This is a genomic window from Janthinobacterium sp. BCJ23 (assembly GCF_059617945.1).
Genome location: NZ_JCAQAW010000001.1, coordinates 1,198,401 through 1,253,910, shown reverse-complemented (window position 1 = coordinate 1,253,910; position 55,510 = coordinate 1,198,401). Strand labels below are relative to the sequence as shown.

General features: G+C 62.7%; 53 protein-coding genes (2 of these 53 only partly in view). 33 read left to right on the top strand and 20 right to left on the bottom strand.

The genetic code is table 11. The features are described from left to right. The 4 genes from nagZ to AC54AG_RS05630 form a co-directional block, all read right to left on the bottom strand. Positions 1-992, bottom strand: partial view of a beta-N-acetylhexosaminidase gene (gene nagZ, locus AC54AG_RS05645; RefSeq protein ID WP_496629679.1) — the 5' portion only. It extends 550 nt beyond the left edge of the window; the window shows 992 of its 1,542 coding nt (coding positions 1-992); it begins with the start codon at positions 990-992; its stop codon lies off the left edge, out of view. A 182-nt stretch (positions 993-1,174) separates the two neighbouring features. Further along, positions 1,175-2,785 (bottom strand): FMN-binding glutamate synthase family protein, encoded by a 1,611-nt coding sequence (locus AC54AG_RS05640; protein WP_034745628.1) that lies wholly within the window; start codon positions 2,783-2,785, stop codon positions 1,175-1,177. A gap of 104 nt (positions 2,786-2,889) precedes the next feature. Beyond that, positions 2,890-3,903 carry a M48 family metallopeptidase gene (locus AC54AG_RS05635; protein ID WP_496629678.1) on the bottom strand — a complete coding sequence of 338 codons (1,014 nt, stop codon included), beginning with the start codon at positions 3,901-3,903 and terminating at the stop codon, positions 2,890-2,892. Position 3,904: 1 nt separating this feature from the next. Next, the gene (locus AC54AG_RS05630; RefSeq protein ID WP_496629677.1) at positions 3,905-4,957 is read right to left on the bottom strand and encodes a YjgN family protein; all 1,053 of its coding nucleotides are present in this window, start codon (positions 4,955-4,957) and stop codon (positions 3,905-3,907) included. A 164-nt stretch (positions 4,958-5,121) separates the two neighbouring features. On the opposite strand from AC54AG_RS05630, the gene AC54AG_RS05625 reads away from it, so the two are divergent. The 3 genes from AC54AG_RS05625 (at position 5,122) to AC54AG_RS05615 (ending at position 7,338) form a co-directional block, all read left to right on the top strand. Further along, complete coding sequence (locus AC54AG_RS05625) at positions 5,122-5,793, top strand: glutathione S-transferase (protein WP_072457271.1); 672 nt, start codon at positions 5,122-5,124, stop codon at positions 5,791-5,793. Between the two features lie 217 nt (positions 5,794-6,010). Continuing rightward, positions 6,011-6,784 (top strand): 5'-3' exonuclease, encoded by a 774-nt coding sequence (locus AC54AG_RS05620; protein ID WP_496629676.1) that lies wholly within the window; start codon positions 6,011-6,013, stop codon positions 6,782-6,784. A 146-nt stretch (positions 6,785-6,930) separates the two neighbouring features. Continuing rightward, positions 6,931-7,338, top strand: a complete 408-nt coding sequence (locus tag AC54AG_RS05615; protein WP_070303021.1) for a response regulator — start codon at positions 6,931-6,933, stop codon at positions 7,336-7,338. Here AC54AG_RS05615 and mnmA read toward each other — a convergent pair. Next, positions 7,335-8,456: a tRNA 2-thiouridine(34) synthase MnmA gene (mnmA, locus tag AC54AG_RS05610; RefSeq protein ID WP_034745634.1), complete on the bottom strand. Its 1,122-nt coding sequence runs from the start codon at positions 8,454-8,456 to the stop codon at positions 7,335-7,337. The genes AC54AG_RS05615 and mnmA overlap by 4 nt on opposite strands. Before the next feature lie 31 nt (positions 8,457-8,487). Next, the gene (locus AC54AG_RS05605; RefSeq protein ID WP_034745637.1) at positions 8,488-8,967 is read right to left on the bottom strand and encodes an NUDIX hydrolase; all 480 of its coding nucleotides are present in this window, start codon (positions 8,965-8,967) and stop codon (positions 8,488-8,490) included. Between the two features lie 412 nt (positions 8,968-9,379). Here AC54AG_RS05605 and AC54AG_RS05600 point away from each other — a divergent pair, with 412 nt between their 5' ends. From AC54AG_RS05600 to AC54AG_RS05590, 3 genes are read left to right on the top strand one after another with little or no spacing between them, the layout of a single operon-like run. Further along, entirely contained in the window at positions 9,380-10,492 is a 1,113-nt protein-coding gene (locus AC54AG_RS05600) for a Re/Si-specific NAD(P)(+) transhydrogenase subunit alpha (RefSeq protein ID WP_072457269.1), read from the top strand. A gap of 24 nt (positions 10,493-10,516) precedes the next feature. Next, positions 10,517-10,831, top strand: coding sequence for an NAD(P) transhydrogenase subunit alpha part 2 (locus tag AC54AG_RS05595; protein ID WP_034745644.1), 315 nt, complete (start codon positions 10,517-10,519; stop codon positions 10,829-10,831). An 8-nt stretch (positions 10,832-10,839) separates the two neighbouring features. Next, a complete protein-coding gene (locus AC54AG_RS05590; protein WP_092712002.1) occupies positions 10,840-12,294 on the top strand; it encodes an NAD(P)(+) transhydrogenase (Re/Si-specific) subunit beta in 1,455 nt (484 codons plus the stop codon). A gap of 45 nt (positions 12,295-12,339) precedes the next feature. Here the strand turns inward: AC54AG_RS05590 and AC54AG_RS05585 are convergent, their stop codons facing one another. From AC54AG_RS05585 to AC54AG_RS05565, 5 genes are all read right to left on the bottom strand, one after another. Then, positions 12,340-13,284 carry a GGDEF domain-containing protein gene (locus AC54AG_RS05585; protein ID WP_081368390.1) on the bottom strand — a complete coding sequence of 315 codons (945 nt, stop codon included), beginning with the start codon at positions 13,282-13,284 and terminating at the stop codon, positions 12,340-12,342. A gap of 115 nt (positions 13,285-13,399) precedes the next feature. Then, complete coding sequence (locus AC54AG_RS05580) at positions 13,400-14,542, bottom strand: UbiH/UbiF/VisC/COQ6 family ubiquinone biosynthesis hydroxylase (RefSeq protein ID WP_496629675.1); 1,143 nt, start codon at positions 14,540-14,542, stop codon at positions 13,400-13,402. Positions 14,543-14,551: 9 nt separating this feature from the next. Continuing rightward, positions 14,552-15,874 (bottom strand): aminopeptidase P N-terminal domain-containing protein, encoded by a 1,323-nt coding sequence (locus AC54AG_RS05575; protein ID WP_496629720.1) that lies wholly within the window; start codon positions 15,872-15,874, stop codon positions 14,552-14,554. Further along, entirely contained in the window at positions 15,874-16,593 is a 720-nt protein-coding gene (gene murU, locus AC54AG_RS05570) for an N-acetylmuramate alpha-1-phosphate uridylyltransferase MurU (RefSeq protein WP_338680007.1), read from the bottom strand. Before murU ends, AC54AG_RS05575 begins: the two co-directional genes overlap by 1 nt. A gap of 43 nt (positions 16,594-16,636) precedes the next feature. Then, the gene (locus AC54AG_RS05565) at positions 16,637-17,704 is read right to left on the bottom strand and encodes an aminoglycoside phosphotransferase family protein (RefSeq protein ID WP_070302866.1); all 1,068 of its coding nucleotides are present in this window, start codon (positions 17,702-17,704) and stop codon (positions 16,637-16,639) included. A 99-nt stretch (positions 17,705-17,803) separates the two neighbouring features. Here AC54AG_RS05565 and AC54AG_RS05560 point away from each other — a divergent pair, with 99 nt between their 5' ends. The 4 genes from AC54AG_RS05560 (at position 17,804) to rsmA (ending at position 23,494) form a co-directional block, all read left to right on the top strand. Further along, positions 17,804-20,041 (top strand): LPS-assembly protein LptD, encoded by a 2,238-nt coding sequence (locus AC54AG_RS05560; protein ID WP_070302867.1) that lies wholly within the window; start codon positions 17,804-17,806, stop codon positions 20,039-20,041. Positions 20,042-20,144: 103 nt separating this feature from the next. Then, positions 20,145-21,539 carry a peptidylprolyl isomerase gene (locus tag AC54AG_RS05555; RefSeq protein WP_496629674.1) on the top strand — a complete coding sequence of 465 codons (1,395 nt, stop codon included), beginning with the start codon at positions 20,145-20,147 and terminating at the stop codon, positions 21,537-21,539. 19 nt (positions 21,540-21,558) lie between these two features. After that, the gene (gene pdxA, locus AC54AG_RS05550; protein ID WP_219328096.1) at positions 21,559-22,614 is read left to right on the top strand and encodes a 4-hydroxythreonine-4-phosphate dehydrogenase PdxA; all 1,056 of its coding nucleotides are present in this window, start codon (positions 21,559-21,561) and stop codon (positions 22,612-22,614) included. A 100-nt stretch (positions 22,615-22,714) separates the two neighbouring features. Continuing rightward, the gene (rsmA, locus tag AC54AG_RS05545) at positions 22,715-23,494 is read left to right on the top strand and encodes a 16S rRNA (adenine(1518)-N(6)/adenine(1519)-N(6))-dimethyltransferase RsmA (RefSeq protein ID WP_034745667.1); all 780 of its coding nucleotides are present in this window, start codon (positions 22,715-22,717) and stop codon (positions 23,492-23,494) included. 8 nt (positions 23,495-23,502) lie between these two features. Here rsmA and AC54AG_RS05540 read toward each other — a convergent pair whose 3' ends face one another. Then, the gene (locus AC54AG_RS05540) at positions 23,503-24,420 is read right to left on the bottom strand and encodes a LysR family transcriptional regulator (protein WP_034745670.1); all 918 of its coding nucleotides are present in this window, start codon (positions 24,418-24,420) and stop codon (positions 23,503-23,505) included. A 225-nt stretch (positions 24,421-24,645) separates the two neighbouring features. Between AC54AG_RS05540 and AC54AG_RS05535 the strand changes: the two genes are divergently transcribed. From AC54AG_RS05535 to AC54AG_RS05505, 7 genes are read left to right on the top strand one after another with little or no spacing between them, the layout of a single operon-like run. Next, on the top strand, positions 24,646-25,761 hold the full coding sequence (locus AC54AG_RS05535; protein ID WP_496629673.1) for a porin: 1,116 nt from the start codon (positions 24,646-24,648) through the stop codon (positions 25,759-25,761). A gap of 57 nt (positions 25,762-25,818) precedes the next feature. Next, the gene (locus tag AC54AG_RS05530) at positions 25,819-26,841 is read left to right on the top strand and encodes an ABC transporter substrate-binding protein (protein WP_034745676.1); all 1,023 of its coding nucleotides are present in this window, start codon (positions 25,819-25,821) and stop codon (positions 26,839-26,841) included. 21 nt (positions 26,842-26,862) lie between these two features. Then, complete coding sequence (locus AC54AG_RS05525) at positions 26,863-27,702, top strand: ABC transporter permease (protein ID WP_496629672.1); 840 nt, start codon at positions 26,863-26,865, stop codon at positions 27,700-27,702. Continuing rightward, a complete protein-coding gene (locus tag AC54AG_RS05520; protein WP_034778814.1) occupies positions 27,699-28,478 on the top strand; it encodes an ABC transporter permease in 780 nt (259 codons plus the stop codon). Before AC54AG_RS05525 ends, AC54AG_RS05520 begins: the two co-directional genes overlap by 4 nt. Positions 28,479-28,491: 13 nt before the next feature. After that, the gene (locus AC54AG_RS05515; protein ID WP_072457248.1) at positions 28,492-29,523 is read left to right on the top strand and encodes an ABC transporter ATP-binding protein; all 1,032 of its coding nucleotides are present in this window, start codon (positions 28,492-28,494) and stop codon (positions 29,521-29,523) included. 18 nt (positions 29,524-29,541) lie between these two features. Beyond that, positions 29,542-30,486 carry a nucleoside hydrolase gene (locus AC54AG_RS05510; RefSeq protein WP_496629671.1) on the top strand — a complete coding sequence of 315 codons (945 nt, stop codon included), beginning with the start codon at positions 29,542-29,544 and terminating at the stop codon, positions 30,484-30,486. A gap of 25 nt (positions 30,487-30,511) precedes the next feature. Then, positions 30,512-31,570, top strand: a complete 1,059-nt coding sequence (locus tag AC54AG_RS05505) for an adenosine deaminase family protein (protein WP_496629670.1) — start codon at positions 30,512-30,514, stop codon at positions 31,568-31,570. Here AC54AG_RS05505 and AC54AG_RS05500 read toward each other — a convergent pair. Next, positions 31,567-32,952 (bottom strand): short-chain fatty acyl-CoA regulator family protein, encoded by a 1,386-nt coding sequence (locus AC54AG_RS05500; RefSeq protein WP_496629669.1) that lies wholly within the window; start codon positions 32,950-32,952, stop codon positions 31,567-31,569. The two genes, AC54AG_RS05505 and AC54AG_RS05500, sit on opposite strands and share 4 nt — an antisense overlap. Before the next feature lie 157 nt (positions 32,953-33,109). Here AC54AG_RS05500 and AC54AG_RS05495 point away from each other — a divergent pair, with 157 nt between their 5' ends. The 5 genes from AC54AG_RS05495 to mmsB are packed head-to-tail and all read left to right on the top strand — an operon-like array spanning position 33,110 to position 38,616. Then, positions 33,110-34,618 (top strand): CoA-acylating methylmalonate-semialdehyde dehydrogenase, encoded by a 1,509-nt coding sequence (locus tag AC54AG_RS05495; RefSeq protein WP_331777282.1) that lies wholly within the window; start codon positions 33,110-33,112, stop codon positions 34,616-34,618. A 9-nt stretch (positions 34,619-34,627) separates the two neighbouring features. Beyond that, positions 34,628-35,788: an acyl-CoA dehydrogenase family protein gene (locus AC54AG_RS05490; RefSeq protein WP_496629668.1), complete on the top strand. Its 1,161-nt coding sequence runs from the start codon at positions 34,628-34,630 to the stop codon at positions 35,786-35,788. Next, entirely contained in the window at positions 35,785-36,570 is a 786-nt protein-coding gene (locus AC54AG_RS05485; protein ID WP_496629667.1) for an enoyl-CoA hydratase, read from the top strand. The genes AC54AG_RS05490 and AC54AG_RS05485 overlap by 4 nt, the downstream gene beginning before the upstream one ends. After that, entirely contained in the window at positions 36,563-37,693 is a 1,131-nt protein-coding gene (locus AC54AG_RS05480) for an enoyl-CoA hydratase/isomerase family protein (RefSeq protein ID WP_496629666.1), read from the top strand. Before AC54AG_RS05485 ends, AC54AG_RS05480 begins: the two co-directional genes overlap by 8 nt. A 20-nt stretch (positions 37,694-37,713) precedes the next feature. Beyond that, positions 37,714-38,616 carry a 3-hydroxyisobutyrate dehydrogenase gene (mmsB, locus tag AC54AG_RS05475; protein ID WP_034745702.1) on the top strand — a complete coding sequence of 301 codons (903 nt, stop codon included), beginning with the start codon at positions 37,714-37,716 and terminating at the stop codon, positions 38,614-38,616. 187 nt (positions 38,617-38,803) lie between these two features. Here mmsB and AC54AG_RS05470 read toward each other — a convergent pair whose 3' ends face one another. Next, on the bottom strand, positions 38,804-39,385 hold the full coding sequence (locus AC54AG_RS05470) for a hypothetical protein (protein WP_034745706.1): 582 nt from the start codon (positions 39,383-39,385) through the stop codon (positions 38,804-38,806). 36 nt (positions 39,386-39,421) lie between these two features. Continuing rightward, entirely contained in the window at positions 39,422-40,021 is a 600-nt protein-coding gene (locus AC54AG_RS05465; protein ID WP_034745710.1) for a hypothetical protein, read from the bottom strand. A 244-nt stretch (positions 40,022-40,265) separates the two neighbouring features. Here AC54AG_RS05465 and AC54AG_RS05460 point away from each other — a divergent pair, with 244 nt between their 5' ends. Continuing rightward, complete coding sequence (locus AC54AG_RS05460; RefSeq protein WP_496629665.1) at positions 40,266-40,991, top strand: HAD family hydrolase; 726 nt, start codon at positions 40,266-40,268, stop codon at positions 40,989-40,991. Positions 40,992-41,093: 102 nt separating this feature from the next. Next, a complete protein-coding gene (gene hrcA / locus AC54AG_RS05455; protein ID WP_034745713.1) occupies positions 41,094-42,110 on the top strand; it encodes a heat-inducible transcriptional repressor HrcA in 1,017 nt (338 codons plus the stop codon). A gap of 48 nt (positions 42,111-42,158) precedes the next feature. On the opposite strand, the gene fur is transcribed toward hrcA, so the two are convergent. Then, the gene (gene fur / locus AC54AG_RS05450) at positions 42,159-42,590 is read right to left on the bottom strand and encodes a ferric iron uptake transcriptional regulator (RefSeq protein ID WP_034745717.1); all 432 of its coding nucleotides are present in this window, start codon (positions 42,588-42,590) and stop codon (positions 42,159-42,161) included. Between the two features lie 195 nt (positions 42,591-42,785). Between fur and AC54AG_RS05445 the strand changes: the two genes are divergently transcribed. Genes AC54AG_RS05445 through AC54AG_RS05435 form a run of 3 tightly spaced genes read left to right on the top strand, consistent with a single transcriptional unit; the run spans position 42,786 to position 44,592 of the window. Further along, positions 42,786-43,427 carry an outer membrane protein assembly factor BamE gene (locus AC54AG_RS05445; protein ID WP_496629719.1) on the top strand — a complete coding sequence of 214 codons (642 nt, stop codon included), beginning with the start codon at positions 42,786-42,788 and terminating at the stop codon, positions 43,425-43,427. Positions 43,428-43,447: 20 nt separating this feature from the next. Next, positions 43,448-44,257, top strand: a complete 810-nt coding sequence (dapB, locus tag AC54AG_RS05440; protein ID WP_034745720.1) for a 4-hydroxy-tetrahydrodipicolinate reductase — start codon at positions 43,448-43,450, stop codon at positions 44,255-44,257. 8 nt (positions 44,258-44,265) lie between these two features. Next, a complete protein-coding gene (locus AC54AG_RS05435) occupies positions 44,266-44,592 on the top strand; it encodes a barstar family protein (RefSeq protein ID WP_219328091.1) in 327 nt (108 codons plus the stop codon). Positions 44,593-44,710: 118 nt separating this feature from the next. On the opposite strand, the gene AC54AG_RS05430 is transcribed toward AC54AG_RS05435, so the two are convergent. Together AC54AG_RS05430 and AC54AG_RS05425 are read right to left on the bottom strand one after the other, a co-directional pair. Beyond that, the gene (locus AC54AG_RS05430) at positions 44,711-45,958 is read right to left on the bottom strand and encodes a CaiB/BaiF CoA transferase family protein (RefSeq protein ID WP_070302875.1); all 1,248 of its coding nucleotides are present in this window, start codon (positions 45,956-45,958) and stop codon (positions 44,711-44,713) included. Next, positions 45,958-47,136: an acyl-CoA dehydrogenase gene (locus AC54AG_RS05425; protein ID WP_496629664.1), complete on the bottom strand. Its 1,179-nt coding sequence runs from the start codon at positions 47,134-47,136 to the stop codon at positions 45,958-45,960. The genes AC54AG_RS05430 and AC54AG_RS05425 overlap by 1 nt, the downstream gene beginning before the upstream one ends. Before the next feature lie 160 nt (positions 47,137-47,296). On the opposite strand from AC54AG_RS05425, the gene AC54AG_RS05420 reads away from it, so the two are divergent. After that, on the top strand, positions 47,297-48,193 hold the full coding sequence (locus tag AC54AG_RS05420; protein WP_034745730.1) for a LysR substrate-binding domain-containing protein: 897 nt from the start codon (positions 47,297-47,299) through the stop codon (positions 48,191-48,193). Here the strand turns inward: AC54AG_RS05420 and AC54AG_RS05415 are convergent. Beyond that, positions 48,190-48,555 (bottom strand): VOC family protein, encoded by a 366-nt coding sequence (locus AC54AG_RS05415; protein WP_331777276.1) that lies wholly within the window; start codon positions 48,553-48,555, stop codon positions 48,190-48,192. The two genes, AC54AG_RS05420 and AC54AG_RS05415, sit on opposite strands and share 4 nt — an antisense overlap. A gap of 77 nt (positions 48,556-48,632) precedes the next feature. Next, the gene (locus AC54AG_RS05410) at positions 48,633-49,421 is read right to left on the bottom strand and encodes a DUF6597 domain-containing transcriptional factor (protein WP_331777275.1); all 789 of its coding nucleotides are present in this window, start codon (positions 49,419-49,421) and stop codon (positions 48,633-48,635) included. Between the two features lie 132 nt (positions 49,422-49,553). Between AC54AG_RS05410 and leuS the strand changes: the two genes are divergently transcribed. The 5 genes from leuS to AC54AG_RS05385 form a co-directional block, all read left to right on the top strand. Beyond that, positions 49,554-52,193: a leucine--tRNA ligase gene (gene leuS, locus AC54AG_RS05405; protein ID WP_496629663.1), complete on the top strand. Its 2,640-nt coding sequence runs from the start codon at positions 49,554-49,556 to the stop codon at positions 52,191-52,193. Positions 52,194-52,195: 2 nt separating this feature from the next. Next, on the top strand, positions 52,196-52,795 hold the full coding sequence (locus tag AC54AG_RS05400; RefSeq protein WP_046684470.1) for an LPS-assembly lipoprotein LptE: 600 nt from the start codon (positions 52,196-52,198) through the stop codon (positions 52,793-52,795). Positions 52,796-52,805: 10 nt separating this feature from the next. Beyond that, positions 52,806-53,822 (top strand): DNA polymerase III subunit delta, encoded by a 1,017-nt coding sequence (gene holA / locus AC54AG_RS05395; RefSeq protein WP_058048018.1) that lies wholly within the window; start codon positions 52,806-52,808, stop codon positions 53,820-53,822. 17 nt (positions 53,823-53,839) lie between these two features. Beyond that, positions 53,840-55,111: a glutamate-5-semialdehyde dehydrogenase gene (locus tag AC54AG_RS05390; protein WP_139090574.1), complete on the top strand. Its 1,272-nt coding sequence runs from the start codon at positions 53,840-53,842 to the stop codon at positions 55,109-55,111. A 68-nt stretch (positions 55,112-55,179) separates the two neighbouring features. Further along, positions 55,180-55,510: the 5' portion of a CopD family protein gene (locus tag AC54AG_RS05385; protein ID WP_034745744.1), read on the top strand. 107 nt of this gene lie beyond the right edge of the window; 331 of the gene's 438 nt are visible here — the first part of the coding sequence; it begins with the start codon at positions 55,180-55,182; the stop codon falls past the right edge of the window.

Sequence of the window (55,510 nt, the reverse complement as noted above, 5' to 3'; positions counted from 1 at the left end):
CGCTTGAGTTCCGCCACGCGCGCGCAAGCCGCGTCGATGCGGGCGATGACAATGTCGCCGCGCTCCACGGCGGCGATGACGGCGTCGATGGCGGCCGTCTGCTGCGCTTCGCGGTGCGAGATGAGGACGATGTCGGCGCCAGCCTGCAAGGTGGCGATGGCGCCTTGGGCGATGCCGATGCCGTCGGCAATCGCCGCCATTTCCAGGCAGTCGGTGATGACGACGCCCTGGTATTTCAACTCGCCGCGCAGCAGGTCCGTCAGCACGCCTTTCGACAGGGTAGCCGGCACACTGGTATCGGCCTCGAAAGCGGGGAAGACCACGTGCGCCGTCATGATGGCATCGACGCCGCCGGCGATGGCCGCGCGGAACGGCGCCAGTTCCACGGCGCGCAGGCGTTCCTTGTCGTGCGGGACCAGGGCCATGGCGTAATGCGTGTCGGTGGCCGTGTCGCCGTGGCCGGGGAAGTGCTTGGCCGTGACGGCCACGCCGCTGGCGCGCTGGCCGCGCATGGCCGCCATGCCGTAGTCGATGACGGTGGCGGCATCCTCGCCATACGCGCGCACGCCGATGACGGGGTTGTTGCGGTTGTTGTTCACGTCCAGCACGGGGGCGAGCAGCATATTGATGCCCACCTGGCGCATTTCATCGCCGCTGATCTGGTTCATGCGTTCGCAGTCGTCGATGGAGCCGGCCGCCTGGAAGGCCATCGCCGCGGGAATCGGCGTGACGCCCTGTTCGATGCGCATCACCATGCCGCCTTCCTGGTCGATGGAGATCAGCAGCGGGGTGTCGGACACTTCCGCGTTGATCTCCTGCAGTTCGCGGCACAGGGCCGACACTTGCGCGGGCGTGTGCACGTTGCGGCGGAACAGGATCACGCCGCCCACCTTCTTTTCGCGTATCAAGGTCTTGATATGCTCGTCCGCCTGCAGGGCGTCGAAGCCCACCATGAATAGCTGTCCTACTTTCTCGCGCAAACCCTGTTCCATGCTGCAACTCCTCCGGTATTCATTCTGATGACGACAAGTCCGTATTCTGGCCCCTGGTGACGCGTCTGGACAATCACCGGAAAAGCTGCCTTGGTTTTATACTTATTTTGGTATTGTATTGGATTTGGATATTTGCGCAAGTGGTTATTAAGTGGTATTGCTCCACTTGCGCAAAGGCCGTATCAATCGAGGCGCTGGAACGAGGCCGATTGCGCCTTTGGCCAGTACAGGCCGAACACGGGCGGCAGTTGCGGCAGCTGGCTCGGGTCGAGCAGTTGGCCCGCTTCGAGGAACGGCAGCAGGGCCGACGCCAGTTTCACCTGGTTCGGCGAGATGCGCCGCACCAGGTGGTGCGGACGCAGCTCCTGCGGGTGCGCCAGGCCGGCGGCGGCGATCAGTTCGGCCAGCGCCTTCATGGTGTTCTGGTGGAAGTGCGCCACGCGGGCGATCTTGTCGGGCACCACCAGCGCGCGCTGGCGTTGCGGGTCTTGCGTGGCCACGCCCGTGGGGCAGCGGTCCGTGTGGCAGCTTTGCGACTGGATGCAGCCCAGCGCGAACATGAAGCCGCGCGCCGAATTGCACCAGTCGGCGCCCAGCGCCAGCAGGCGGGCGATGTCGAAGGCCGTGATGATCTTGCCCGAGCAGCCGATCTTGATCTTCGCGCGCAGGTTGGCGCCCACGAGGGTGTTATGCACGAGCACCAGCGCTTCCTGCAGCGGCGTGCCCACATGGTCCGTGAATTCCAGGGGCGCGGCGCCCGTGCCCCCTTCGCTGCCGTCGACGACGATGAAGTCGGGCGTGATGCCCGTTTCCAGCATGGCTTTGACGATGGCGAAGAACTCCCACGGATGGCCGATGGCCAGCTTGAAGCCCGTCGGCTTGCCGCCGGAGAGCGTGCGCAGGCGGTCGATGAAGTGCAGCATTTCCAGCGGCGTGGAAAAGGCGCTGTGCGCGGCCGGCGAGACGCAATCCTCGCCCACCATCACGCCGCGCGTGGTGGCGATCTCGATCGTCACTTTCGGCCCGGGCAGTACGCCGCCGTGGCCCGGCTTGGCGCCCTGCGACATTTTCAGCTCGATCATTTTCACTTGCTCGGAGCTGGCGTTGGCGATGAAGCGTTCTTCCGAAAACGTGCCGTCCTGATTGCGGCAGCCGAAGTAGCCGGAGCCGATTTCCCACACCAGGTCGCCGCCGTTTTCGCGGTGGTAGGGGCTGATGCTGCCTTCGCCCGTGTCGTGCATGAAGCCGCCGCTGCGGGCACCGCCGTTCAGGGCCAGGATGGCGTTGGCCGACAGGGCGCCAAAGCTCATCGCCGAGATATTGAAGACGCTGGCCGAATACGGCTTTTCACGTCGGCAGTCCGGATGGTTGCCGATCTCGATGCGGAAGTCGTGGCCCGTTACCTTGGCGGGCGCGATGGAATGGTTGATCCATTCGTAGCCCGCTTCATACACGTCGAGCTGGGTGCCGAACGGACGCTTGTCCGTCTGCTCCTTGGCGCGCTGGTAGACGATGCTGCGCTGGCTGCGCGAGAACGGCGTCGCTTCGCTGTCGCTTTCCAGGAAATACTGGCGGATTTCGGGGCGGATGCTCTCAAAAAAGAAGCGGAAATGCGCGAGGATGGGGTAATTGCGGCGCAGGGCGCGCTTCGTTTGCAGCAGGTCGCTGATGCCGACCAGGGTCAGCGCACCGGCCAGCACGGGCAGCCAGTAATGATCGTAGTAAAACAGGGACAGGACAAAGATGGCTGCCGTCGCAATGAAGGTCAGGTAGCGAAATGGTACTAGGTGCATGGGCACTCCGGTGAAGTCAGACTGGTAACTGTCGAGTCTACCTTCGATTCGCCGAACGTGCTGGAGGGAAAGAAAGCGGCGCCCGGTGGACGCCGCGTGAAGACTTAGCGCTGTGCGGCGCGGATACGCTCGACACGCTCTGCGCTGGCCGGATGGCTAGACAGGTAGGGCGTGCCGTGATCCAGCTTGCCCAGGGCGACAAACACTTGCGCCAGGTGTTCCAGTGGAATAGCGTTCTGGCGCAGCATGGCGATCGCGTAGTCGTCCGCCTCGCGCTCGACGTCGCGCGAATACTTCAAGTCCAGCAGCAGCGGCGGCAAGGTCGCCACCACGGTCGACACGTCGCCGAACAGCAGCGCCGCGCCGGCGCCCACGGCCGACGTCTGGATCAGGCGGCGCGTCAGGTGGCGCTGCTGCAAATGGCCCAGTTCATGCGCCAGCACGCCCATGATGGCATCGTCGTCCGGCATCAGTTCCACCATTTCATCGGTCAGCACGATGTCGCCTGACGGCAGGGCGAACGCGTTCGGACCGATTTTGCTCTTGCGGAAAACGATGCGGTGCTCGGGCGTGCTGTCGCCGGGCGTGGCCAGGCGCGCGAACCGGGCGCGCAGGGCTTGCTGGCGCGCGTCAGCGAGCTTGCTTGCCTCAAACACGTGTTCGTCGAGGAAATCGAGCACGCCCTGGCCCAGCTGGCGCTCGACGGACTGGGGAATCGCATACGCGACGCCCTTCGCCACGACCGGCAGCAGGTACTGATAGCTGAGCCACAGCGCCAGCACGGTGGCGACCGTGGCCAGCAGGGCGCCGCGCCAGCTTTGCTGCAGCCGCACCACCCAGCCATCGCGGTGGCCCGTGTCATGCAGCATGTCGTTGAAGGCCGCCTGGTCGGCGATTTCCAGGTAGGCGCCGTCGGGAAAGCTGACCTTGCGCACGGCGTGGCTGCTGCGTTCGGACACGTGCAGCTCGCCCAGCGGACAGCTGCGTTCGATATCGCCGGCCAGCACGGCCATGCCATCGCGCACGCTGAGCGTGACGTGGTACAGGCGCGAGGTCTGGCCGTCGAAATAGCGCGCGGGCACGGGGGCCGCGCCCGGCGCGTCGTGGTCGAGCGTCATGCTACAGCGACAGGTCGAAGTCCAGCAGGTCGACCATGCCTTCGCCCGTGGCCGACACTTGCTCTCCGGTGGCGGCGACAAAGGCGTCGAGGCTGCCGTGCACCAGCATCGAAGTCGCTTCCAGGCGGTACTTCAGCCAGCGCACCTGGGCGAATGGCGAAAACAGGCCCAGGGTGACGACGATGCCCAGCAGGTTGGTCAGCATGATGAAGGTGGTGCGGCCCCACGTCAGCTGCGACTGGAACTGGTGCTGCTGCAGGCGTGTGTGGTTCCAGATCAGGTTCTGGATCATGGTCAGGAACAGCGGCAGCACGATAAAGGCCCAGGCATACAGGGCGGCCACGGCGCCGAAGATGCTGCCGGCCTTGGTGACATCGTTGGCATCGGTGGCAAACGTGGCGAAGACGCTGGCGAAGACGACAAAGATCAGGATCAGGAAACCGGCCAGCAGCAGGGCGAAGAACAGCAAATAGGTTTTGTAGAAGCTGCCGACCGAGGCGTCGAAGCTGAAGTTGCTGCTGCCGAAGCGGCTTTGCGTGTGCTGGAAGCGCTTCAGGCGCTGGTGCAGGAACGGCGTCATCAGGCCAGCCGTGAAGGTGTTCAGGATGGGCAGCCACAGGAAGTATTTGTAGGCTTCTTTGGCGCTGCCGTCAAAGCCGAAGCGGATACCGCGGTAGCTGGTGTTGTACAGCTTGAATTGCAGGCTTTTCCACACCAGCCATGGCAGCACGGCCATCATCAAGACGAGCATGATCAGGCCGATGATGGGCGAGATCTGGAAGGCGATGTTATAGCCGCCGATCAGCACGACGGCCGCGATGCGGCCCTTCAGGATGGCGACGGCATTGCCGTGGTATTCGAAGCTGCTGCCAGCCAGGTGGGTGCTGGAATAGAAATAGCGGTTGCGGCGCACCTTGGCCCAGGCGGAGTAAATGCCCAGGGTGACGATGCTCAGCAGCAGGTTGACGATCCAGATGCGGAAGTATTCGCTGCCGGTGGCGCTGAAGGTGATGGCTTCGCGCTTGGGCGTGGTGTTGTTGGTGTCGAAATCCACAGGGGGTTTCCTTACTTATTGGAAACAAAACAAGATAAGGGAAGATTGAAAAGTTATCAATTGAAAATACTGTTTTTCGCAATTTTTTTGCAGATTCCCTTGCGCCGCCCCGATCCGGCCGTCCCGGCTATACTGGAACTCAACCATCGCTTAACGGGAAAACCATGATCGTCGTCCATCATCTGAACAATTCGCGCTCGCAGCGCGTGCTCTGGCTGCTCGAGGAACTGGGCCTCGATTACGAGGTCAAGCGCTACCAGCGCGACCCGAAAACCATGCTGGCGCCCGCCTCGCTGAAGGCCGTCCATCCGCTGGGCAAGTCGCCCGTGATCACCGATGGCGCCAACACCATCGCCGAATCGGGCGCCATCATCGAGTACCTGGTCGAGCGCTACGGCAATGGCCGCTTGATCCCGGCGGCGGGCACGCCGGAGAAGCTGCGCTGGACCTACTGGCTGCATTTCGCGGAAGGCTCGGCCATGCCGCCGCTGCTGATGAAGCTGGTATTCGACAAGGTCGAATCGTCGCCGATGCCGTTTTTCGTCAAACCGATCGCGCGCGGCATCGCCAGCAAGGTCAAGAGCAGCTTTATCCTGCCCAATATCAACAGCCAGCTGGCCTACATGGAAGCGGAACTGGAGAACAGCAAATGGTTTACCGGCAATGAATTCACGGCGGCCGACATCCAGATGAGCTTTCCACTGGAAGCGGCGGCCATGCGCGGCGGACTCGACGAGCGCCTGCCAAAGCTGACGGCGTTCCTGAAGCGCATTCATGCGCGGCCAGCCTATCAGCGGGCGCTCGAACGTGGCGGGCCCTACGATTTCGCCAAGTGAGAACGCCTAACCAAACCTACTGCGCGTCGCGACTTGCGGCCTGCGATGCTCACCGTACTTGAGTACGGTTGCGCTTCTTAGCCACAATTCACTTCCGCTCGCTACGGTTTTGTTAGGCGTTGTTACGCCGCGTAAAACCTGCCAAGCGTAATTCGCGGGGGAATAGTGCTTGCTCCATACGGTAAAATGATCAATTCAATCAGTATCCACTTACCGCATGGCCAGACTCCTCGCTATCGACGGCTTGAATATCGTACGCCGCGTCTACGAAGCCAGTCCTGAACCCGATTCCGACCTGAAGGCGGAGATCGCGCTGCGCCATGCGCTGTCGTCGTTCCGCATGCTCATCAACGACCACGAGCCGACGCATATCCTGCCTGCCTTCGACTTTGGCGGCCCGACCTGGCGCCACGCCCTGTATGCCGGTTACCGCGAGGGGCGCCAGCCCATGCCGCAGGTGCTGCGCGACGCCTTGCCTGGCTTCTACGCCACCCTGGCCAGCTTCGGCATGCACGTGGTCAGCATTCCCGAGGTCGAGGCCGACGACGTGATCGGCACGGCCGTCATGCGCTGGCTGCACGAGGGGCGCGGCGCGGCCGTCATCGCCACCACCGACAAGGATTTGCATGGCCTGATCGCGCACGGCGCCCTGGTGTGGGACCATTTCAAGGGCGTCTGGCACGACCACGCCTGGGTCGAGAAAAAGTTCGGCGTGCCGCCGGAACTGCTGCCCGACCTGCTGGCGCTGATGGGCGACGTCACCGACAGCATCCCCGGCGTGTCGAAGATCGGCCTGAAGACGGGCGCAAAACTGTTGCGCGCCTACGGCAATATCGACGCCGTGATGGCTGGCGCGGGCATTTTGCCCGGTGCGCTCGGTGAAAGCCTGCGAAAAGAGCGGGAAATACTGTATCTTTCAAGAAAGTTAGTTGCGCTCAAGACCGACGTGACCTTGGGCGTCACCTGGAACAAGCTGGTGTGGGAAAAGTAGAGCGCCCAAAAAAAGCTCATGGCGTTGTTGCCTTGCCTCGTCGTACATTCGTACTGCCTTCGGCAACGCGCCTAGCCCTGAGCATTTTGATGGGCGCTCTCTAAGTGGAACTCGCAATAGAAAATCAAGCAAGGGAAGTAATCATGATGTTAAAGACAGTCCTGATCGATAGCAGCGCCGTGGCGCGCGGCCTGCTGAACACGGTCCTGACCGATGGCGGCTACGATGTCTGCGGTCAGACGCATACGAGCGCGCTGGGGCTGGCGCTGCTGGTCAAGCACCATCCGCATTTCGTCTGCATCGCGCGCGAGCAGGTGGAAGACGGGACCAATGTGGTGCAAACCATCCGCGCCCAGTATCCGAAGACGCTCATTTTCATGGTCTCGGGCGGCATCGACGCCACCTCGCTGCAGGCGGCCCTCGCCATGGGCGTGTCGGGTTTTATCGTGAAACCGTTCATGGCCGACACGGTCCTGAAAACCGTGCGCAATACGGTGATTGCCATGGTGCGCAAGCAGCAGGCTTTGGCCGCCGCCGCGCAAGGCAATAGTTAGACGCCAGCCAGGCCCGTCGCGCTGGCGATGATGCCGCCGCCGAGGCACACGTCGCCGTCGTACAGCACGGCCGACTGGCCAGGCGTGACGGCCCATTGCGCCTGGTCGAAGGCCAGGCCGAAGTGTTCATTCCCATCCGGCAGCAGCTGGCAAGCCACGTCGGCCTGGCGGTAGCGCGTCTTGGCGCTCAAGGCGCCCGCCTGCGGCGCCGTGCCGGCGACCCAGCTGGCCTGGTCGGCCGTCAAGGCCGGCGACAGCAGCCACGGGTGGTCATGACCCTGCACCACCCACAGGGTGTTGTTGGCGATATCCTTGCGCGCCACATACCAGGCGTCGCTGCTACCGTCCGCGTTCTGGTACGACTTCACGCCGCCGATGCCGATGCCCTTGCGCTGGCCCAGGGTATAAAAACTCAGTCCCACATGTTCGCCCACGGTCTTGCCGTCGGCCGTTTTCATCGGACCCGGCTTGTACGACAGGTAGCGGTTCAAAAATTCGCGAAACGGGCGCTCGCCGATAAAGCAAATGCCCGTCGAATCCTTCTTCTGCGCGTTCGGCAGCGCCAGTTTTTCAGCGATCTTGCGTACTTCCGTCTTCGGGATTTCACCGAGCGGAAACAGGGTTTTCGACAACTGCGCCTGGTTCAACCGGTGCAGGAAGTAGCTCTGGTCCTTGCTGGCGTCGACGGCTTTCAGCAGTTCATAACGGCCTGCGTCGGTCGGCGCCTGGCGCACGCGCGCATAGTGGCCGGTGGCGATCAGGTCGGCGCCCAGGGTCATGGCGTGGTCGAGGAAGGCCTTGAACTTGATTTCGGCGTTGCACAGCACGTCCGGGTTCGGCGTGCGGCCGGCCTGGTATTCGCGCAGAAAATCGGCGAACACGCGGTCCTTGTATTCGGAGGCGAAATTGACGGCTTCGATATCGACGCCGATGACGTCGGCCACGCTGGCCGCGTCGATCCAGTCCTGGCGCGTGGAGCAGTATTCCGAATCGTCGTCATCTTCCCAGTTTTTCATGAACAGGCCGATGACTTCATAGCCTTGTTCCTTCAGCATCCATGCCGCGACCGAGGAATCGACCCCGCCCGACATGCCGATAACGACTTTCTTCTTGCTCATCTTGCTTTCCAGTGTACTTTAGATAATGTTGCTATGCGCTATTGAAAACGGACGCATGCGTGTGCAGCAGGGCCAGCGGCGCGCGCCTGCCAGCCAGGTATTCGTCCACGCACTGCAGCACCAGCGGGCTGCGGTGGCGCTCCTGGCACGCGGCCAGCTCGTCGCGCGTCATCCACAAGGTGCGGATGATGCCTTCGTCCAGCGGGCGGTCATGCTCGGCGCCGGCCGTGCCGCAAAAGGTGAAGCGCAAGTAGGTCACGTCCTCGCCCGTGCGCAACGACTGATAGCGCGACATGTACATGCCGACCAGTGCCGTGGGGATGAAATCGTAAGCCGCTTCTTCCAGCGTTTCGCGGATCACCGCCTGCTCCAGCGACTCGAACGGGTCGAGGTGGCCGGCCGGCTGGTTGATCTTGATGCCTTCGCTGGTCTCTTCTTCAATCAGTAAAAACAGGCCGTCGCGTTCGACGATGGCGGCAACGGTGACAGAGGGTTTCCAGATTCTCGGCATGATTCCATCCTTGAAAGAGCCGACATTTTATCTTGTTCTGCGCGCGCGGTTTGAAGCCGGCCTTTTGTTGCGCGGACATATTGATAAATGACAACGTTTTAGCAAATAGCGGTGGGAGGTACTTACGTCTGTCCCGGGGAGCGCACTAGCATGGGGGCTTAGTCGGCAAGAGGGTAGCAAGCGCCCGCTAATATAGGCTTTCCCTGTGGTCAAAACAAGCGCGTACGCGTGCTCGACTGTGGTGAGATTGACACACCTTTCCCACAATATGGTCGCCATACCGCATGGCGGAACAAGGATTGGTATTACGGGTAAATTAGTGTCGTACGACTAAAAGTTGCTGCTTCACAAACGTTTAACGCGCTGCTTTCCGTGTTAGATTCTAGTCAGTTTATCAATTAGCGGAGGCATCATGAGGATAGGCATACCGGCCGAAACACGGCCTGGTGAAACGCGGGTGGCGGCAACGCCCGAGACAGTCAAGAAGCTGGCAGCCAAGCATCAAGTCGTCGTGCAGTCCGGAGCGGGCCTGCAAGCCTCGATTCCCGACGACGCTTATGCCGCCGCCGGCGCGCAGATCGGCACCGCCCGGGAAGCCTATGGCTGCGCCATCGTGCTCAAGGTGCGCGCGCCCGATGCCGATGAACGGGCCCTGATGGCCAGCGGCACGGTGCTGATCGGCATGTTGAACCCGTTTGACGCCGACAATATCGCCGCCATGGCCACGGCCGGCCTGTCCGCCTTCGCCCTGGAAGCCGTGCCGCGCATCACGCGCGCGCAGTCGATGGACGTGCTGTCCTCGCAAGCGAATATCGCCGGCTACAAGGCCGTGCTGGTGGCCGCGAATACCTACCAGCGCTTCATGCCGATGCTGATGACGGCGGCCGGCACCGTCAAGGCGGCCCGCGTGCTGATCATGGGCGTGGGCGTGGCAGGACTGCAGGCGATCGCCACGGCCAAGCGCCTGGGCGCCGTCATCGAAGCGTCCGACGTGCGCCCGCCCGTCAAGGAACAAGTGGAGTCCCTGGGCGCCAAGTTCCTCGACGTGCCTTTCCTCACCGATGAAGAAAAAGAGATCGCCAAGGGTTCGGGCGGCTATGCGCGCGCCATGCCGGCCGACTGGATGCGCCGCCAGGCCGAACTCGTGCACGAACGGGCGAAACTGGCCGACATCATCATCACCACCGCGCTGATTCCCGGCCGCGCCGCGCCCGTGCTGATCTCCGAAGAAACGGTGAAAGCCATGAAACCGGGCTCCGTCATCGTCGACCTGGCCGTCGAGCAGGGCGGCAATTGCCCGCTGTCGGAACTGGGCAAGACCGTGGTCAAGCACGGCGTCTACATCGTGGGCGAGCCGAACCTGGCCACCCTGGTGGCGGCCGACGCTTCGGCCCTGTATGCGCGCAACGTGCTGGACTTCTTGAAGCTCATCATCGACAAGGACGATCAATTGCTGATCGACCGCGAGGATGAAATCATCAAGGCCAGCCTGGTTTGCGCAGGCAATGACATCCTCAGAAAATAACGCGGCGCCGGAGAGAACAACATCATGGAAATCAGTCACACCATCACCAACCTGATCATCTTCGTGCTGGCCATTTATGTCGGCTACCACGTCGTCTGGACCGTCACGCCGGCGCTGCATACGCCGCTGATGGCCGTCACCAATGCCATTTCCGCGATCATCATCGTCGGCGCCATGCTGGCGGCCGGCCTGACCGATGGCCCGCTGGCGCAAGTGGCCGGCACCCTGGCCGTCGCGCTGGCCGCCGTCAACGTATTCGGCGGCTTCCTCGTCACGCAGCGCATGCTCGAGATGTTCCGTAAAAAAGAACCGAAGGCCAAGCAAGGAGCAAAAGAATGAGTCACGCCATGAGCTTCGTCACCATGAACCTGGTGACGATGATGTACCTGATCGCCTCGGTGTGCTTCATCCAGGCCCTGAAAGGCCTGTCGTCGCCATCGACGGCGCGCCGCGGCAATGCCTTCGGCATGAGCGGCATGGCCATTGCCGCCGTCACCACCGTGGCGCTGATCCTGAAACTGAAGGAGCAGCAAACGGGCGGCATGGGCCTGACCCTCGTCATCATCGGCATCGTCACGGGCGGCGCCATCGGCGCCTACCTGGCGAAAACCGTGGAAATGACGAAGATGCCGGAACTGGTGGCGGCCATGCACTCGCTGATCGGCCTGGCCGCAGTGTGTATCGCCGTGGCGGCCGTGTCGGAACCATGGGCTTTCAATATCGCCAAGCATGGCGAGGCGCTGCCCATCGGTAACCGCTTCGAACTGTTCATCGGCACCTTTGTCGGCGCCATCACCTTCTCCGGTTCCGTGATCGCCTTCGGCAAGCTGTCGGGCAAATACAAGTTCCGCCTGTTCCAGGGCGCGCCCGTCAGCTTCAAGGGCCAGCACATGCTCAACCTCGTGCTGGCGCTGGTGATGGTGGGACTGGGCCTGGCGTTCTGCTTCGCCGATGGCGTCGAACCGGCGTGGACGCCGTTCATCGTCATGACCCTGATCGCCTTTGCGCTGGGCGTGCTGATCATCATCCCCATCGGCGGCGCCGACATGCCGGTGGTGGTGTCGATGCTCAACAGCTACTCGGGCTGGGCCGCGGCCGGCATCGGCTTTTCGCTGAATAACTCGATGCTGATCATCGCCGGTTCGCTCGTGGGATCGTCTGGCGCGATCCTGTCGTACATCATGTGCAAGGCCATGAACCGCTCGTTCTTCAACGTCATCCTCGGCGGCTTCGGCGGCGATGCGCCGGCGGCCGGCGCGGCCGGTGCGCAGGAACAGCGGCCCGTGAAATCGGGTTCGGCCGACGATGCCGCCTTCATCATGAGCAATGCGGAAACCGTCATCATCGTGCCCGGCTACGGCCTGGCCGTGGCGCGCGCGCAGCACTCGCTGAAGGAACTGGTGGAAAAGCTCACGCACAAGGGCATCACCGTCAAGTATGCGATCCACCCCGTGGCGGGGCGCATGCCGGGCCACATGAACGTGCTGCTGGCCGAGGCGGAAGTGCCATACGACCAGGTCTTCGAGATGGAAGACATCAACGGCGAATTCGGCCAGACGGACGTGGTGCTGGTGCTGGGCGCGAACGACGTCGTCAACCCGGCGGCGAAAGATCCGAAATCGCCGATCGCCGGCATGCCGATTCTGGAAGCGTATAAAGCCAAGAGCATCATCGTCAACAAGCGTTCGATGGCGTCCGGCTATGCGGGCCTGGACAACGACCTGTTCTACCAGCCGAACACGATGATGGTGTTTGGCGATGCGAAGAAGGTGATCGAGGATATGCTCAAGGCCGTCGAATAAGCACGGCTTGCAGCGACCGCACGGCCCGCCTTGCGCGGGCCGTTTTTATTGGGCCGCCACTACCTTGTTGCGGCCCTGGTGCTTGGCCGCGTACAGGGCCTTGTCGGCATCGGACATGGCCGCATCCAGCGTGGCACCGGCCGTCAGGGACGCCACGCCGATGCTGATGGTCACCTGAAGTTCGCCGCCATCGGGCAACGGCGTGATGGCGGCGGCCACGGCGGCGCGGATGCGTTCGGCCACCCTATGCGCCTGCTGCAGGCTGGCGTCGGGGAACAGCAGGCCGAATTCCTCGCCACCGAGGCGCGCCGCCACGTCGGTGATGCGTCCCGTGTCGCGCAGCGCCTGCGCCACCGTGCGCAGTACGGCGTCGCCCACGGCATGGCCGTAGCGGTCGTTGATCTTCTTGAAATGGTCGAGGTCGGCCACGCCCACGGTCAGGGCGGCGCCGCTGCGCGCCGCGCGCGCCATCGCCTGCTCGGCTTGCGCTTCATACGCGCGCCGGTTCGGCAGCGACGTCAGCGCATCGTGCAGCGCCTGCTGTTCCAGCTGCGCCAGCAGGCTGGCGTTCTTTGCCGCCAGTTCGCGCCGTTCGCGCACGTCGAGCAAGAAGGCGCCGAAATAGCGGATGCCGTCGACCACGCCCAGGTCCATCGCCTTCATTTCGATGGGGATCATCTGCGTGTCGCGGTGGCGGATGGCGAATTCGCGTATCTTGCCCAGCACGCTGGACGTGCGCGAGCTGCGGATGTAATTGATCACGTGATTGTCGTGCTGCGCGCCGACGGCGTCGGGCAGCAGGCCGTTCAAGGTCTGGCCCAGCAATTCCCCGCTCGCATAGCCCGACAATGCCTGCATGGCGCCATTGATATAGCGGATGCGGCAATGCTCGTCGATGATGATGACGGCGTCGAGGGCGTCTTCCAGCAGGCGGGAAAAGAGCACTTCGGGAAGAGCGGCAGGCGGTGCTGCGGGCAATACATCTGTCATGGAACGGTCGCCAAAAGCCAGGTGACAGCCATTGTCGCATCCGCGGGCCGTTTATTCCATGCCGGATATGTTCCCTGTTTCTTTTTCGCCCCAGCTCTTTCCTTATTGTTAAGCCTTATCGGCGGCCGTACATCATCAGCCCAGCCAGTGCCCTGCGTGCAGGGGAAAATACGTCCAGCAAACCCAGCGACAGGCCCAGCAAGCCTTGCGTGGGGGCGCTGCCCGTGAAGATGCGCGCCATGGTGTCGGTGACGCGCACGGTCAGCCCCCGGTCGGTCTGGCGCAGGCTGGCGTAGCGTTCCAGCCCGGCCGGACTGCCGTCCTGCGCCAGCACGCGGGCCAGCACGGCGGCGTCGCGCAAGCCCAGGTTCAAGCCTTGTCCCGCCACCGGGTGCAGGGTTTGCGCCGCATTGCCGATGGCGACCGTGCGCGCCGTGCCGTTCGCCTGCGCGTTCAAGCCCAGCGGATAGGCCAGGCGCGCCGTCGTGTGCGTAAAGCGTCCCAGCCGGCTGCCGAAGGCGGCGCCCAGGCGGGCCAGAAAGGCAGCGTCGTCCAGCGCCAGCAATTGTTCTGCACGCGTGGGCGGCACGCACCACACGAGCGCGTAGCCGTCGTCCTGCGGCAGCAGGGCCAGCGGGCCTTCGTCGGTGAAGCGCTCATACGCGCGGTGGGCGATGGGGCTGCTTGTGCGCACATGGGCGATGATGGCGCTCTGGCCATAGTCGCGGCTGACGGCGCGTTCCGGCTGCTGGCCGAACAGGCCGCCCTCGGCTTGCACCAGCAGGCTGGCGCGCAAGCTCGACGCGGCGCCCGCCTGGTCGATCTGCACGCTCACGCCATCGGCGTCTTCCACGCTGCCCGTCACCAGCGCCGGGCGCAGGCTGGCCACGCCCAGGCGCTCGCACACGTCGGCCAGCGAACTGACGACGGCGCCGTAACGGGCCACATAACCGAGCGCTTCGACGCCATGCTCGCTGCGGTCCATCAGGCTGCGCCCGAACTGGCCGCGGCGCGAGACGTGGATTTGATGGATCGGTGTCGCTTCCACGGGCCAGGCGCCCGCTTCCTCGAGAATCTGGCGGCTGCCGTGCGACAGGGCGATGGTGCGCGGATCGCGCCTCGCTTGTTCGATGGATTTGGCGTCGATCAGGGCGATGCGAGCGGCGCGGTTGCCGCGCTGTACCAGCAGGGCGGCCAGCGCCATGCCGACGGGGCCGGCGCCGCAGATGGCGAGATCGAAAGTGGACGGTGTATGCATGCGGCGTCGTTAATCCTGTGACATCAGTTGTTCGATTTCAGTGACGCTCTTCGGCGCCGTGCTGAAGACTTCATGGCCTTGCGGCGTAACCAGCACATCGTCTTCGATGCGGATGCCCGTATGCCAGAACTGCTCCGGCACGCCCGGGCCAGGACGCACATAGATGCCCGGTTCCACCGTCAGCACCATGCCCGCTTCGAGCGCGCGCCACGGCTTGCCGGGGGTATCCGTGTCGCGGTAGGCGCCCACGTCGTGCACGTCCATGCCCAGCCAGTGGCTGGTGCCGTGCATGTAGAAGGGCATATAGGCCTTGTCGGCGATGACGTCCTGCGCGCCGCCGCTTTTTTGCCGGTCCAGCAAACCGAGGTCCAGCATGCCCTGCGCCAGCACCTGCACGGCCGCCTCGTGGATGGCGCTGTGCGGCAAGCCGGGGCGCACCATGTCCAGCGACGCTTGCTGCGCGGCCAGCACCAGTTCATACAGCGCCCGCTGCGGGCCGCTGAAACGGCCGTTGACGGGCCAGGTGCGCGTGATGTCCGAGGCGTAGCCATCGAGTTCGCAGCCGGCGTCGATCAATACCAGCTCGCCGTCTTTTAATACCGCGTTGTTGGCGCTGTAGTGCAGGATGCAGGCGTTGCCGCCACCGGCCACGATGGAGGAATAGGCGGGAAACTGCGCGCCGCTGCGTCGGAATTCGTACAGCAGCTCCGCTTCGAGCGCATATTCGTGCATGCCGGGACGCGTGGCGCGCATGGCGCGCACGTGGGCTGCGCTGGAAATGGCGGCCGCGCGGCGCATCAGGTTTTGTTCTTCCGTGTCTTTCAGCAGGCGCATGGCGTCGAGCATGCCGTTGATGTCATGCGCGATGGCGGGCGCCGTGACGCCGCTGCGGGCCTTTTGCCGCACATTGTTTCGCCAGACCTTGACCTGTGCATCGAGGCTGCCGCCCAGCGCATAGTAGATCGCGGGGGAGTCGGCCAGCAGGCGCGTCATTTCCACGTCGAGTTCCTCGATGGGGAAGGCGCTGTCAAAACCGAACGTGGCGCGCGCCGCCTCGGGGCCATGGCGGAAACCGTCCCAGATTTCGCGCTCCGTATTCTTGGCGCGGCAAAACAGGATGGTGCGCGCGGGCGCCGTGGCGCTGGCGGCCACCAGGGCCACGGCGCTGTCGGGTTCCGTAAAGCCGCTCAGGTAATAGAAATAGCTGTCATGGCGATACGGATAATCGCAATCGCTGTTGCGCGGCACTTCGGGCGCCGTGGCGAGAATGGCCACGCTGCCCGGCAGCATCTGCGCCAGCAGCGCCGCGCGCCGTGCCGCGTAATTGGCCATCATGCGGCAGGCGCCTTCGCTGCCACGCCATTGAGCACATCGAGTTGCGCTGGCGTACCCACATTGGTCCATTCGCCGGTATAGACTTCACCGCCCACGCGGCCCTGGTCCGCATACCGGCGCAGCAAATCGCCGAGTTTGGCGTGGCTGCCGGGCGCGATGCCGTCGAACATTTCAGGACGGTACACGCCGATATTGGCGAAGGTCCACTTGGTGTCGTCCGTATTGTTGATCGCGAACAAGGTCAGGCCGAAATCCCCCTTCGGGTGGAAGTCGGGATTGGGCACCAGATAGGCCCAGGCGATATCGCGTTGGTCGGCCGGGTACGGCGTGCCCAGCACATCCTTGTCGGCCAGCACGTCGAGCACCTGCTTGAAATCGAAATACGGGCAATAGATGTCGCCGGAAATGGCGAGGAACGGTTCCTCGCCCAGCAAGTGGCGCGCCTGGGCGATGCCGCCCGCCGTTTCCAGCGGCGTGGTCTCGGGCGAATACGCGATGCGCGCGCCGTACGCGCTGCCGTCGCCCAGGGTCTCCTCGATCAAATGGCCCAGGTGCGAATGGTTGATGACGATGTCCGTGATGCCGGCGCGCACCAGGTTCAGCACATGCCAGACGATCAGCGGACGGCCGCGCACTTTCAGCAGCGGTTTGGGACAGGTATCGGTAAGCGGACGCATCCGTTCACCGCGGCCTGCGGCAAAGATCATGGCTTTCATGGGGTACTCGTTTTCTGATTCATTGTAAATTGCTCTGAAGTGATCAGAATGTATAGCCGACTTGCGGCGTTTTGTTCTCAAGAGCATCGAGTAAACGCACCAGCGGCTTGAGTTCCGTATAGCGGTTGGCTGTCTTGCGCACGTAATCGAGCACGGTTGGCAGGTCGCCCATGTACAGATCCTTGCCGTCGCGGTAATTCAGGCGCGCGAACAGGCCGAGGATTTTCAGGTGGCGCTGCAGCGCCGTGAATTCGAAATCGCGGTAGAAGGCGTCGATGTCGGGATTGACTGGCAAGCCCAGCTGCTTGGCGCGCTGCCAGTAGCGGATCACCCAGTCGAGCACCAGTTCCTCATCCCACTGGATATACGCGTCGCGCAGCAGCGAGGCGATGTCGTAGGTGACGGGGCCGAAAACGGCGTCCTGGAAGTCGAGGATGCCGGGATTCGGGATGGAGCCATCGTTGATGTGCATCAAATTGCGCGAATGGTAGTCGCGGTGCATGAATACTTGCTGCTGCGACAAGATATTCGCCGTGATGGCTTCGAAGACCTTGTCCAGCTGGGTTTGTTGCACATCCGTCAAGGTGGCGCCCAGGTGCTTGCCGATAAACCATTCCGGGAACAGATTCATTTCGCGCAGGATGAAGGCGCGGTCGAATTCGGGCAGTACGTCGGGTTGGCTGGCCAACTGGATTTTCATCAAGGATTCCAGCGCTTCGGCGTACAGCACGCTGGCGTTGTCGTGGTTCAGGGCGTCGAGATAGGTGGTCGTGCCCAGGTCGGAGAGCAGCAGGAAGCCCTGCTCCAGGTCTTGCGCGATGATCTCGGGCACGGACACGCCGGCGCCTTTCAGCAAGCCGGCCACCTTGACAAAGGCGGGCACGTTTTCGCGCTCGGGCGGCGCATCCATGGCGATCAGTGTACTTCCTGGCAATGTTGTGTTGCCTGGCAGCACATCGAGACGATAGTAGCGGCGGAAGCTGGCATCGCTGGAAGCGGGGCGGGCGGATTCGGGCGCGACGAGGTTAAGCGAGGTCAACCAGGCTTTCAACAGGGTCAGGCGAGCGTCGGCGGAGGCCGGCGCGGCGGAGGAATTGGGGGAGAATGACATTAAGCGGCCTGTGGAATCGGGTTGATGGTGCAGATTCCCATATAATAAGGGATTCAAATCAAAAAATCGCCTGTCAATGGTGCTTGCCCCTTCCAATTCATGAGCTGGTTTTCGGCCTCCCCCCCTTCGCAGCGCTGGGCTTTCGCCATCAGCGCGCTCGTCGCCGCCACGACGGTGCCTGTCCACGCCCAGAAAGCACCGCGTCCCGTGCATGTGGAAGATCCCGACGCGCCCACCGTCATGACGGCGAACAGCATGAACGGACGACCGGAAAGAGAGATCAATCTCGACCAGAATGTCGTGATTGAGCGCGGAAAAACCACAAAAATGACGGCCGATACAGCTTGTTACAAACAAGTTGAAGATCAGTTCGACGCCGAGGGCCATATCAAGATGTGGCGTTTCGGCGATTACTACACGGGCGACGTCCTGAAGCTGAACATGGAGACCGGCAAGGGTTTCCTGCTCAACCCGACCTATCGCTTCGAAGTGGGCGGCGGCCAGGGCAAGGCCGAGCGCGTCGACTTCATCAATCCAGACGAAGCCACTGTGATCGACGGCACGTACAGTACCTGCGAAGGGCCGAATCCGGACTGGTACCTGAAATCGAGCACTTTGAATCTCGATACGGGCCGCGACGTGGGCACCGGCAGCAAGACCATCATCTATTTCAAGGACGTGCCGATCCTGGGCACGCCGGGCATTTCGTTTTCGCTGTCGGGTGCGCGCCGCTCGGGCTGGCTGGCGCCCACGCCGGGCTTTGCCTCGAAGAACGGCTTCGAGCTGCTGATGCCGTATTACGTGAACATCGCGCCGAACCGCGACCTGACCCTGTTCCCTCGCTACATCCAGCGGCGCGGCATCCAGCTCGGTGCGACGGGCCGCTACATGGGCGAGACGGATGCCGGCTTGTATGGCGGTGAAACGTCGTTTGAATTCTTGCCTAACGACAAGCAAACCAAGACCAACCGCTACATGATCAAGTCCAAGCATGAGCAGGCGCTGGCCAAGGGCTGGACTTATAGCTGGGATCTGCGCGAGGCGTCGGACAATAATTACCCGAACGATTTCTCGAAAACCGTCGCCTCCGCCACCGAGCGCCAGTTGCTGCGCGAATTGCGCACCGATTACCGCACCGAGGACTGGAGCCTGACGGCACGCGTGCAGAATTACCAGGTGCTGCAGGATCCCGATCCCAATGTGGTCGTGCCACGCCCGTATGACCGCTTGCCGGCGGTGAACTTCCACGCAGGCAAATACGACGTCTGGGGCGGTTTCGACTGGACCTTCGACGCGGAAGCGACGCGCTTCGCGCATCCGACCCTGGTGCAAGGCTCGCGCCTCGTGGCCGTGCCGCAGGTGAGTTTCCCCATCATGCGCCCTGGCTACTTCATCACGCCCAAGCTAATGCTCAATGCGAGCGCGTATCAACTCGACAATGACGCTCGGACCAAGGCGCTGTTTAAGGACACCTCGTTTACGCGCGCCGTGCCGACCTTCTCGGTCGACAGCGGCCTGGTGTTTGAACGCGACACGAATCTGTTTGGCGCCAAGGGTGGCACGCAAACCCTGGAGCCGCGCCTGTTCTACGTCTACACGCCGTACCGCGACCAGTCGCAGTTCCCGAACTTCGATACGGCCGATGGCACGTTCAACCTGACGCAGATCTTCACGGAAAACCGTTTTGTCGGCAGCGATCGCATCGGCGACGCCAACCAGGTCACGGCCGCCGTCGTCTCGCGCTTCCTGCAATCGGACGGCACGGAGCGCATGCGCCTGACTTTCGGCCAGCGTTTCTATTTTGCCGACCAGCGCGTGCAGCTCAATTCGACGACGCCCGTCAACCAGTCGCGTTCGGATATCCTGCTGGCCGCAACGGGCCGCGTGTCCGAGACTTGGACCGCCGACAGCCTGTTGCAGTACAATCCCAGCGATCGCCGCCTGATGAGCTACAACTACACCTTGCAATATCAGCCAGGGCCGAAGAAGGTATTGAATTTCAGTAACCGTTTTCAGCGTGACGTCCTGCGCAATGCGGAAGTGTCGACGCAATGGCCGTTGACGGACCGGCTGTATGGCGTCGGCCGCATCAGTTACTCCATCAAGGATCGCAGCATGCTGGAAAGCCTGGTCGGCCTGGAATACAAGGGCGACTGCTGGGTGTTCCGCATGGGCGCGCAGCGTTTTGTGACGACGACCAAGACTGTCTCGACGCCGATCTTCTTCCAGCTGGAATTGACGGGCTTGTCGAATGGCCTGGGCCTGGGTGCGAATGGCCTGGAAACTTTTACAAAAACCATCCCTGGTTACCAGACATTGAGCCAGCCACTCCGTTAAGATAGGCACCGTTGCCGCCGCCGGTGTTCCCGGCGCTGGCACAAACCGGTTTTTTTATTCACCTGAACTCATGAGCGCTCTACACATTATGCGTAATGCCAGTATGCACCAACTCAAAATTGCAACGGTTTTGTTGTGCGCCATTTCCGGCGCCACGACCAGTAGTGTCTGGGCGCAACAGGCTGCGCCAGCTCCTGTGGCCAAGCCCGCTGCCGCTGCCCCAGCGCCGGTCAAGGGATTCACTCCCCCCGCGTCGAGCAGTGGCCAGACCATCGATTCCATCGCCGTCGTCGTCAATGACGATGTGATTACGCGCAATGAAGTGGCGGCCCGTATCAAGAGCGTGGAGCAGCGCATGAAGGCGCAGAACGTGCCCTTGCCCGATCCTGCCGACCTGCGTCGTCAACTGCTCGAGCGCATGATTGTCGAGCGCGCACAAATGCAGCTGGCCAAGGAAATGGGCGTCCGTGTGGATGACCTGACCCTGGACCGCGCGATTGGCCGTATTGCTGAACAGCAAAAGATGACGGTGCAAGAGCTGCGCAACCAGATGGAAAAAGAAGGCACGCCATTTGCGACCTTCCGCGAAGAAATCCGCGATGAAATCATCATGCAGCGCTTGCGCGAGCACGAAGTCGACGCGAAGATCCAGATTTCCGATTCCGAAGTGGATAACTTCCTGGAAGCGGAAAAGGCGGCCGCCAGCGAACAGGTGGAGCTGAACCTGGCGCAAATTCTCGTGCGCATCCCGGAAAACTCGAGCCCTGAACAAATCGCCGCACGCCGCGCGCGCGCCGAAGAAGTCAGCCGCCAACTGCGCACGGGCGCCGATTTCGCCAAGATGGCCGCCAGCTATTCCGACGCCAGCGATGCGCTGAGCGGCGGCGATATCGGCTGGCGCAATAGCGACCGCCTGCCGCCCCTGTTCACGGAGCAATTGCTGAAATTGAAGCCGGGCCAGATCACGCCTATCATCAAGAGCAACACGGGCTTCCATATCCTGAAACTGGTGGACCGCCGCAGCGCTGCCGAGGCGCAAGCCGTCGCCGCCGTGCAGCAGACGCATGCCCGCCACATCCTGCTGAAAGTGACGCCGACCCTGTCGGCGGCCGAAGCCAAGCGTAAATTGCTGGAGCTGAAAGAGCGTCTCGACAACAAGGCTGCCAAGTTCGAAGACCTGGCCCGTTTGTTCTCGAACGACGGCTCCGCAGCCAAGGGCGGCGACCTGGGCTGGCTGTATCCAGGCGACACCGTGCCGGAATTCGAAACGGCGATGAATGCGCTGAAACCGGGCGAGGTGAGCGAACCGATCGAATCGAGCTTTGGCTTCCATCTGATCGAAGTGCTGGAACGCAAGAGCGATGACGTCTCGAAAGAGAAGCAGCGCGCTGCCGCACGCAACGCCTTGCGCGAACGCAAGCTGGAAGAAGCGACGGAAAACTGGGCGCGCGAAGTGCGCGACCGTGCCTACGTCGAATTCCGCGCGGACGACCAGTAATGCCGCTGACTGATTGCGCATGAGTAACTTGCCTGTTGCCCGCCGCCCGGCCATCGCCATTACCTGTGGCGAACCGGCCGGTGTCGGCCCGGAAATTTCGATCCGCGCCGCCTGGGCCATGCGGCATGAGGTCAACTGCATCCTGCTGGGCGACGCCGCCTTCCTGGCGCTGACGGCCAGCCTGATCGACCCGGAGATCCGTCTGGCGGCGCTGTCGCTGCAAGCCGTACGCAACAGCGGCTTGCCCCAGTTCGGACCCGGCCGCCTGGCCGTGATCGATATTCCCACCGTGAACAATGTCATTCCCGGCGTGCTGGACAAGGAAAACGGGCGTTCCGTGCTCGCCACCCTGGACGCGGCCGTGGAAGGCATCGAAGCCGGCTGGTTTGGCGCCATGGTCACGGCGCCCTTGCAAAAGAGCACGATCAACGACGCCGGCGTGGCCTTTTCCGGCCATACGGAATACCTGGCAGAAAAAACCGGCACGCCGCAAGTGGTGATGATGCTGGCCGGTGAACCCGGCCATGGCGAACCGACCCTGCGCGTGGCGCTGGCCACCACGCATCTGCCGTTGAAGGACGTGTCCGCTGCCATCACCATGGACAGCCTGGCCGTCACCCTCGATATCCTCCAGTCGGACCTGCAACGGAAATTCGGCATCGCCGCGCCGCGCATTCTCGTCACCGGCCTGAACCCGCACGCGGGCGAGGGCGGCTATCTGGGACGCGAGGAAATCGATGTCATCGCTCCGGCGATTGCGGCGGCGCAAGCGCGCGGCATCGATGCGCGCGGACCGTACCCGGCCGACACCCTGTTCCAGCACAAATACCTGGCCGATGCCGACTGCGTGCTGGCCATGTACCACGACCAGGGCTTGCCCGTGCTGAAATACGCGACCTTCGGGCGCGGCATCAATATCACCCTGGGCTTGCCGCTGATACGCACCTCGGTCGACCATGGCACGGCGCTGGACCTGGCCGCGCAAGGGCTGGGGCTGGCCGATGGCCACAGCATGGAGCAAGCGCTGCAAACGGCGCTCGACATGTTGCGCGCCAGCACCCCGACCAGAGCATAGAGCGTAGGTCGGGTTAGCCGGCACGGCGTAACCCGACGCTGCCTGCTCAACCGATTCCGCCGGCCTGTGCCGGCTTTACCGCATTAATAGAAAACACATTATGAAACACGTTGCCCGCAAACGCTTTGGCCAGAACTTCCTGCATGACCGCTTCGTCCTCGACGACATCACGGCCGCCATCGGGCCGCAGCCGGACGATGCCATGGTTGAGATCGGCCCCGGCCTGGGCGCCATGACGGAGCAGCTGCTGCGCCATTTGAAGCAGATGCATGTGGTCGAGCTGGACCGCGACCTGATCGTGCGCCTGGAAAAAACCTTCAATCCGGCCAAGCTGACGATCCATTCGGGCGACGCGCTGAAATTCGATTTCGCGCAAATCCCCGTGCCGGCCGGCCAGAAGCTGCGCATCGTGGGCAACTTGCCGTACAACATTTCCAGCCCGCTGCTGTTCCACCTGGCGGACTTCGCGCCGCTGGTGCAGGACCAGCATTTCATGCTGCAAAAGGAAGTGGTCGAACGCATGGTGGCCGAGCCGGGCAGCAAGGCGTATGGCCGCCTGTCCGTGATGCTGCAGTGGCGCTACAAGATGTCGCTGCTGTTCATCGTGCCGCCGACGGCCTTCGATCCGCCTCCGAAAGTGGAATCGGCCATCGTGCGCATGATCCCCGTGGCCGAGCGCCTGGCTTGCGATCAGGCGACTTTGGAAGCCGTCGTCATGAAGGCCTTCTCGCAGCGCCGCAAGGTGATCCGCAACTGCCTGGCCGGGATGTTTACGGAAGAGCAGATCAAGGCGGCCGGCATCGACCCAACCCTGCGTCCGGAAACGGTGGGGCTGGAGCAGTATGTGGCTTTGGCGAACTTGCTGAAGGCACCTGCTTAAGTATTAACTTAAAACCACTGGTCGACCTGCTGCAAATCCTGCCGCAGCGCTGAAAAACAGTCGTCCACATGGTGGTTGCGGCTGATTTCATTGCGCCGCATCAGGGCGATCTTGCGCTTGCACGTGGGTTGGCGCAGCGGCGCCACGTGCAGGTCCTCGTCGTTGAGGAAGGTCGTGTACAGGCTGGGCATGATGCCTACGGCGATGCCGGCGCGTACCACGCCGTACAGCGATTCGCTGTGGATCATCTGGTACAGGCTCGACGGGCTCAAGCCATGCTGGCGCAGCGCGCTCGAGGCGAACTCCCAGATGCTGCCCTTGGTGAACACGACGATTTCCTGGCCCGCCAGCTGGTCCCAGCGCACTTCCTTGAGCGGCGCCAGCGCATGGCGTCCCGCCGTCACCAGTACCAGCTCGTCTTCGAACAGGCCCACGCTTTCCAGCGACACGGAACCGGGCACTTCGATGCCCACGCAAAAGTCCAGCTGGCCCGAATGCAGGGCGTGCAGCAAGCCATCGTTGGGCATGTCCGACAGGACGATTTCCACTTCATCGCCATGCTGCTCGCAGTAGCGCGCCACCACCACGGCCGTCATCGCCATGGCCGACGGGATGGCGCCGATGCGGATGCGGTGCCGGCCGCTGCCGATGGCGCGCTGGATATCGGCAAAGGTATTGCTCGCCGTATTCAATAAATGCGTGGCGTAGTCGAGCGCCAGCTTGCCTTCGCGCGTCAGTTCCAGCTGGTGGGTTGTGCGGTTAAACAACTTTTTTCCCAGTTGGTTTTCCAGCAGCTTGATCGATGCGCTGAGGGCCGGCTGGGTCACGCACAATTCCTGTGCGGCCTTGCTGAAGCTGTTTACCCGGGCTAGGGTGGCAAACGCTTGCAAATGTCGTAAGGAAATTTTCTTGCTCAGTTCATGCATGGGTTTGCTTATTAGAAAAAGTAATGGATTTATAAAAATAAACAAATTTTCTTATCCTGCAATTTACCATATTCTGGACTGGTCCTTACTTGTCTTGAAGGCAACAATCTTCAGAGAAGCGCTTGCCAGGCGGCGCCGGTACTCGCGGCAGCACGCCACGCAAGGGATGCATCAATAAAATAATTCCAAAAAAACTCAGGGTTTATTCTTTTTAGGGTGGCGGCGATGAACAAATGGATGACGGGAACGATGGTGGTGGGGGGCTTGCTGGCGGCGCACGGCGTGGCGCAGGCGCAAAGCAGCGTGCAAGTGTATGGCTTGCTGTCGGCCGGTATCGGCTATGTATCGGATGAAGGCAAGGGCAGCCGCACGCATGCGCTGAGCGGCACGAATCAGAATCCCCGCATCGGTTTCCGCGGCCAGGAAGACCTGGGCAACGGCACCAAGGCCGTCTTCGTGCTGGAGAACGGTTTTAACGTCATGACGGGCACGGCCTCGCAAAGTGGCCGTCTGTTCGGCCGCCAGTCGTATGTGGGGCTGTCGAGCAATGACAAGGGTACCCTGACACTGGGGCGCCAGTACGAAGCCGTCAAGGATCTGCTGGGCCCCGTGGTCATCGCCAGTAACGGCGTGCACATCGGCGACAACGACAATGGCTACAACAACCTGCGCGTGCAAAACGCCGTCAAGTATGTGAGCCCGAACATCAGCAACCTGTCGTTTACGGGCTTGTACGGCTTCAGCGAAAATCCGGAAGACTCGAACCGCAACCGCGTCTACAGCATGGGCGCCGGCTACAAGGTCGACGCCTTCAGCTGGGCCGTCGCCTACACGAAGATGGACCGTCCGAACAGCCCCGATGCGCCGAATGGCGCCATCGGCAACGACTATGGCAGCTCCTTGTTGATCTTCAACAAGAGCGCCGTCAGCGGCGCCGGCGTGAATGACCAGGCCATCGCCGGCACGGGAGGCTTTTATAATGTCGGCAAGACCAAGTTTGGCGCGCTGTACACCAACGTGCGCTACCACTACCTGGATCAAAGCAATCTGACCTTGCAAAACGTGGACTTGAACGTGAACCACAAGCTGACGGAAGCGTTGAACCTGGGCGCCTCGTATTTCTTTACCACCGGTAAATATGACCTGATCAACAAGACGCCGAAATGGCATCAGGTCAACTTCCAGGCCGATTACTTCCTGTCCAAGCGCACCGATATCGCCATCACCTGGAGCTACCAGAAAGCGGCCGGCGATGCGACGTTCGCCCGCGTGTTCGGCTTTGGCGCCTCGGGCGGCAAGACGCAAAGCGTCCTGATCGCCGGCATGCGGCATTATTTCTGACTCTGATTCATCTTTACAGGCGCTGTCCCGCAGCGTCGTCCCCTGAAAGGAAGCATCTTGAAAAAGCACCTCATGTTGGCGTTGAGCCTAGGCTTGCTGGCTAACGCCGCCCACGCGGAAAAACGCGAGCTGGTCATTTCGGCCTACCCGATTGCCCAGCCCTTGTTCATGAAGTATGTGTACGAGCCGTTCAAGGCCAAATGCGGTTGCGATATCAAGGTGGAAACGGGGAATAACGCGGACCGCATCGCCAAGCTGGTGGTGCACGCCAAGAACCCGGTGATCGACCTGGTGCTGCTGTCCGATTCCGGCATGCTGGAAGCGGCGCAGAAGGGCGTGATCCAGCCCATGGATTACTCCAAGCTGAGCAATTACAAAGCCTTGTACGACGTGGCGAAAAATCCCATCGGCGGCAACTACGCCGTCGGCTACACGCTGTATTCCGTGGGCCTGGTGTACCGCAGCGACAAGATCGCCCCTCTGACGTCGTGGAAGGACCTGTGGCGCCCCGAACTGAAGGGCCGCGTGGCCTTCCCCGACGTGAGCACCACGCAGGGCCCGCTGATGCTGCGCATGGCCGATGCGGCCTGGGGCGGCAAGACGGACGACTACGCGACCGGCTTTGCGAAGATCGTCGGCATGAAGGGCAACGTCGTCACGTTCTCGAAAAACAGCGCGCAGCTGGCGGCATTGTTCGCGCAGGATGAAATCTGGGCCGCGCCCGTGGCGCGCTTTACGTGGTCGCAAATGCTCAAGACGGGCCTGCCCCTGAAATGGAGCATCCCGGCCGAAGGCCAGGCGGCCGGCATGAACGTGATGGGCATCGTGGCCGGTTCGAAGAATGCGGACTTGGCCTACCAGCTGATGGATTTCTGGCTGTCCAAGGAAGTGCAGACGCAGCTGGCCACCAACCTGGTTGACTCGCCCGTCAACAAGGACGTGCGCCTGTCGGTGGCGGCCGCGCAATTCAATACCTATGGCGCAGACCAGATCAATTCGCTGAAATTCGTCAAGCCGGAAACCATCATCAAACAGCGCAGCAACTGGATGACGCAGTGGAACAAGGCCATGAGCAAATAGTGGTGACGAGGAGAGAACACCATGTTTGCTGATCCAAAAAAGCGCCTGGGACTGCTGCTGGTCCTGCCGGCGCTGATCTTTATCGTCGTCTGCTTCCTGCTGCCCGTGCTGGCCTTGCTGGTCGACGCCTTCCGCGTCGGCGACGGCATGCAGTGGGGTGTGGACCGCTTCATCGACTTCTTCTCGCAGGAGTTCAACCGCGCCATCTTCTGGCGCACCCTGCGCATCGCCGCGCTGGTGACCCTGGCGGCCATCATCCTCGGCTACCCGGCCGCGCAAGCCGTGGCGCGCGTGTCACCGAAGTGGCGCGGGCTGGTGGTGGGCATGATGATCTTGCCGCTGATGGTCTCGCCGATCGCGCGTACCTACGCCTGGATCGTGCTGCTGGGCCGTAACGGCGCCGTCAACGCGGCACTCGTCAACATGGGTTTCACGGAAGATCCGCTGCGTCTGCTGTTCAGCGAATTTGCCGTCTTTGTCGGCCTGCTGCAATTGCTGCTGCCGCTGATGCTGATGTCCTTGGCGGGCGCGCTGGAAAACCTGCCGCGCGACGTGGAACCGGCTGCCGCCACCCTGGGCGCCAATCCATGGCAAGTCTTTTGCAAGGTCACCCTGCCGCTGACGCAGGAAGGCCTGGTCGTGGGCGGCACGCTGGTCTTTACAGGCTGCGTGACGGCCTACGTGACGCCGGCCCTGCTGGGCGGCACCAAGGTGCTGATGCTGGAAACGCTGCTGTACCAGAAGGTCAGCGTGGAGAGCGATTTCGGCGCGGCGAATGTCATCGCCGTCATCCTCGTCTGCATGACCCTGCTGGTCAACGCCGGCCTTAAACGTATTTCCTCGAGCCGGAGTTCCGTATGAAAGAAAGCTTGTTTTCACGTGCCGTTTTATGGCTGGTATTCCTGTTCCTGCTGGGGCCTTTCGCCATCGTCGTGCTGGCGGGCTTTTCCGGCGGCGAGACGTTGGCCTTCCCGCCCGAGTCGTATTCGCTGCGCTGGATCATCGAAGTATGGTCGGCGCCCGAGTTCCGCCGTGCCTTCCAGACCAGCCTGGAAATCGGCCTGATCGCTACTGTCATCGCGCTGCTGCTGGGCATACCTGTCGCGTACGCGTTTTCGCGCATGCCGCCACCGGGCATCGGCGCCATCCGGCAAATCCTGACGTCGCCGCTGATCATTCCCGCCATCCTCGTCGGTCTGGGCTTGCTGCACCACCTGGTGCTGACGATTAACGCGCCCGTCTACGTGGGCCTGCTGATCGGCCACATCGCGCTGTTGATTCCGTATTCGGTGCGCGTCGTGTACGCCAGCCTGGTGAACCTGCGCGTGGATATCGAGGATGCCGCCATCACCCTGGGCGCGTCGCGCCTGCGCGCGTTTTTCATGATCGTGCTGCCGAATATCCGCAACGCCGTGATCGCCGCCTTCTTCCTCGCCTTCGTCACCTCGTTCAACCAGGTGCCCGTCTCGCTGTTCCTCACGGGGCCCGGCATCAGCACCTTGCCGATCGAGATGCTGGGCCATATGGAAAACAGCTTCGATCCGTCGATCGCTGCCCTGTCGACCTTGCTGGTCTTGTTCACCATGGCCTTCGTGATGGTGACCGAGAAGGTGCTGGGCATTTCTAAATACATGTAAGAGGCAACACACGATGAGTTATCTGGAACTGCACAAGCTGAACCTCGGCTACGCCAAGAACACGACGTCCGTGAAAGACCTGGACCTGCACGTCGAGCAGGGCGAACTGATTTCCCTGCTGGGCCCCAGCGGCTGCGGCAAGACCACCACCATGCGCGCGATTGCCGGCCTGATGCCGCTGCAGTCGGGCCGCATCGTGCTGGACGGCCGCGAGATCGGCAAGCTGGCGCCGAACAAGCGCAATATCGGCATGGTGTTCCAGTCGTATGCGCTGTTCCCGCACCTGAACGTGTACGACAACATCGCGTTTGGTTTGCGCCTGCGCAAGGTCGCGCCGGCCCTGCTGAAAACGAAAGTGGAAGCCGTGATAGCCGCCGTGGGCCTGACGGGTTTTGAAACCCGCTTGCCGGCGCAGATGTCCGGCGGCCAGCAGCAGCGCGTGGCGCTGGCGCGCGCCATCGTCGTCGAACCGGCCCTGCTGCTGCTCGACGAGCCGCTGTCGAACCTGGACGCCAAGCTGCGCGTGCAGATGCGCGCCGAGCTGCGCCGCATCCAGCGCGAACTGGGCATCACCATGCTGTACGTGACGCATGACCAGGAAGAGGCGCTGGCCCTGTCCGACCGCATCGTCGTCATGAACGGCGGCCGCATCGAGCAATTGGCCGCGCCGGAAGCCGTGTTCAATACGCCATCGACGCGCTTCGTTGCCAACTTCATGGGCTTTGAAAACCTGTTCGATTACCGCGATGGCGCGCTACACCACGCGGGCGCCAGCCTGCCGTACACGTCTCCCGTCGCTGCCGGCACCACGGTGCTGGGCTGGCGTCCGGACAAGGTGCGCGTCTGCGCCGCCGACGACGTTGCAGGCCAATACCCGGGCACCGTGCTGGCGCGCGGCTTCCTGGGCGACACCGTCGAATACCTGCTGCAAACGCCGCTGGGCCAGGTCAAGGGCATTTGCGCGGCCGGTGGTGCCGCCTGGCGCGAAGGCACGGCCGTCTCCTTCGTACTGCCGGCCGACAGCGCCCTATGGCTGGGTGCCTAACTTCGACTGGAAACCATCATGGACAAACCCTTGAAAAAGATCTGGCTCGATACCGATCCCGGTTTCGACGACTGGCTGACGATGCTGCTGTTGGGCAGTAATCCCGCTATCGAGTGGCTGGGCGTGAGCGTGGTGGCGGGCAATGCGCCCGTCGCCATCACCTACGACAATGCCTTGCGCATCAAGGCCCATGACGGTTTGACGGTGCCGATCTACCGCGGCTGCGAAGAGCCACTGGCCGGCGTCATCGAAACGGCGCAGCGCATCCTCGGCGACAGCGGCATGCCCACGACGGGCGAGATCCTGCCGCCCGGCGCCGCGACGGACGCTGCGGGCCACGCCGTCGACGCGCTGATCGCCGCCGTGCGCGCCCACCCCGGCCAGATCACCATCATGGCGATTGCGCCGATGACGAACCTGGCGACCGCCTTGACGCGCGCCCCCGATATCGCCGAAAAAATCGTCGAGATCATTTTGATGGGCGGCTCGACCGACCAGGGCAATCACACGGCGGCGGCCGAATTCAATATCTATGCGGACCCGGAAGCGGCCGCCCAGGTCTTCCAGGCCGGTATCCCGCTGCGCATGTTCGGCTTGAACCTGTGCCGCCAGTTGCTGGTGACGAATGGGGAAGTGCGGCAGCTGCGCGCCATCGGCACGCCGCGCGCGCAGCTTTTGTCCGGCTACCTGGAAGCGTACGTGCGCATCCGCAGCGCCGACGGTTCCGTGCCCATGCCCATGTACGACCCCGTGGTGGCCCTGTACCTGGAAGCGCCGCAGCTGTTCCAGTTCCAGAGCGCCCACGTGGCCATCGAATTGACGGGCGAACTGACGCGCGGCATGACGGTGTGCGAGTTTCGCGTGCCGCGCCGCGCGCCCATCAACACGCAGGTGGCGATGCTGGCCGACGGCCCGGCCGCCATCGCGTTGCTGATGCAGCGCCTCGCCGGCATTCTTGCCTGATCCACTCCATTACGAAACGAGCTTCATGTCTAATTCCCCCCTGAGCATCGAACAGTTTTTACGCGCCATGCCGAAAGTGGAGCTGCATTGCCATTTGTTCGGCACGGTGCGCCAGGCAACCTTCCGCGCGCTGGCCGCCAAGACGCGCAATGTCGTCACGCCCGAGGAAATCGACTCTTTCTACACGCGCGGCGACAAGCCCGTCGGCGTGCTGCGCGTACTGCGCGCGCTCGACGCGCACCTGATCGTCTCGCCGACGGACCTGTATTGCCTCGCCTACGAATACCTGGAAGACGCGCATGGCCACGGCGTGCGCTATGCGGAGTTCTTCTGGAACCCGACCGGCACCGTGCGCGTGTCGGGCATCCGCTATGAATCGGCGCAAGACGCCATCGTTGCCGCCATCCGCGACGCGCAGCGCGACTTCGGCGTGATTGGCCGTTTGATCCCCAGCATCGACCGTGAAGCGGCTCCCGCCGAAGCCGTGCAGGTGGTGGAATGGATGAAGGCCTACCGCGCGCCGGAAGTCATCGGCATCGGCATCGACTACCGCGAAAACGACCGCCCGCCGGAACTCTTCATCGAGGCCTATCGCGCCGCGCGCGCAGCCGGCTTCAAATGCACGGCGCATGCGGGCGAATTCGGCATGCCGTGGATGAACGTGGAGACGGCGATAGACGAATTGAAGGTGGACAGGGTCGACCATGGCTATACGATTGTCGACAATCCGGAACTGGCGCAGCGCTGCGTGGAGCGCGGTCTGGTGTTTACGGTCGTGCCGACCAATTCCTATTACTTGCGCACCCTGGCGCCCGAGCGCTGGGCCCTCGATCACCCGATCCGCGCCATGGCCAAGCTGGGCCTGAAACTGCATCCGAATACGGATGATCCGACCCTGCACCACGTGACGCCGACGGGCGCCTGGATGATGATGCGCGAATTCGGCTTTGGCCTCGACGAGATGCGCGGCTTTATGTTGAATGGCTTGGACGCGGCTTGGATAGACGAGTCCACGCGGCGCGACTGGCGCGCGGAGTTTGCGCGCGAATTCGATGCGCTGCGCGCCCGGGTCATCGAGTCTTAAGCCGATACGGGCGGCACGGCCAGCAGCAGCGACGGAAACGCCCGCTGCGGGCAGCTTTGGCGCTCGCACACCTTGCAGCCCGTGCCGATCGGCGTGGCGCTGGAAGGGTCGTGCAGATCGAGTCCCTTCGAATAGATCAAGCGGTGCGCCTGCGAGATGTCGCAGCCCAGCGCCACGGCAAACGTCTTGCCCGGCGCGCGGAAGCCTGGCGAGGCCGTGCTGACCTGGCGCGCGATCCATAAATATGTGCAGCCATCGGGCATGCTGGCCACTTGCGTGAGCACCTGGCCCGGATGGCTGAAGGCATCGTAGACGATCCACAGCGGGCACGTGCCGCCCACTCTTGAGAAATGAAAGTCCGTGGCCGACTGGCGCTTCGAGACATTGCCGGCGCGGTCGACGCGCACGAAGAAAAACGGCAGCCCGGCCGCATCCGGGCGCTGCATGGTGCTCAGGCGGTGGCAGACGGCTTCAAAACCCACGCTGAACTGGTGCGCCAGGCGCTCGATATCGTAGGCGCGCGTTTCCGCCGCCTGCAGGAAGCGCTGGTAGGGCATCAGCAGGGCGCCCGCAAAATAATTCGAGAAAGCCAGGCGCGCGCCCGTTTGCGCGGCCGCGCCGGACAATCCCGCCGCCAGCACGAGAGCGTCGATCAGGTCGCTGTGTTCGAGCAGGCTGATTTGCGCCGCCATCTGGAAGGCGCGCTGGCCGCCCGTCAGGGTGTCGGGCAGCCACAAAATCTGTTGCTGGGCGTCGTAGCGGTGCTTGCGCACCATGCCCGCGTCGCCATCGGACAAGCGCACTTTGATACCGTGGCGTTCCAGCAGCCGGCCTTGCAGTGCGTCGAGCGTGCGCAGGGCGGGATCGAATTCGCCGGCCACGAGCTCCGCCGCCCGGTCCAGCTCATCGATATAGTTTTGCCGCCGGTTCAGGTATTCGCGCACTTCCTCGTCCGTGGACGGTGCCGCCGAGCTGGCGCCGCGGCTGCCGTCGTCGAGGCGCGCGGCCAGCGTATCGGCCCGCTCCGCCATCACGCGGTAGCGCCGCTGCAAGAGCAAGATCGAGCGGGCCAGTTCCGGCATGTTTTCCACCAGCATCTTGAGTTCGGCCATCGAGGTGGGCGGCGCCTCGGGCAATTCGCCGAACACGTCGCGCACGTCGGCCACGAGGCTGGCGCTGTCGTGTTCGGAAAAGATTTGCGGATCGACACCCAGCACCGTGCCGATGCGCAGCAAAATCGGCACCGTCAGCGGGCGCTGGTTGCGTTCCATCTGGTTCAGGTAGCTGGGCGAAATGCCCAGGGACTTGGCCAGCGCCACCTGCGTCATGCGCCGTTCCTCGCGCAGCCGCTGCAGGCGCACGCCCATGAAAACCTTTGCCATCGCGTTTCCTCTTCCCCGGTTTGTGGAATCTGCAAATTTACAACATTTGCAGATTAACAGATTCAGCTTTGCATTATCTCGCATTTTCACGCCTTGTTCGCGGCGGCGATTGTGCGAATAATGCAAACAGACTTATACCCACACAAGGAGACACCGAGTGACCACGCAAAACGCTATTCCGACCGTTCCCCTCTTGATCAACGGCGAGTGGGTTGAATCCCAGACCACCGTCTGGCGCGACGTCGTCAACCCCGCCACGCAGGAAGTCCTGGCCAGGGTGCCGTTCGCTACCCCGGACGAAGTCAACGCGGCCATCGCCTCGGCCCAGCGCGCCTTCAAAACCTGGCGCAAGACGCCGATCGGTGCGCGCGCACGTATCTTTTTGAAGCTGCAACAGCTGATCCGTGAAAACATGGCCGACCTGGCCGCCACCCTGACGATGGAACAGGGCAAGACTTTGCTGGACGCGGAAGGCGACGTCTTCCGTGGCCTGGAAGTGGTGGAACACGCGGCCAATATCGGCACCCTGCAAATGGGTGAATACGCGCAAAACGTGGCCGGCGGCGTCGATACCTACAGCGTGATGCAGCCGCTGGGCGTGTGCGCCGGCATTACCCCGTTCAATTTCCCCGCCATGATCCCCTTGTGGATGTTCCCGATGGCAATTGCCTGCGGCAATACCTTCGTGCTGAAACCATCGGAGCAAGATCCGCTCGTGACGGAAAAACTCGTGCGCCTGGCCTTGCAGGCGGGTATTCCTGCCGGCGTGCTGAACGTGATCCACGGCGGCGAAGACGTCGTCAACGCCCTGTGCGACCATCCGGACATCAAGGCGATTTCGTTCGTGGGCTCCAGCAAGGTGGGCACGCATGTGTACCAGCGCGCCAGCCTGAACGGCAAGCGCGCGCAATGCATGATGGGCGCCAAGAACCATGCCGTCGTCTTGCCGGATGCAAATAAAGAACAGACCCTGAATCAGTTGCTGGGTGCGGGTTTCGGCGCGGCCGGCCAGCGCTGCATGGCCGCCTCGGTCGCCGTGCTGGTGGGCGAAGCGCGCGAATGGCTGCCGGAACTGGCCGCCAAGGCGCAAGGCTTGAGCGTCGGTGCGGGCAAGGACAATCCGGACCTCGGTCCCGTCATTTCCTGCGCAGCCAAGGAGCGCGTGCACAGCCTCGTTGCCAAGGGCATCGAGCAGGGCGCCGTGCTGACTCTCGATGGCCGCGACGTCAAGGTCGATGGCTATCCGAACGGCAACTTCGTGGGACCGACGATTCTGTCCGGTGTGAAACCCGGCATGGTCGTGTATGACCAGGAAATCTTTGGCCCTGTGCTGATCGTCGTCGAAGTCGATACCCTGGATGAAGCGATTGCTCTCGTGAACGCGAATCCGAACGGCAACGGCACGGCGCTGTTTACGCAAAGCGGCGCGGCCGCGCGCTACTTCCAGGAAGAAATCGACGTGGGCCAAGTCGGCATCAACGTGCCTATTCCTGTGCCCGTTCCCCTGTTCAGCTTTACGGGTTCGCGCGGCTCCAAGCTGGGCGATCTGGGCCCGTTCGGCAAGCAAGTCGTGCTGTTCTACACGCAGACGCAAACGATTACCCAGCGCTGGTTCACGGATGCGGCCTCGGTGGGCAAGGTCAACACGACCATCAGCCTCAAATAAGGAGCTGGCATGGACTTTGAACTGAGCGACGAGCAGCGCGAGTTCCAGCAGGCGGCGCGCGCGTTTGCCGAAGGGGAACTGGCGCCGCATGCGGCCCATTGGGACGCGGAATCGATCTTTCCCGTGGAAACTATCGCCAAGGCGGGCGAGATGGGCTTTTGCGGCTTGTACACGCCGCAGCGCTGGGGCGGCCTGGGCTTGAGCCGCCAGGATGCGGCCATCGTCTTCGAGGAGCTGGCCGGGGGCTGCACTTCGACCACGGCTTACATCACGATCCACAACATGGCCACGTGGATGCTGTCGCGCTGGGGCCAGGAAGCCCTGTGCGACGAATGGGTGCCGGCCCTGGCTGCCGGCCAGAAGCTGGCCAGCTATTGCCTGACGGAACCGCAATCGGGCTCCGACGCGGCGTCCTTGCGCACGAAAGCCGTGAAGGATGGCGATTTCTATGTGCTGGATGGAACCAAGGCCTTCATTTCGGGCGCGGGCCAGACGGACATGCTGATCGTCATGGCACGCACGGGCGGCGAGGGCGCGGCCGGCATCTCCGCGTTTGCCGTGCCGGCCAATTTGCCCGGCATCGTGTATGGCAAGAAGGAAGAAAAGATGGGCTGGAACAGCCAGCCCACGCGCATCATCAGCTTCGACCAGGTAAGAGTTCCTGTAGGTAACTTGCTGGGCGCGGAAGGCGAAGGCTTTACCATTGCCATGAAGGGCATCGATGGCGGGCGCATCAATATCGCCGTGTGCTCGGTGGGCACGGCGCAGGCGGCCCTCACGCGCGCGCAAGCGTACATGAAGGAGCGCACGCAGTTTGGCCGCGAGCTGGCGCAGTTCCAGGCCCTGCAATTCAAGCTGGCCGACATGCTGACGGAACTGGTGGCGGCGCGCCACATGGTGCGCCTGGCAGCCTGGAAACTGGACCAGGAAAGCCCGGACGCCACAGCGTACTGCGCCATGGCCAAACGATTCGCCACGGACGTGGGTTTCAATGTGGCCAACGACGCGCTGCAATTGCACGGCGGCTACGGCTACATCCGCGAGTATCCGCTCGAGCGCCATGTGCGCGACACGCGGGTGCACCAGATCCTGGAAGGGACGAATGAAATCATGCGCCTGATCGTCGCGCGAGCGATTTTGAAAGATGGCGCCACGGAGACCTTACGATGAGCAAAGTGTATACAAATTTACTGCTGGAACGCCGTGGGCACACGGCCCTGGTGACCCTCGATAATCCTCCGGCCCACACGTGGACCCTGGCCAGCCTGAACGGGCTGACGCAGCTGGTAGCCGACCTGAATGCTGATCCCGACGTGTACGCACTCGTGATCACTGGGGGCGGCGCCAAGTTCTTCTCGGCCGGCGCCGACTTGAACGTGTTTGCCGATGGTAACAAGGACACGGCGTTTGCCATGGCCGCCGCGTTTGGCGAGGCGTTCGAGGCATTGTCCGCGTTTCGCGGCGTCAGCATCGCCGCCATCAATGGCTATGCCATGGGCGGCGGGCTCGAATGCGCGCTGGCCTGCGACATCCGCATCGCCGAGGAGCACGCGCAGATGGCCTTGCCGGAAGCATCCGTCGGCCTGCTGCCGTGCGCGGGCGGCACGCAGCACCTGCCATGGCTGGTGGGCGAAGGCTGGGCCAAGCGCATGATTTTATGCGGCGAGCGGGTCGATGCAGCCAAGGCCCTGGCCATCGGCCTCGTCGAAGAAGTCGTGCCAACCGGCAAGGCTGCCGCCACGGCGCTGGCCCTGGCCGCCAAGGTGGCGCGCCAGAGCCCCAGCAGCGTGACGGCGTGCAAGACTCTGATCCAGGGCGCACGCAGCCATCCGCTCGTCAATTCTCTGCCCGACGAACGCACCCTGTTCCTCGGTCTGTTCGACACGCAAGACCAGAAAGAAGGCGTGCAAGCATTCCTGGAAAAACGTCAGGCGGAGTGGAAGAATGGTTGAGGCCGTCAGTATTGAAACCGTGAAGATCGAAGAGCGCGACTGTCCCGGTGGTATGAAGCTGGGCGTCATCACCCTCGATGCGCGCAAATCCCTGCATGCGCTGAACCTAGACATGATACGCGCCATCGACGGCGCCCTCGTGCGCTGGGCCAGTGATGCGGCCATCGCCTGCGTGGTGCTGCACTCGTCGACCGACAAGGCCTTTTGCGCGGGCGGCGATGTGCGCAGCCTGCGCTCGGCAGTTGCCGAGCAACCGGGCGTCGTGCCGAACCCGCAGGCGCTGGCCTTCTTTGCCGAGGAATACCGGCTCGACCATCGCATCCATACGTACGTGAAACCGCTGCTGGTGTGGGGCGGCGGCATCGTCATGGGTGGCGGCCTGGGCCTGATGGCGGGCGCCAGTCACCGTGTTGTAACGGAAAGCACGCGCATCGCCATGCCGGAAATCACGATCGGCCTGTTCCCGGACGTGGGCGGCAGCTGGTTCCTGGGCCGCATGCCGGGCCGCAGCGGCCTGTTCCTGGGGCTGACGGGCGCGCCGATGAACGCGGCCGATGCCCTGTTCACAGGGCTCGGCGACTATTTCCTGCGCCAGGAAGAGCGCGCCATGGTGCTCGACTCGCTGGCGCTGGCGCAATGGCAAGCCAGCCCGCAGGCGAACGGCGAGCAGCTGGACCGCTTGCTGCGCGGTTTCTCTGCGCCAGCCTCCGTGCTGCCCATCTCCGAAGTGCGCGCCAACTTCGACGCCATCGCCGCGCTGACGCAAGCGCCTACCTTGCCCGAGGTGGTGGCCGCCATTGCCGCGTATGACGGCGATTCGGCCTGGCTGCAAAAGGCGTCCCACTCGCTGGCCAAGGGCGCGCCCAGTTCCGCCGCTTTGGTCTGGGCCATGCGCGACCGCACACGGCACATGAGCTTGGCGCAAGTGTTCCAGCTGGAATTGATCGTGGCCGTGCAATGCTGCGCCCACGCGGATTTCAGCGAAGGCGTGCGCGCCTTGCTGATCGACAAGGACAACGCGCCACAGTGGCAGCCGGCCAGCCTGGCCGACGTCAGCGATGCGTATCTGGACGAATATTTTGCCGCGCCGTGGACACAGCATCCATTGGCCGATTTACATTAAAAGAATTGGGAGACAAGAATATGCAACATATCGCTTTCATCGGCCTGGGCAACATGGGCGCGCCGATGGCCCGCAACCTGGTGGCCGCCGGCTTCCACGTGTCCGTCTTCGACCTGGCGCCAGCCGCCGTCGCATCGCTCGTTGAAGCGGGCGCCACGGCGGCTGCATCGGCCAGCGCGGCCGTGCAGACGGCCGACGCCGTCATTACCATGCTGCCAGCCAACAAGCACGTGCAGGAGCTGTACCTGGCGGCCGGCGGCGTGCTCGATTCGGCCAAGCCGGGCGCCCTGTTCATCGATTGCAGCACCATCGCGGCCGACGTGGCACGGCAAGTGGCGCAGGCTGCCAGCGAGCGGGGCTTTGCCATGATCGATGCGCCCGTCTCGGGCGGCACGGCGGGCGCGGCGGCCGGCACCCTGACCTTCATCGTCGGTGGCAGCGAAGCGGCCTTGCAGCAGGCGCGTCCATTACTGGAAAAGATGGGCAAGAACATCTTCCATGCGGGCGAGGCGGGTGCGGGCCAGGTAGCGAAGATTTGCAACAACATGCTGCTGGGGATCTTGATGGCCGGTACGGCCGAGGCGCTGAACCTCGGCGTGGCGCATGGCCTCGATCCGAAAGTCTTGTCCGACATCATGGCCAAGAGTTCGGGGCGCAACTGGACCTTGGAAGTGTACAACCCGTGGCCCGGTGTCATGGACGGCACGCCCGCATCGCGCAATTACACGGGCGGCTTCGGCACGGCGCTGATGCTGAAAGACCTGGGCCTGGCGCAGCAGTCGGCCCTGTCGGCAAACGCGCCCACGCCGTTGGGCGGGCTGGTGCGCCAGTTGTACCAGATGCATGCGCAAGCCGGTTATGCGCAGCAGGATTTCTCCAGCATCGTGCAGATGCTGCAGCCGGACTTGAATAAACCCGCTTGAGGAATTTTGGGCAAAAAAAAGCCCGCTGGTAAAAGCGGGCTAAATCCAATTCTTGGAAGAGTTGGAGGAGACAGATGCATTATGCTGCATCGCCACATATAACTCCAATTTATCTTTCGAATATCAACTATATTTTTCAGTGATATCTCTTCCTGGCAGCCGCGTCGCGGCTGCCAGCGCCACAGCGTTAGCCCGGATTGCAGGCGATCTGCACGGTGGTCACGTTCGCTTCGCCCATCACGCCGACGCCAGTGTTGGGCGCCACGCTGCATTTCAAGCCGGTTGGCTGGGTAAATACGCTGATGCCATACTTGTCGCCATCGGCAACACGCGACGCCAGTGTGAAGGTCGTGCTGCCCTTGGCCACCGTGGTTTGCGCATTGCCGTTGATCAAGACCAGGCCGTCGGCTGTCAGGCCAGTCACCGTGCCGCCAACCGTGTAGCTATTTTGCGTGCACACGACCGCTGCCTGGATGCTCAGGTAATGACCTGCCGAACCGGTCCCGCCACTGATGGCGCAAGTCATGTGGGCTGGCTGGGTCTGCACGGTGATGTTGTAGTCGGTGCCATAGTCGATGCGCTTGGCAAAGGTAAACGAGGTCTGGCCCGATTTAATCGGAAGATTGACGCCGCCGTTGGCCAGGACCAGGCCGTCGGTGTTCAAGTTGCTGATGGTGCCACTGACATCATACGAGGCCTTGCCGCCGCAAGCAGCCAGTCCCAGGGTCAACAGCAGCGCGGCGAGTGGGCGCAGGCAGGATAACTTCATGTATTTCTCCAATATAGTGGTGACGAATCGCGTGGCTTACTGCGCCGTGCAGTTCAGTGTGGCGCCGGTCGTTGCGGCTGAGCCCATGGTGCCGACGACATCGCGGCCGTTGGCGCTGGCAGAGCCCACGAAACTGCACGTCTGGCCCGCTGGATACGTCGCTATGGAAATATTGTAGGCGATGCCGTCATTGACAGCCGGGAATGTATAGCTCGTGCTGCCTTTCAGCGGGCTGGTGCTGGCGTTGCCAATGGCCAAGGTCAAGCCGTCGGCGGTCAGGCCCGTGATCGTGCCGCTCAGCGGGTAAGTATTGGTCGTGCAAGTCACCAGGGCGGTGGTCACGGTATAGCTCGATGCCTTGCCTGCGCCATTGGTAATCGTGCACACGGCGCCTTTGGGCTGTTGTGCGATGCTGATGTCGTAGCGGTCATCGGTGTTGACCAGCTTGGTGAAAACAAACGAGGTCTGGCCTGCGGAGACCGGCAAGCGTTCGCCGTCATTGAGGAGAATCAGGCCGTCTTTTGCCAGATTGGACACTTGGCCACTCAGATACAGGTTGCCGCCGCTGCCGCCGCAGGCTGCCAATGTGACGGCGCAAGCCGCCGCCAGCATCGAGCGCAGGTACAAATTTTTCATACATTCTCCAAAACGAATTAGGTTGGGTAGCGCAACGCGGACGCTGGCGCCGCATTGGAATGGCGCCTATTTTAGTCTATCTGGCAAGCCGAATGATCTTGCCTTGTATCACCCTGTAACAATTTTTCGCCTGGAAGCGCTGGCCCGGCCCCATTTCACGGGGGCGCAGCCATGCCGGCGGCGGCGATCGGTGCGACAATAGATGCAGGCTGCGCACTGTGGCGCGGCATCCACCGTGAATCCCATGTCCCTTGCCCCTGTAAAACCTGCCGTGCCGCCCAAGGCCATCCTGTTCGACCTCGACGATACTCTGTGGCCCATCGCGCCCGTGATTGCCGCCGCCGAATCCCTGCTGCACGACTGGCTGGCCACGCATGCGCCCAAGGTGGCGCAGCAGTTTTCCATCGAGGTGCTGCGCCAGCACCGCCTGGCCATGCTCAATGAACAACCGCATTTTCATGGCAACCTCATCGAGTTGCGCCGCGCGGGCCTGCTGACCGCCTTCGAGGCCGCCGGCGAGGATCCGGCCCTCGTCGATGGCGCCATCGCGCAGTTCCTGGCGGCGCGCCATCGCGTCCAGCCGTATGACGACGTCTTGCCTGGCCTGGCCTGGATGGGCCAGCGCATGCTGGTCGGCTCCATTTCGAATGGCAATGCGGACCTTGAAATTATCGGCCTGGCGCAGCATTTCAAAGTATCGATCGCCGCCAGCGATTTCGGTGTGGCCAAGCCCGACGCCAGCATCTTCCTGGCCGGTTGCGCCGCGCTGGGCGTGGCGCCCCATGAAGCCGTGTATGTCGGCGACGATCTGTATTTCGATGTGACGGGGGCGCAAGGGGCGGGCATGCGTGCCGTGTGGATGAACCGCAAGGGCAGCGACGCCCACCTGGCCGCCGGCGTGCAACCCGACGCCATCTGCGCCAACTTTGATGAATTGCTGCTGTGGCTGCAGGGGCAACTGGAAGATTGATCGCCGCCGGGCGGACGAACGTGCATAATAGGCGCTGTTGATGCACGTTCGGCCGCTTTCGTTGCCGCTTGCTTAACAAAATACTTGCTTAAATAAAAAACCATGCAACTCGATACACGTGCCCAAACACTGCTGAAAGCCCTGGTCGAGCGATATATCGCCGACGGCCTGCCGGTCGGTTCGCGCGCCTTGTCGAAAATTTCCGGCCTCGACCTGTCGCCAGCCACGATCCGCAACATCATGGCCGATCTGGAAGAGCTCGGTTATGTGTCCAGTCCGCATACCTCGGCCGGACGCATCCCCACGCCGCGTGGCTACCGCATCTTTGTCGACACCTTGCTGACCGTCCGGCATCTGGACGAGCATCTGGTGGAGTCGCGCATGCGCCTGCAGACGCCGCAGCCGCAAAAAACCATCGCCAACGCGGCGCAGATGCTGTCGTCGCTGTCGCAGTTTGCCGGCGTCGTGCTCAGCCCGCGCCGCGAATCCGTGTTCCAGCAAATCGAATTTCTGCGCCTGTCCGAAAAACGCATCCTGCTCGTCATCGTCGCGCCCGGCGGCGACGTGCAGAACCGTTTATTGCTGACGGAGGCCGACTATACGCCGGCGCAACTGGTGCAATCGGCCAACTACATCAACCAGAACTATGGCGGCCTGTCATTCGACGCCGTGCGCGTGCGCCTGCAGGGCGAGCTGCGCCAGTTGCGCGACGACATGGGCAGCCTGATGCAGGCGGCCGTGGAGGCTGGCAGCGAGGCGATGGCCGACCATAGCGACGACATGGTGATTTCCGGCGAGCGCAACTTGCTCAGCGTGAGCGATCTGTCATCGAATATGCATTCGCTGCGCCAGATGTTCGATATGTTCGAGCAAAAAACGGGCTTGATGCAGCTGCTCGACGTGTCGAGCAAGGCGACGGGCGTGCAGATTTTCATCGGCGGCGAATCGAACCTGGTGCCGATGGATGAAATGAGCGTGGTGACGGCGCCGTATGAAGTCAACGGCAAGATCGTGGGAACGCTGGGAGTGATCGGACCGACGCGCATGGCTTACGAGCGCGTCATCCCGATTGTCGATATCACGGCCAAGTTGCTGTCAAGCGCGCTCAGCCATCATTGATCGTACTGCCTGATGCGCCAGCCGCTCCATGGGAGCGGCCGGAACGAATCAGGCGGTTTTGTGCGGGCAAGCCGTCTTGGTGCAGTTGCCGTAGATGGCCAGCGCGTGTTCGGCGATCTTGAAGCCGCGCTCTTCGGCCACTTTTTGCTGGCGGATTTCGATTTCTTCGTCGAAGAATTCTTCGACCCGGCCACAGTCGAGGCACACCAGGTGGTCGTGGTGGGAGCCTTCGTTGAGTTCGAAAATCGCCTTGCCGGTTTCAAAATGGTTGCGGTTGAGCAAGCCTGCCTGTTCGAATTGGGTCAGGACGCGGTAGACAGTTGCCAGGCCGACATCCATATTATCGGCCAGCAGAATCTTGTAGACGTCTTCCGCCGTCAGGTGGCGTACCGGGCTACTCTGGAAGATATCGAGTATCTTCAGCCGTGGCAGGGTGGCTTTCAGGCCGCTTGCCTTGAGATCACTAGGATTGTTACTCATGTTTGTTGCTCGTATGTGGGTCAGGTGCTTTATCATATAGCGTTTTAGCGGGGAGTGCCAAAATATGCATTTTTTGGCAGGCCGGCCACTCCTGGCGTTTTGTTCATCAAATTGAGGTCATTTATGCGCGTAACACCGGCTGTATTGCCATCTCTCTGGCACCGTATTTCATTCCGAGCACCAGTCGTGGCAGGCATGGTCTGTGTCGCGCTGGCCATGTCCGGCTGCGCCAGCCGTGGCATCCTTGGCGAAAAGCCGGCAGCTGCTCAAAAAGAAGGCAAGGAACTGGTCCCCGAACAGGGCGCACAAACGACCACTATTACGCCGCTGCAAAAATTCATGTGGTTTTTCTCGCCCTATCGTCCTGACATTCAACAAGGCAACTTTGTCTCCGAAGAGATGCTGGCCCAGTTGAAAGTGGGCATGACGCGCGACCAGGTGCGTTTCGTCCTCGGCACCTCGCTGCTGACTGATATCTTCCATGCCGACCGTTGGGATTACCCATTCCGCCTGGCCCGGGGCAGTGGCGAAACTACCAGCAGCCGCGTGGTCGTGTACTTCGGCAAGGATGGTAAAGTGGAACGGTTCGAAGGCGGCAACTTGCCGACGGAGAAGGAATACATCGACCGCATCGCCGGTCCGTCGCCATTCGCCAAGGTCGCCAAGGCCGACGTGCCTGCCGCCGCCGTGCCATCGCCCGTGGCGCCAAGCGCCGTGCCGGTGCCAGCCGATGCCGCCCCTGCCATTCCTGTTAGCAAGCCTGAAGTTGCACCTGCATCTGCAACGGCGCCAGCCGCCGAGCCTGTACCTGCACCTGCTGCCGAACCCACCAAATAAGCTGTTGTAAGAGAATAAAAATGACTGAACTGAAAATCGCCATCGCTGGCGCCAGCGGCCGCATGGGCCATATCCTGATCGAAGCCGTCAGCAACGCGCCCGACGCCGTGCTGGCCGGCGCGCTCGACCGTGCCGGTTCGCCGTCCGTCGGCCAGGATGCCGCCGCCTTTCTCGGCAAGCCTGCCGGCGTGCTGATCGAGTCCGACCTGGCTACCGGCCTGGCCGGCGCCGATTACCTGATCGACTTCACGCGTCCTGAAGGCACTTTGCAGCACCTGGCGTATTGCGCAGAGCACGGCGTCAAGATGATCATCGGCACCACCGGTTTCGATGACGCTGGCAAGGCCGCCATTGCCGCCGCCGCCGAAAAGACGGCCATCATGTTCGCACCGAACATGAGCGTGGGCGTGAACGTCACCATGAAGCTGCTGGAACTGGCCGCGAAAAGCCTGTCCGAAGGCTACGATATCGAGATCATCGAAGCGCATCACCGCTTCAAGGTCGATGCGCCGTCGGGCACGGCCCTGCAAATGGGTGAAGTGGTAGCCGGCGCCCTGGGCCGCGACTTGAAGGAATGCGCCGTCTACGGCCGCGAAGGCGTGACGGGCGAACGCGACCCGTCAACCATCGGCTTTGCCACCATCCGCGGCGGCGATATCGTCGGCGACCATACGGTGCTGTTTGCCGGCATCGGCGAGCGTATCGAGATCAGCCACAAGTCGAGCAGCCGCGTCACCTACGCCCACGGCGCACTGCGCGCCGCGCGTTTCCTGGCCGACAAACCGACCGGCCTGTTCGACATGCAGGATGTGCTGTCGCTGAAGAACTGAGGAGCACCATGGCCACTGCCATCCTGAATGGAAAAGACATCAGCGACGAAGCGAGCTTTCACGCGCAATGCGTGCAAGCCTTCGGTTTCCCCGAGTTCTACGGCAACAGCATGGATGCCTGGGTCGATTGCCTCAGCTATTTGCGCGATGACGAAAACATGACGCAGTTCCGTTTGAAGCCGAACGAAGTGCTGGAAATCGTTGTGCAGGATGCGGCAAGCATGAAGGCGCAAGTGCCTGATTTACTGGAAGAAATCACCTTCTGTATCGCCGGCATCAATGAGCGCTATGACGATTATGGCGAGAAGCCAGCGTTGAAACTGGTACTCAAGTAAATAGAATCGTAGGTCGGATTAGGCCCTGCGGGCCGTAATCCGACAACATTGTTGGCGCTGGGTGCGGTGTCGGATTACGCGCAAGCGCTAATCCGACCTACGTTCTTCCAATCAATCTTTACACCACCTTGCGCTCGCGCAAACCGTCAATCTCCGCACTGTCCAACCCCAGCCACTGCTGCAGCACTTCCTGCGTATGCTGCCCCAGCAACGGCGGCGGCAAGCGGTATTGCACCGGCGAGCCGGACAGGCGCACGGGATTGGCCACCAGCGCCACCGTGCCAGCCGTCGGGTGCGGCATCTCCACTTTCAAGCCACGCGCCACCACTTGCGGGTCGGCAAAGACCTGGTCGATGCGGTTGACGGGACCGCACGGCACGGCTTGCGCCTCGAACGCGCTGATCCACTCGGCCGTCGTGCGCATGACCGTGGTCTGGCGCATCAAGGGGATTAGGATCGCCCGGTGCGCCACGCGCTGCGGATTGGTGGCGAAGCGTTCATCCTGCGCCCATTCCGGGTGGCCGGCGACGGCGCAAAAGCGCGAAAACTGCCCATCGTTGCCGATCGCCAGAATCATGTCGCCATCGGCCGTGGGAAAGTCCTGGTAAGGCACGATGTTCGGGTGCGCATTGCCCATGCGCTGCGGCACTTTGCCGCCGCACAGGTAATTGGCCGCCTGATTGCCCAGCGCCGCCACTTGCACGTCGAGCAAGGCCAGGTCGATATGCTGGCCCAGACCCGAGCGTTCCCGTTCGGCCAGCGCCGCCTGCACGGCGATGGTGGCGTACAAGCCCGTCAGGATGTCGGTCTGCGCCACGCCCACTTTTTGCGGCCCGGCGCCCGGCTGGCCATCGGGCACGCCCGTGATGCTCATCAAGCCGCCCATGCCCTGGATCAGGAAGTCATAGCCGGCGCGCGCCGCGTACGGCCCATCCTGGCCGAAGCCCGTGATGGAGCAGTAGACGAGGCGAGGATTGAGCGCCAGCAAGCTGGCCGCGTCGAGGCCATATTGCTTCAAGCCATCGAGCTTGAAATTTTCCAGCAGCACGTCCGATTCGGCAGCCAGCTTGCGCACCAGCGCTTGCCCTTCGGGCGCGGCCAGGTCGATGCACAAGGAGCGCTTGTTGCGGTTGGCGCACTGGAAATAGGCGGCCTCGGCCGTGTCGCGGCCGTCTTCATCCTTCAGATACGGCGGGCCCCAGGAGCGCGTGTCGTCGCCGCGGCCCGGCTGTTCAACCTTGACGACGTCGGCGCCCAGGTCGGCCAGCATTTGCCCGGCCCACGGGCCGGCCAGCACGCGCGACAGGTCGAGCACGCGCAAGCCGGTCAGCGGCGCGGGCCGCAAGGTGGAAGCCAAGGCGTCCATTAGTTGAAGGCGGCGATGCCGGTGATGGCGCGGCCGATGATCAGCGCGTGCACATCGTGCGTGCCTTCGTAGGTGTTGACCACTTCCAGGTTGACCAGGTGACGGATGACGCCGAACTCGTCGGAAATGCCGTTGCCGCCCATCATGTCACGCGCCACTCTGGCAATATCGAGCGCCTTGCCGCAGCTGTTGCGTTTCATGATAGAGGTGATTTCCACGGCCGGCGAGCCTTCATCCTTCATGCGGCCCAGGCGCAAGCAGCCTTGCAAGCCCATGGTGATTTCCGTCAGCATGTCGGCCAGTTTCTTTTGCACCAGCTGGTTCGCGGCCAATGGGCGGCCGAATTGCTGGCGGTCCATCGTGTATTGGCGTGCCTTCAGGTAGCAGTCTTCGGCCGCGCCCAGCGCGCCCCAGGCGATGCCGTAGCGGGCGCTGTTCAGGCAAGTGAACGGGCCTTTCAGGCCGCGCACGTCGGGGAAGGCGTTTTCTTCCGGGCAAAACACTTCATCCATGACGATTTCGCCGGTGATGCTGGTGCGCAAGCCGACTTTGCCGTGGATTTCCGGCGCCGACAGGCCTTTCCAGCCTTTTTCCAGCACGAAGCCGCGGATCGCGCCTTCATCGTCCTTGGCCCAGACGACGAACACGTCGGCGATCGGGCTATTGGTGATCCACATCTTTGCGCCCGACAGGCTGTAGCCGCCCGGCACTTTACGGGCGCGCGTGACCATGCTGCCAGGGTCGGAGCCGTGGTTCGGTTCCGTCAGGCCGAAGCAGCCGATGAATTCGCCCGTCGCCAGTTTCGGCAGGTATTTCTGTTTGGTTTCTTCGTTGCCGAAGGCGTTGATCGGCACCATCACCAAGGACGATTGCACGCTCATCATCGAACGGTAGCCCGAATCGACGCGCTCGACTTCGCGTGCGGCCAGGCCGTAGCAAACATAGTTCAGGCCGGCGCCGCCGTATTCTTCGGGAATGGTGCTGCCCAGCAAGCCCAGTTCGCCCATTTCGCGGAAGATGGCCGCGTCCGTGCGGCCATGGCGGAACGATTCGAGTACGCGTGGCACCAGGCTGCCCTGGCAATAGTCGCGGGCCGCTTCCAGCACGGCGCGTTCGTCGCCCGTCAGTTGTTCTTCCAGCAGCAGGGGGGAATTCCAGTCAAATACGGTTTTGCTCATCACAGGCCTCGCAGGTGAGCGCCGGTGATCGGCGCAAGATTGAATATGGCTCATGGTAGGTTTTTGCCTAGCCTTGCGCAAACGATTTTTTCGCACCCAGACATGCGTTCTACGCATATCTTGCGTCATACTAGGAGCCTTTCACCGGCCGGATAATCCCATGTCACGCAAAATTCCCATGCTGCAAGCCTTGAACTGCTTCGAAGCGGCTGCGCGGCACCAGAGCTACACGCATGCGGCGCGCGAACTGTCGCTGACGCAAAGCGCCGTGTCGCGCCAGATTTCATCCCTGGAAAGCTTTCTTGGCGTGCAACTGTTCCAGCGCACGCGCCATGGCGTGTTGCTGACCAGCGCCGGCGCCGCGTATGCGCGGCAGATCGCGGCGCGTCTCGATGGCCTCGAGCGCGACACGCTCGACACCATGGCGCGCCAGGGTGGTGGTGGCGCCTTGCAGCTGGCTTCGGTCCCCACGTTTGCCACGCGCTGGCTGATGCCGCGGCTGGCTTCACTGGCAGGCTTGCACCCGGATATCGTCGTGCACATCGATGCCTATACGAAACCGTTCATGTTTGCCGATACGGAATACGACGGCGCGCTGTACGCGGGAACGCCCGAGCAGCTGGCGCGCTGGCCCGGCACGCGCGCCACCTTGCTCATGCATGAAGAAATCGTGCCCGTCGCCAGCCCACGCCTGCTGGCGGCGCGCAGCGCCTGGCAGCCGCAGGATTTATTGGAATTGACCTTGTTGCAGCAAAGTACGCGCCCGGGCGCCTGGCGCCAGTGGTTCGACGCCATGCAGGTCGATGGGGAACTGGCGCGCTACGGCGCCCGCTATGAACTGTTTTCCATGCTGGCCATGGCGGCCGTGCAGGGGCAGGGCGTGGTCTTGCTGCCACGCATGCTGGTCGAAGCGGAACTGGCGCGCGGCGAGCTGCGCATCGCATGCGAGCGCCCACTGCGCGGCCAGCGCGCGTATTACCTGATCACGCCCGAGGCGGCGCATGAAAAACTGGCCTTGCAGCAGTTCCGGCGATGGTTGCAGGACGAGGCGGCTTAGGCGACCTTGGCGGTATCGAAATGGGGATTGTCGATCAGGCCGATCTGGTTGCCGAACGGGTCGAGCAATTCCACCGTGCGGATGCCGTCGCCCACGTCCGTGATCGGATGGTGCAGGCTGCCGCCCAGCGCCACGATGCGCTCGACCTCTGCCTCGATGCCGTCCACGCCCCAGTACGTCACGCTGCCCTGCGTGCCCGGCTGGCCGTCCGGCAGCAAGCCCAGCTCGAAGCCGCCGATATTGAAGCCGACATAGAAGGGCTGGTCGAAATACGGCGCCGTGCCGAATACCTGGCTGTACCAGGCCTTGGCCTTGTCCAGGTCGGGGACGGGATAGGTGACGGTGCGTAAACCTTTGATCATGTGCTACTCCTGATGAATGAAGAATACGGTCATCATGCCACCGGCGCGCGGCGTGTGATTGTAAAAATGGAAGGTATTCAAGTGCGCCGGCCCGCCAGCCACGCTTCTGGCGAACTGTGGGCGAAATCCTGGAAGTCGTGGATCAGGTGCGACTGGTCGAAATAGCCATATTGCAAGGCCACTTGCGCCCAGTCCTGTTGTCCGGCCAGGCTTCGCATGCCCTGGCTGGCCGCGCGAAAACGGCAGATGCGGGCAAACAGCTTCGGGCTGATGCCCACTTGCTGGCGAAATTGCAGCGCCAGGTGCTGGCGCGACACGCCCAGCTGCCTCGCCAGGCCATCCACGCGCACTTGCCCCGATGCCGCCTCGATGGCCGCGATCGCGTGGTCGGCCGCGCCAGCCTGGCGCCGTGGCGGCGCGGTGCGCAAGCGCAGCAGCAAATATTCTTGCAAAATGGAAACTCGTTGCACGTTGCTCAAAGGCTCGCTCCATAGCGCGTCACCGAGGCGCGCCGCCAGCTCGCGGCCCCACAGCTGCTGCAATCCCGTGCGGCCATCGTTGAGTTCACACAAAGGCAGCTGGAAGAAGCGCGCCGCCGCGCCCGGTTTGAAGCGGGCCGCCACCGTCTGCACGAGGCCCTGGCTGACGACGGCAATCGGCGCCGTCATCATGCCGACGGCAAAGCTGGCGTCCTGCTGGTCCTGGCACAGGATGTCGATGCAATTGTCGGGCAAGACCTGGTGCGTGAAGGGCGTGGCGCCCGTCTGCACGCGGCACGTCCAGACGCACTCCAGCCAGGGCCGCAGGGCGGGGATGGGCGGATATTCCTGGTAGACGATCATGGCCGGCTTTGATGCAAAGAACAAGATTGCGTATATCTTACACAGCATAATTGTGCGCCGGCCAAAATATGCGCGCCCGGGCCGCCAGCGCGCCGCGCTATCGGGCGGCGACAACCAGTATAATGCTCGGTTCATATCCACTATTGGCCGCACATCATGCAAGATAAATATAGTCCCGCCGACGTCGAACAAGCCGCCCAATCGCACTGGAAGGCGATCGACGCCTATAAAGCCGTCGAACACGACCCGCGTTTCCCAAAAGGCAAGTATTTTGCCTGCTCGATGCTGCCTTACCCTTCGGGCAAGCTGCACATGGGTCACGTGCGCAACTATACGATCAATGACGTGATGTACCGCTACCTGCGCATGAACGGCTACAACGTGCTCATGCCGATGGGCTGGGATGCGTTCGGCATGCCGGCGGAAAACGCGGCCATGGCCAACAACGTACCGCCCGCGCAATGGACGTACTCGAACATTGCCCACATGAAGCAGCAGATGGAATCGATGGGCCTGGCCATCGACTGGTCGCGCGAAATGACCGCCTGCAAGCCTGAATACTACAAATGGAACCAGTGGATGTTCCTCAAGATGCTGGAAAAAGGCATCATCTACAAGAAGACCGGTACCGTGAACTGGGACCCGATCGACCAGACCGTGCTGGCCAACGAACAAGTGGTCGATGGCAAGGGCTGGCGTTCGGGCGCGCTGATCGAAAAGCGCGAAATCCCCATGTACTACGCGCGCATCACCGATTACGCGGAAGAATTGCTGGCCTATGTGGATGACAAGCTGCCGGGCTGGCCCGAGCGCGTGCGCACCATGCAGACCAACTGGATCGGCAAGTCGACGGGCGTGCGCTTCGCCTTCCCGCACACAACCGCGGATGCCGAAGGCGCCCTGATCGGCGACGGCAAGCTGTATGTGTTTACCACGCGTCCGGACACCGTCATGGGCGTGACCTTCTGCGCCGTGGCCGCCGAGCACCCGCTGGCTATCCACGCCGCGCAAAGCAATCCCGCGCTGGCGGCCTTCAACGCCGAATGCAAGCTCGGTTCCGTGATCGAAGCGGACATGGCAACGATGGAGAAGAAGGGCATGCCGACCGGCCTGTTCGTCACCCATCCGTTGACGGGCGCGCAAGTGGAAGTCTGGGTCGGCAACTACGTGCTGATCACCTACGGCGATGGCGCCGTGATGGGCGTGCCGGCGCACGATGAACGCGATTTTGGCTTTGCCAAGAAATACAATCTGCCGATCAAGCAAGTGATCGAAGTCAAGGGCCAGGAATTTTCGACGGACGCCTGGCAGGAATCGTATGGCAGCAAGGACGGCGTCTGCGTCGCCTCCGGCAAATACGACGGCTTGCATTTCGCTTCCGCCGTCGATGCGGTGGCGGCCGACCTGGCGGAGCTGGGCCTGGGTGAAAAGAAAACCACGTTCCGCCTGCGCGACTGGGGCATCTCGCGCCAGCGCTACTGGGGCACGCCGATCCCGATGATCCATTGCGCCGATTGCGGCGTGGTGCCGGTGCCGGAAAAAGATCTGCCGGTAGTGCTGCCGGAAGACTGCGTGCCGGACGGCACGGGCAATCCGCTGAACAAATATGAAGCCTTTTTGCAGTGCGACTGCCCGCAGTGCGGCAAGCCGGCGCGCCGCGAGACGGACACCATGGATACCTTCGTCGATTCGTCGTGGTACTACATGCGCTATACCTCGCCAGGCTCGAACGACGCCATGGTCGACGCGCGCAACGATTACTGGATGCCGATGGACCAGTACATCGGCGGCATCGAACACGCCGTCATGCACTTGCTGTACGCGCGCTTCTGGACCAAGATCATGCGCGACTTCGGCCTGGTCAAGTTCGACGAGCCATTCGTCAACCTGCTGACGCAGGGCATGGTGCTCAACGAAACCTACTTCCGCAAGGACGCGGCGGGCAAGACCACCTGGTTCAACCCGGACGACGTGCGCCTGTCGCTTGATGACAAGGGCCGTCCGCAAAGCGCCGTCCTGGTGGCCGACGGCCAGCCGGTGGAAATCGGCGGCACGGAAAAAATGTCGAAGTCGAAGAACAACGGTATCGACCCGCAAGCGCAGATCGAGCAGTACGGCGCCGACACGGCCCGCCTGTTCACCATGTTCGCTTCGCCGCCGGAACAGACGCTGGAATGGTCGGGCAGCGGCGTCGAAGGCGCTAACCGCTTCCTGCGCCGCGTGTGGAACTTCGGTTACGCGCAGTCGGCCACGATCCAGGCCGCACTGGCTGGCGGTGCCGCACCGGCCACGGGCGACGCGCAGAAAAACCTGCGCCGCGAATTGCACAAGCTGCTGCAGCAAGCCGATTACGACTTGAAGCGCATCCAGTACAACACCGTGGTGTCGGCCTGCATGAAGATGCTCAATACGCTGGAATCGGCGAAGCTCGATGACAGCGCGCAGTCGAAGGCGCTGATCGCCGAAGGCTTCTCCATCTTCCTGCGCCTGCTCAACCCTGTCGCGCCGCACATCACCCACGTGCTGTGGCAGGAACTGGGCTACGCTGGCGTGCACGGCGATCTGCTCAACGTGGCATGGCCGCAGGTCGACCCGGCCGCATTGGAACAGTCCGAGATCGAGATGATGATCCAGGTGAACGGCAAGCTGCGTGGCTCGATCACGGTTGCCAAGGATGCGGACAAGGCCAGCATCGAAGCGGCCGCGCTGGCGTGCGAAAGTGTGCAGAAGTACGTCGAGACCACGCCGAAGAAGATCATCGTCGTGCCAGGCAAGTTAATCAGCATCGTGGTGTAATCATGACGACTTCCTCTCAAGTATCGCTGTTGGGCCGCCGCGCCGTGCTGGCGTTGGGCCTGACCGTTTTGCTGTCGGCCTGCGGCTTTCATTTGCGCGGTTCGAACGGCAGTTTCATGCTGCCGTTCGCGACGATGTACATCGGCTTGCCCGACTCGTCGCCGCTGGCGATCGGTCTGAAACGCTATATCCGCGCCATTGGCAGCACGGAGGTGGTCAATACCAAGGATGGCGCCGACGCCGTCCTCGAGGTGCTCACCGATCCTGAGAGGAATCGTACCAAGACCATTTTGTCCCTGAATACCAGCGGTCGCGTACAAGAGTACCAACTTGGCTATGCGATCAATTTCCGCGTATTGGACAAGGCCGGCAACCAGCTGCTGGCGCCGACGACCATCAGCCTGGTGCGTCCTATCACCTTCGACGACAGGCAGGTGCTGGCCAAGGAAACCGAGGAAGCGGCGCTGTACCGCGACATGCGCAACGACCTGGTGCAACAGATCATGCGCCGCCTGGCCGCCATCAAGCCGGTGCTGCCGGCCATGTCGGTGGCGCCAGTGGCGCCCGTGACGCCGGTCGCGCCGGCAGCCCCGCAGCAGTAACGGGGACGCCATGCAATTGCGGATAGACGCGCTCGATGGGCATGTGGCCAAGCCGCTGGCGCAGCTGTATGTGATCACCAGCGACGAACACCTGCTGGCGCTGGAAGCGGCCGACAAGATCCGCCGCGCGGCGCGCGCGCAAGGGTATTCCGAGCGCGACGTGCTGACGGTGGAGCGCAGCTTCAAGTGGGGCGAACTGCTGGCGGCGAATCAGGAGCTGTCGCTGTTCGGCGATAAAAAACTGATCGAGCTGCGCATCCCCACCGGCAAGCCGGGCAAGGATGGCGGCGCGGCGCTGCAAAGCTACGCCAAAAATCTCAGTCCCGATAATCTCACCCTGATCACCTTGCCCAAGCTGGACTGGGCCACGCAGAAGGCGGCCTGGGTCGCCAGCCTGCAGCAGGCGGCCGTGTATATCGACATTCCGAATGTGGAACGGGCGCAGTTGCCGGCATGGATATCGCAGCGCCTGGCCGCGCAGGGACAAAGCGCCGAACGCGCCAGCATCGACTTCATCGCCGAGCGGGTGGAAGGCAACTTGCTGGCGGCGCACCAGGAAATCCAGAAACTGGGCTTGCTGCATGCCGCTGGCAAGCTGACGTACGAACAAGTGCAGGACGCGGTGCTGAACGTGGCCCGCTACGATGTCTTCAAGCTGTCCGAAGCCATGCTGGCCGGCGACCCGGCGCGCCTGGTGCGCATGCTCGAAGGCTTGAAAGGCGAGGGCGAGGCGCTGCCGCTGGTCTTGTGGGCCGTCTCCGAGGAAATCCGCACGCTGTTAAAATTGAAGGCCGGCATGGCGCAAGGGCGTCCATTGGGCGCGCTGCTGAAGGAATACCGCATCTGGGGTCCGCGCGAGCGGATGATGGAACCGGCCCTGCGGCGCATTTCGCTGCCCGTGCTGGAAGCGGCGCTGCAGCAGGCGGCGCAGGTGGACAAGATGATCAAGGGCTTGCGCGCCAAGGGCTACGCGGGCGATGCCTGGGACGCCATGCTGCAGCTGGGCCTGAAGATCGCCCGAGGTTAACTTTTATGGATACGAGCATGGACATCACAGAATATATGCAGGACGTGGGCACGCGCGCGCGCGCCGCTTCGCGCGCCATGGCGCGTGCCGACAGCGCCACGCGCAACCGCGCCTTGAGCCTGATCGCCGCCGCCATCGTGCGCGATGCCGATCTGCTGCGCGCGGCCAACCAGCGCGATCTCGATGCGGCCGCTGCCGCCGGCCTGGCGCCGGCCATGCTCGACCGCCTGACCCTGTCCGACGCCGCGATTGCCACCATGGTCGAAGGTTTGACGCAGATCGTCTCGCTGGCCGATCCGATCGGTGAAATCTCGAACATGAAATTCCGCCCGACGGGCATCCAGGTGGGCCAGATGCGCGTGCCGCTGGGCGTCATCGGCATCATCTATGAAGCGCGTCCGAACGTGACGGTGGACGCGGCCGGCCTGTGCATCAAGAGCGGCAACGCGACGATCTTGCGCGGCGGCTCGGAAGCGATCCACTGCAACCGCGCGCTGGCCAAGCTGGTGGCCGAGGGCTTGCAGGGAGCAGGTCTGCCGGCCGATGCCGTGCAAGTCATCGACACCACGGACCGTGCCGCCGTCGGCGCCCTGATCACCATGCCGCAGTACGTGGACGTCATCGTGCCGCGCGGCGGCAAGGGCCTGATCGCGCGCCTGATGGAAGAAGCTACGGTACCGATGATCAAGCACCTCGACGGCATCTGCCACGTCTACATCGACGCCAAGGCCGATATCAGGAAGGCGATCGATATCGGCTTCAACGCGAAGTGCCACCGCTACGGCACCTGCAACACCATGGAAACCCTGCTGGTGTCGCGCGCCATCGCCGCCACCGTGCTGCCGCAGCTGGCCGAGCTGTACCTGACCAAGCAGGTGGAACTGCGCGCCGATCCGGAAAGCCATGCGATCCTGGCCGCTGCTGCGTATCCGCACCTGGTACACGCCACCGAGGAAGATTGGTCCACCGAATACCTGGCCGCCATCCTATCGGTGAAGGTAGTCGACGGTATCGATGAGGCGATGGACCACATCAACCAGTATTCATCGAAGCACACGGAATCGATCATCACGGAAGACTACAGCGATGCGCTGCGCTTCCTGCGCGAAGTCGATTCCGCCTCGGTGATGGTGAACGCGTCGACGCGTTTCGCCGATGGTTTTGAGTATGGCTTGGGCGCCGAGATCGGCATCTCGAACGATAAGCTGCACGCGCGCGGTCCGGTGGGACTGGAAGGCCTGACCTCGCTCAAGTACGTGGTATTCGGCCACGGCGAAATCCGCAAGTAGTCTCCTCGCGGGCCGCCCACAAGGCGGCCCGAGCTCTGTTTTTCTCCACCTCCGACACTGGGAACCCCATGCTCTTTCTCTGGACCAAAGCCTTCCACATCATCTTCGTCATGTCCTGGTTTGCCGGCCTGTTTTACCTGCCGCGCATCTTCGTGAACCTGGCGATGGAGACGGAAACGGTGGCCACCGAGCGCCTGCTGCTGATGGCGCGCAAGCTGTACCGCTTCATGTCGTTGCTGGCGCTGCCGGCGATGGTGCTGGGGCTGGCCCTGATGTGGATGCTGTACGGCGGGGGCGAAGGCCGCATGAAGATGCCGGGCTGGATGCACGCCAAGCTGACGTTCGTGGTGCTGCTGCTCGGCTATCACCACGCCTGCGGTTCCATCCTGCGCAAGTTTG

Excerpts from the sequence above, each read along its gene's own strand:
- AC54AG_RS05640 (WP_034745628.1), bottom strand. The coding sequence starts at position 2,785 with ATGCACCTAGTACCATTTCGCTACCTGACCTTCATTGCGACGGCAGCC.
- AC54AG_RS05635 (WP_496629678.1), bottom strand. The coding sequence starts at position 3,903 with ATGACGCTCGACCACGACGCGCCGGGCGCGGCCCCCGTGCCCGCGCGC.
- AC54AG_RS05625 (WP_072457271.1), top strand. The coding sequence starts at position 5,122 with ATGATCGTCGTCCATCATCTGAACAATTCGCGCTCGCAGCGCGTGCTC.
- AC54AG_RS05620 (WP_496629676.1), top strand. The coding sequence starts at position 6,011 with ATGGCCAGACTCCTCGCTATCGACGGCTTGAATATCGTACGCCGCGTC.
- AC54AG_RS05615 (WP_070303021.1), top strand. The coding sequence starts at position 6,931 with ATGTTAAAGACAGTCCTGATCGATAGCAGCGCCGTGGCGCGCGGCCTG.
- mnmA (WP_034745634.1), bottom strand. The coding sequence starts at position 8,456 with ATGAGCAAGAAGAAAGTCGTTATCGGCATGTCGGGCGGGGTCGATTCC.
- AC54AG_RS05605 (WP_034745637.1), bottom strand. The coding sequence starts at position 8,967 with ATGCCGAGAATCTGGAAACCCTCTGTCACCGTTGCCGCCATCGTCGAA.
- AC54AG_RS05600 (WP_072457269.1), top strand. The coding sequence starts at position 9,380 with ATGAGGATAGGCATACCGGCCGAAACACGGCCTGGTGAAACGCGGGTG.
- AC54AG_RS05595 (WP_034745644.1), top strand. The coding sequence starts at position 10,517 with ATGGAAATCAGTCACACCATCACCAACCTGATCATCTTCGTGCTGGCC.
- AC54AG_RS05590 (WP_092712002.1), top strand. The coding sequence starts at position 10,840 with ATGAGCTTCGTCACCATGAACCTGGTGACGATGATGTACCTGATCGCC.
- AC54AG_RS05585 (WP_081368390.1), bottom strand. The coding sequence starts at position 13,284 with ATGACAGATGTATTGCCCGCAGCACCGCCTGCCGCTCTTCCCGAAGTG.
- AC54AG_RS05580 (WP_496629675.1), bottom strand. The coding sequence starts at position 14,542 with ATGCATACACCGTCCACTTTCGATCTCGCCATCTGCGGCGCCGGCCCC.
- AC54AG_RS05575 (WP_496629720.1), bottom strand. The coding sequence starts at position 15,874 with ATGGCCAATTACGCGGCACGGCGCGCGGCGCTGCTGGCGCAGATGCTG.
- murU (WP_338680007.1), bottom strand. The coding sequence starts at position 16,593 with ATGAAAGCCATGATCTTTGCCGCAGGCCGCGGTGAACGGATGCGTCCG.
- AC54AG_RS05565 (WP_070302866.1), bottom strand. The coding sequence starts at position 17,704 with ATGTCATTCTCCCCCAATTCCTCCGCCGCGCCGGCCTCCGCCGACGCT.
- AC54AG_RS05560 (WP_070302867.1), top strand. The coding sequence starts at position 17,804 with ATGAGCTGGTTTTCGGCCTCCCCCCCTTCGCAGCGCTGGGCTTTCGCC.
- AC54AG_RS05555 (WP_496629674.1), top strand. The coding sequence starts at position 20,145 with ATGCACCAACTCAAAATTGCAACGGTTTTGTTGTGCGCCATTTCCGGC.
- pdxA (WP_219328096.1), top strand. The coding sequence starts at position 21,559 with ATGAGTAACTTGCCTGTTGCCCGCCGCCCGGCCATCGCCATTACCTGT.
- rsmA (WP_034745667.1), top strand. The coding sequence starts at position 22,715 with ATGAAACACGTTGCCCGCAAACGCTTTGGCCAGAACTTCCTGCATGAC.
- AC54AG_RS05540 (WP_034745670.1), bottom strand. The coding sequence starts at position 24,420 with ATGCATGAACTGAGCAAGAAAATTTCCTTACGACATTTGCAAGCGTTT.
- AC54AG_RS05535 (WP_496629673.1), top strand. The coding sequence starts at position 24,646 with ATGAACAAATGGATGACGGGAACGATGGTGGTGGGGGGCTTGCTGGCG.
- AC54AG_RS05525 (WP_496629672.1), top strand. The coding sequence starts at position 26,863 with ATGTTTGCTGATCCAAAAAAGCGCCTGGGACTGCTGCTGGTCCTGCCG.
- AC54AG_RS05520 (WP_034778814.1), top strand. The coding sequence starts at position 27,699 with ATGAAAGAAAGCTTGTTTTCACGTGCCGTTTTATGGCTGGTATTCCTG.
- AC54AG_RS05515 (WP_072457248.1), top strand. The coding sequence starts at position 28,492 with ATGAGTTATCTGGAACTGCACAAGCTGAACCTCGGCTACGCCAAGAAC.
- AC54AG_RS05510 (WP_496629671.1), top strand. The coding sequence starts at position 29,542 with ATGGACAAACCCTTGAAAAAGATCTGGCTCGATACCGATCCCGGTTTC.
- AC54AG_RS05505 (WP_496629670.1), top strand. The coding sequence starts at position 30,512 with ATGTCTAATTCCCCCCTGAGCATCGAACAGTTTTTACGCGCCATGCCG.
- AC54AG_RS05500 (WP_496629669.1), bottom strand. The coding sequence starts at position 32,952 with ATGGCAAAGGTTTTCATGGGCGTGCGCCTGCAGCGGCTGCGCGAGGAA.
- AC54AG_RS05490 (WP_496629668.1), top strand. The coding sequence starts at position 34,628 with ATGGACTTTGAACTGAGCGACGAGCAGCGCGAGTTCCAGCAGGCGGCG.
- AC54AG_RS05485 (WP_496629667.1), top strand. The coding sequence starts at position 35,785 with ATGAGCAAAGTGTATACAAATTTACTGCTGGAACGCCGTGGGCACACG.
- AC54AG_RS05480 (WP_496629666.1), top strand. The coding sequence starts at position 36,563 with ATGGTTGAGGCCGTCAGTATTGAAACCGTGAAGATCGAAGAGCGCGAC.
- mmsB (WP_034745702.1), top strand. The coding sequence starts at position 37,714 with ATGCAACATATCGCTTTCATCGGCCTGGGCAACATGGGCGCGCCGATG.
- AC54AG_RS05470 (WP_034745706.1), bottom strand. The coding sequence starts at position 39,385 with ATGAAGTTATCCTGCCTGCGCCCACTCGCCGCGCTGCTGTTGACCCTG.
- AC54AG_RS05465 (WP_034745710.1), bottom strand. The coding sequence starts at position 40,021 with ATGAAAAATTTGTACCTGCGCTCGATGCTGGCGGCGGCTTGCGCCGTC.
- AC54AG_RS05460 (WP_496629665.1), top strand. The coding sequence starts at position 40,266 with ATGTCCCTTGCCCCTGTAAAACCTGCCGTGCCGCCCAAGGCCATCCTG.
- hrcA (WP_034745713.1), top strand. The coding sequence starts at position 41,094 with ATGCAACTCGATACACGTGCCCAAACACTGCTGAAAGCCCTGGTCGAG.
- fur (WP_034745717.1), bottom strand. The coding sequence starts at position 42,590 with ATGAGTAACAATCCTAGTGATCTCAAGGCAAGCGGCCTGAAAGCCACC.
- AC54AG_RS05445 (WP_496629719.1), top strand. The coding sequence starts at position 42,786 with ATGGTCTGTGTCGCGCTGGCCATGTCCGGCTGCGCCAGCCGTGGCATC.
- dapB (WP_034745720.1), top strand. The coding sequence starts at position 43,448 with ATGACTGAACTGAAAATCGCCATCGCTGGCGCCAGCGGCCGCATGGGC.
- AC54AG_RS05435 (WP_219328091.1), top strand. The coding sequence starts at position 44,266 with ATGGCCACTGCCATCCTGAATGGAAAAGACATCAGCGACGAAGCGAGC.
- AC54AG_RS05430 (WP_070302875.1), bottom strand. The coding sequence starts at position 45,958 with ATGGACGCCTTGGCTTCCACCTTGCGGCCCGCGCCGCTGACCGGCTTG.
- AC54AG_RS05425 (WP_496629664.1), bottom strand. The coding sequence starts at position 47,136 with ATGAGCAAAACCGTATTTGACTGGAATTCCCCCCTGCTGCTGGAAGAA.
- AC54AG_RS05420 (WP_034745730.1), top strand. The coding sequence starts at position 47,297 with ATGTCACGCAAAATTCCCATGCTGCAAGCCTTGAACTGCTTCGAAGCG.
- AC54AG_RS05415 (WP_331777276.1), bottom strand. The coding sequence starts at position 48,555 with ATGATCAAAGGTTTACGCACCGTCACCTATCCCGTCCCCGACCTGGAC.
- leuS (WP_496629663.1), top strand. The coding sequence starts at position 49,554 with ATGCAAGATAAATATAGTCCCGCCGACGTCGAACAAGCCGCCCAATCG.
- AC54AG_RS05400 (WP_046684470.1), top strand. The coding sequence starts at position 52,196 with ATGACGACTTCCTCTCAAGTATCGCTGTTGGGCCGCCGCGCCGTGCTG.
- holA (WP_058048018.1), top strand. The coding sequence starts at position 52,806 with ATGCAATTGCGGATAGACGCGCTCGATGGGCATGTGGCCAAGCCGCTG.
- AC54AG_RS05390 (WP_139090574.1), top strand. The coding sequence starts at position 53,840 with ATGGACATCACAGAATATATGCAGGACGTGGGCACGCGCGCGCGCGCC.